The sequence below is a fragment of the Pyruvatibacter mobilis genome (assembly GCF_012848855.1).
GTDB classification, from domain to species: domain Bacteria; phylum Pseudomonadota; class Alphaproteobacteria; order CGMCC-115125; family CGMCC-115125; genus Pyruvatibacter; species Pyruvatibacter mobilis.
Genome location: NZ_CP051630.1, coordinates 1,879,579 through 1,937,249, shown reverse-complemented (window position 1 = coordinate 1,937,249; position 57,671 = coordinate 1,879,579). Strand labels below are relative to the sequence as shown.

The 57,671-nt window shown below is 64.8% G+C and carries 47 protein-coding genes (1 of these 47 running past the window's edge); 37 read left to right on the top strand and 10 right to left on the bottom strand.

Annotation, left to right across the window (positions count from 1 at the left end; genetic code table 11):
- From HG718_RS09025 to HG718_RS08960, 14 genes are all read left to right on the top strand, one after another.
- Positions 1 to 3,591: the 3' portion of a baseplate multidomain protein megatron gene (locus HG718_RS09025; protein WP_425300170.1), read on the top strand. The gene continues 246 nt to the left of window position 1, outside the view; only the last 3,591 of its 3,837 coding nucleotides appear in the window; its start codon lies beyond the left edge, outside the window; its stop codon occupies positions 3,589 to 3,591.
- Positions 3,584 to 4,288 carry a DUF2793 domain-containing protein gene (locus HG718_RS09020; RefSeq protein WP_160587370.1) on the top strand — a complete coding sequence of 235 codons (705 nt, stop codon included), beginning with the start codon at positions 3,584 to 3,586 and terminating at the stop codon, positions 4,286 to 4,288. Before HG718_RS09025 ends, HG718_RS09020 begins: the two co-directional genes overlap by 8 nt.
- A 51-nt stretch (positions 4,289 to 4,339) precedes the next feature.
- Entirely contained in the window at positions 4,340 to 4,741 is a 402-nt protein-coding gene (locus HG718_RS09015) for a 3TM-type holin (RefSeq protein ID WP_160587371.1), read from the top strand.
- 208 nt (positions 4,742 to 4,949) lie between these two features.
- Complete coding sequence (locus HG718_RS09010; RefSeq protein WP_027844302.1) at positions 4,950 to 5,405, top strand: hypothetical protein; 456 nt, start codon at positions 4,950 to 4,952, stop codon at positions 5,403 to 5,405.
- A 144-nt stretch (positions 5,406 to 5,549) separates the two neighbouring features.
- The gene (locus HG718_RS09005) at positions 5,550 to 5,741 is read left to right on the top strand and encodes a hypothetical protein (RefSeq protein ID WP_027844301.1); all 192 of its coding nucleotides are present in this window, start codon (positions 5,550 to 5,552) and stop codon (positions 5,739 to 5,741) included.
- Positions 5,742 to 5,875: 134 nt separating this feature from the next.
- The gene (locus HG718_RS09000; protein WP_160587372.1) at positions 5,876 to 6,676 is read left to right on the top strand and encodes an SDR family NAD(P)-dependent oxidoreductase; all 801 of its coding nucleotides are present in this window, start codon (positions 5,876 to 5,878) and stop codon (positions 6,674 to 6,676) included.
- Positions 6,673 to 7,473, top strand: a complete 801-nt coding sequence (locus HG718_RS08995; RefSeq protein WP_160587373.1) for an SDR family NAD(P)-dependent oxidoreductase — start codon at positions 6,673 to 6,675, stop codon at positions 7,471 to 7,473. Before HG718_RS09000 ends, HG718_RS08995 begins: the two co-directional genes overlap by 4 nt.
- A 77-nt stretch (positions 7,474 to 7,550) precedes the next feature.
- On the top strand, positions 7,551 to 8,702 hold the full coding sequence (locus tag HG718_RS08990; RefSeq protein ID WP_160587374.1) for an acyl-CoA dehydrogenase family protein: 1,152 nt from the start codon (positions 7,551 to 7,553) through the stop codon (positions 8,700 to 8,702).
- 6 nt (positions 8,703 to 8,708) lie between these two features.
- Positions 8,709 to 9,743 carry an acyl-CoA dehydrogenase family protein gene (locus tag HG718_RS08985; RefSeq protein WP_244617671.1) on the top strand — a complete coding sequence of 345 codons (1,035 nt, stop codon included), beginning with the start codon at positions 8,709 to 8,711 and terminating at the stop codon, positions 9,741 to 9,743.
- A gap of 29 nt (positions 9,744 to 9,772) precedes the next feature.
- Positions 9,773 to 10,444 (top strand): nitroreductase, encoded by a 672-nt coding sequence (locus tag HG718_RS08980; RefSeq protein WP_160587375.1) that lies wholly within the window; start codon positions 9,773 to 9,775, stop codon positions 10,442 to 10,444.
- Between the two features lie 123 nt (positions 10,445 to 10,567).
- Positions 10,568 to 10,966 carry a PepSY domain-containing protein gene (locus HG718_RS08975; RefSeq protein ID WP_160587376.1) on the top strand — a complete coding sequence of 133 codons (399 nt, stop codon included), beginning with the start codon at positions 10,568 to 10,570 and terminating at the stop codon, positions 10,964 to 10,966.
- 17 nt (positions 10,967 to 10,983) lie between these two features.
- Positions 10,984 to 11,655, top strand: coding sequence for a response regulator transcription factor (locus HG718_RS08970; protein WP_027844294.1), 672 nt, complete (start codon positions 10,984 to 10,986; stop codon positions 11,653 to 11,655).
- Positions 11,645 to 13,003, top strand: coding sequence for an ATP-binding protein (locus tag HG718_RS08965; protein ID WP_160587377.1), 1,359 nt, complete (start codon positions 11,645 to 11,647; stop codon positions 13,001 to 13,003). The genes HG718_RS08970 and HG718_RS08965 overlap by 11 nt, the downstream gene beginning before the upstream one ends.
- A 249-nt stretch (positions 13,004 to 13,252) precedes the next feature.
- Positions 13,253 to 13,735, top strand: a complete 483-nt coding sequence (locus tag HG718_RS08960) for a glycine zipper 2TM domain-containing protein (protein ID WP_027839105.1) — start codon at positions 13,253 to 13,255, stop codon at positions 13,733 to 13,735.
- Positions 13,736 to 13,840: 105 nt separating this feature from the next.
- Here HG718_RS08960 and HG718_RS08955 read toward each other — a convergent pair whose 3' ends face one another.
- Positions 13,841 to 15,220: a YihY/virulence factor BrkB family protein gene (locus HG718_RS08955; RefSeq protein WP_160587378.1), complete on the bottom strand. Its 1,380-nt coding sequence runs from the start codon at positions 15,218 to 15,220 to the stop codon at positions 13,841 to 13,843.
- Between the two features lie 216 nt (positions 15,221 to 15,436).
- On the opposite strand from HG718_RS08955, the gene HG718_RS08950 reads away from it, so the two are divergent.
- Positions 15,437 to 16,861, top strand: a complete 1,425-nt coding sequence (locus HG718_RS08950) for a hypothetical protein (protein ID WP_160587379.1) — start codon at positions 15,437 to 15,439, stop codon at positions 16,859 to 16,861.
- A gap of 106 nt (positions 16,862 to 16,967) precedes the next feature.
- Complete coding sequence (locus HG718_RS08945) at positions 16,968 to 17,777, top strand: enoyl-CoA hydratase/isomerase family protein (protein WP_160587380.1); 810 nt, start codon at positions 16,968 to 16,970, stop codon at positions 17,775 to 17,777.
- Between the two features lie 11 nt (positions 17,778 to 17,788).
- On the opposite strand, the gene HG718_RS08940 is transcribed toward HG718_RS08945, so the two are convergent.
- Entirely contained in the window at positions 17,789 to 18,823 is a 1,035-nt protein-coding gene (locus HG718_RS08940) for a D-cysteine desulfhydrase family protein (protein WP_244617678.1), read from the bottom strand.
- 44 nt (positions 18,824 to 18,867) lie between these two features.
- On the bottom strand, positions 18,868 to 20,112 hold the full coding sequence (locus tag HG718_RS08935) for a CaiB/BaiF CoA transferase family protein (protein ID WP_160587382.1): 1,245 nt from the start codon (positions 20,110 to 20,112) through the stop codon (positions 18,868 to 18,870).
- A gap of 181 nt (positions 20,113 to 20,293) precedes the next feature.
- Between HG718_RS08935 and HG718_RS08930 the strand changes: the two genes are divergently transcribed.
- Complete coding sequence (locus HG718_RS08930; protein ID WP_160587383.1) at positions 20,294 to 21,688, top strand: CoA transferase; 1,395 nt, start codon at positions 20,294 to 20,296, stop codon at positions 21,686 to 21,688.
- A gap of 26 nt (positions 21,689 to 21,714) precedes the next feature.
- Here HG718_RS08930 and HG718_RS08925 read toward each other — a convergent pair whose 3' ends face one another.
- The gene (locus HG718_RS08925; RefSeq protein ID WP_160587384.1) at positions 21,715 to 23,877 is read right to left on the bottom strand and encodes an acylase; all 2,163 of its coding nucleotides are present in this window, start codon (positions 23,875 to 23,877) and stop codon (positions 21,715 to 21,717) included.
- Between the two features lie 185 nt (positions 23,878 to 24,062).
- Here HG718_RS08925 and ccmI point away from each other — a divergent pair, with 185 nt between their 5' ends.
- From ccmI to HG718_RS08885, 8 genes are all read left to right on the top strand, one after another.
- Complete coding sequence (gene ccmI / locus HG718_RS08920) at positions 24,063 to 25,226, top strand: c-type cytochrome biogenesis protein CcmI (protein WP_160587385.1); 1,164 nt, start codon at positions 24,063 to 24,065, stop codon at positions 25,224 to 25,226.
- A gap of 129 nt (positions 25,227 to 25,355) precedes the next feature.
- The gene (locus tag HG718_RS08915; protein ID WP_160587386.1) at positions 25,356 to 26,291 is read left to right on the top strand and encodes a peptidoglycan-binding protein; all 936 of its coding nucleotides are present in this window, start codon (positions 25,356 to 25,358) and stop codon (positions 26,289 to 26,291) included.
- A gap of 92 nt (positions 26,292 to 26,383) precedes the next feature.
- Positions 26,384 to 26,869: a cytochrome c maturation protein CcmE gene (gene ccmE, locus HG718_RS08910; RefSeq protein WP_160587387.1), complete on the top strand. Its 486-nt coding sequence runs from the start codon at positions 26,384 to 26,386 to the stop codon at positions 26,867 to 26,869.
- Complete coding sequence (locus HG718_RS08905) at positions 26,866 to 28,866, top strand: heme lyase CcmF/NrfE family subunit (protein ID WP_160587388.1); 2,001 nt, start codon at positions 26,866 to 26,868, stop codon at positions 28,864 to 28,866. Before ccmE ends, HG718_RS08905 begins: the two co-directional genes overlap by 4 nt.
- Positions 28,863 to 29,342, top strand: coding sequence for a cytochrome c-type biogenesis protein (locus tag HG718_RS08900; RefSeq protein ID WP_160587389.1), 480 nt, complete (start codon positions 28,863 to 28,865; stop codon positions 29,340 to 29,342). The genes HG718_RS08905 and HG718_RS08900 overlap by 4 nt, the downstream gene beginning before the upstream one ends.
- Positions 29,343 to 29,380: 38 nt before the next feature.
- Positions 29,381 to 30,622 (top strand): bifunctional alpha/beta hydrolase/OsmC family protein, encoded by a 1,242-nt coding sequence (locus tag HG718_RS08895; RefSeq protein ID WP_160587390.1) that lies wholly within the window; start codon positions 29,381 to 29,383, stop codon positions 30,620 to 30,622.
- 357 nt (positions 30,623 to 30,979) lie between these two features.
- Positions 30,980 to 31,705: a response regulator transcription factor gene (locus HG718_RS08890; protein ID WP_280179170.1), complete on the top strand. Its 726-nt coding sequence runs from the start codon at positions 30,980 to 30,982 to the stop codon at positions 31,703 to 31,705.
- Positions 31,692 to 33,113, top strand: coding sequence for a sensor histidine kinase (locus tag HG718_RS08885; RefSeq protein WP_160587391.1), 1,422 nt, complete (start codon positions 31,692 to 31,694; stop codon positions 33,111 to 33,113). The genes HG718_RS08890 and HG718_RS08885 overlap by 14 nt, the downstream gene beginning before the upstream one ends.
- A gap of 12 nt (positions 33,114 to 33,125) precedes the next feature.
- Here HG718_RS08885 and HG718_RS08880 read toward each other — a convergent pair whose 3' ends face one another.
- The gene (locus tag HG718_RS08880; protein WP_160587392.1) at positions 33,126 to 34,007 is read right to left on the bottom strand and encodes a fumarylacetoacetate hydrolase family protein; all 882 of its coding nucleotides are present in this window, start codon (positions 34,005 to 34,007) and stop codon (positions 33,126 to 33,128) included.
- A gap of 89 nt (positions 34,008 to 34,096) precedes the next feature.
- Between HG718_RS08880 and HG718_RS08875 the strand changes: the two genes are divergently transcribed.
- From HG718_RS08875 to HG718_RS08825, 11 genes are all read left to right on the top strand, one after another.
- Entirely contained in the window at positions 34,097 to 34,666 is a 570-nt protein-coding gene (locus HG718_RS08875) for a LemA family protein (RefSeq protein WP_160587393.1), read from the top strand.
- 24 nt (positions 34,667 to 34,690) lie between these two features.
- Positions 34,691 to 35,677, top strand: a complete 987-nt coding sequence (locus HG718_RS08870; RefSeq protein WP_160587394.1) for a DUF3137 domain-containing protein — start codon at positions 34,691 to 34,693, stop codon at positions 35,675 to 35,677.
- Positions 35,678 to 36,055: 378 nt separating this feature from the next.
- Complete coding sequence (locus HG718_RS08865) at positions 36,056 to 36,340, top strand: HU family DNA-binding protein (RefSeq protein WP_027839119.1); 285 nt, start codon at positions 36,056 to 36,058, stop codon at positions 36,338 to 36,340.
- A gap of 165 nt (positions 36,341 to 36,505) precedes the next feature.
- Positions 36,506 to 39,451: a bifunctional [glutamine synthetase] adenylyltransferase/[glutamine synthetase]-adenylyl-L-tyrosine phosphorylase gene (locus HG718_RS08860; RefSeq protein WP_160587395.1), complete on the top strand. Its 2,946-nt coding sequence runs from the start codon at positions 36,506 to 36,508 to the stop codon at positions 39,449 to 39,451.
- 159 nt (positions 39,452 to 39,610) lie between these two features.
- Positions 39,611 to 41,212, top strand: coding sequence for a phytoene desaturase family protein (locus tag HG718_RS08855; RefSeq protein ID WP_160587396.1), 1,602 nt, complete (start codon positions 39,611 to 39,613; stop codon positions 41,210 to 41,212).
- Positions 41,209 to 42,795 (top strand): phytoene desaturase family protein, encoded by a 1,587-nt coding sequence (locus tag HG718_RS08850; RefSeq protein ID WP_160587397.1) that lies wholly within the window; start codon positions 41,209 to 41,211, stop codon positions 42,793 to 42,795. Before HG718_RS08855 ends, HG718_RS08850 begins: the two co-directional genes overlap by 4 nt.
- Complete coding sequence (locus HG718_RS08845) at positions 42,782 to 43,942, top strand: glycine cleavage T C-terminal barrel domain-containing protein (protein WP_160587398.1); 1,161 nt, start codon at positions 42,782 to 42,784, stop codon at positions 43,940 to 43,942. The genes HG718_RS08850 and HG718_RS08845 overlap by 14 nt, the downstream gene beginning before the upstream one ends.
- A 335-nt stretch (positions 43,943 to 44,277) precedes the next feature.
- Positions 44,278 to 44,871, top strand: a complete 594-nt coding sequence (locus HG718_RS08840) for an EF-hand domain-containing protein (RefSeq protein ID WP_160587399.1) — start codon at positions 44,278 to 44,280, stop codon at positions 44,869 to 44,871.
- Positions 44,872 to 45,070: 199 nt separating this feature from the next.
- Positions 45,071 to 45,679, top strand: a complete 609-nt coding sequence (locus HG718_RS08835; RefSeq protein ID WP_244624789.1) for an RNA polymerase sigma factor — start codon at positions 45,071 to 45,073, stop codon at positions 45,677 to 45,679.
- Positions 45,676 to 46,197 carry a hypothetical protein gene (locus HG718_RS08830; RefSeq protein ID WP_160587400.1) on the top strand — a complete coding sequence of 174 codons (522 nt, stop codon included), beginning with the start codon at positions 45,676 to 45,678 and terminating at the stop codon, positions 46,195 to 46,197. The genes HG718_RS08835 and HG718_RS08830 overlap by 4 nt, the downstream gene beginning before the upstream one ends.
- Positions 46,194 to 46,745 (top strand): periplasmic heavy metal sensor, encoded by a 552-nt coding sequence (locus HG718_RS08825; protein WP_160587401.1) that lies wholly within the window; start codon positions 46,194 to 46,196, stop codon positions 46,743 to 46,745. Before HG718_RS08830 ends, HG718_RS08825 begins: the two co-directional genes overlap by 4 nt.
- A gap of 35 nt (positions 46,746 to 46,780) precedes the next feature.
- On the opposite strand, the gene HG718_RS08820 is transcribed toward HG718_RS08825, so the two are convergent.
- The 5 genes from HG718_RS08820 to HG718_RS08800 all read right to left on the bottom strand — a co-directional run bounded on the left by HG718_RS08820 (position 46,781) and on the right by HG718_RS08800 (position 57,019).
- The gene (locus tag HG718_RS08820; RefSeq protein ID WP_160587402.1) at positions 46,781 to 49,030 is read right to left on the bottom strand and encodes a PAS domain-containing sensor histidine kinase; all 2,250 of its coding nucleotides are present in this window, start codon (positions 49,028 to 49,030) and stop codon (positions 46,781 to 46,783) included.
- Between the two features lie 248 nt (positions 49,031 to 49,278).
- Complete coding sequence (pepN, locus tag HG718_RS08815) at positions 49,279 to 51,951, bottom strand: aminopeptidase N (protein WP_160587403.1); 2,673 nt, start codon at positions 51,949 to 51,951, stop codon at positions 49,279 to 49,281.
- Between the two features lie 100 nt (positions 51,952 to 52,051).
- Positions 52,052 to 52,600: a hypothetical protein gene (locus HG718_RS08810; RefSeq protein ID WP_027839126.1), complete on the bottom strand. Its 549-nt coding sequence runs from the start codon at positions 52,598 to 52,600 to the stop codon at positions 52,052 to 52,054.
- Positions 52,601 to 52,715: 115 nt separating this feature from the next.
- On the bottom strand, positions 52,716 to 55,829 hold the full coding sequence (locus HG718_RS08805; RefSeq protein WP_160587404.1) for an efflux RND transporter permease subunit: 3,114 nt from the start codon (positions 55,827 to 55,829) through the stop codon (positions 52,716 to 52,718).
- A gap of 47 nt (positions 55,830 to 55,876) precedes the next feature.
- Positions 55,877 to 57,019, bottom strand: a complete 1,143-nt coding sequence (locus HG718_RS08800) for an efflux RND transporter periplasmic adaptor subunit (protein ID WP_160587405.1) — start codon at positions 57,017 to 57,019, stop codon at positions 55,877 to 55,879.
- A gap of 141 nt (positions 57,020 to 57,160) precedes the next feature.
- Here HG718_RS08800 and HG718_RS08795 point away from each other — a divergent pair, with 141 nt between their 5' ends.
- A complete protein-coding gene (locus HG718_RS08795; RefSeq protein WP_160587406.1) occupies positions 57,161 to 57,667 on the top strand; it encodes a MarR family winged helix-turn-helix transcriptional regulator in 507 nt (168 codons plus the stop codon).
- Positions 57,668 to 57,671 lie beyond the last annotated feature (4 nt).

Genomic DNA, 57,671 nt, shown 5'->3' with positions numbered 1-57,671 from the left:
GAGTACCGCTATTTCGGCAATTTCGCCCTCGGCCTGTGCGAAGGCCCCATCACCCGCATCGGCCGCATCTGGGCCGACGGCAAGCTGATGGATCTGAGCCAGATTGCCTGGCGCCTGCACACGGGCACGGAGACGCAAGGTCCGGATCCGCTGATCGAAGCCGTGGAAGGGGCAGGCCGCGTCCCCGCCTTTCGCGGTCTTGCCTATGTGGTCTTCGAGCGCCTGCCGCTTGCGCCCTACGGTAACCGCCTGCCGCAATTGCAGGTGGAAGTGTTCCGTGCCCTGAACGACGTTGAAAGCCTCATCCGCGCCGTCACCATCATCCCCGGCGCAACTGAGTTCGGCTACAGCCCCGCGCCGCAAACCCGTCTGTTCCCTGGTGGCGTTTCAGAACCCCTCAACACCAACAACGCGCTCGGTGCCACCGATTGGACCGTGGCCATCGACCAGTTGCAGGACACCTGCCCGAACCTCGCCCGCGCCGGGCTTATCGTGGCCTGGTTCGGCGATGATCTGCGTGCCGGCACCTGCACCCTGCGCCCCAAGGTGGTCGAAGCGGGGCAGGCAACAACGCCCGCCACCTGGCACGTCTCCGGCCTTGACCGTCAGTCGGCGGACCTGGTCACCACCATCGACGGCCGCCCGGCCTATGGCGGCACCCCGTCGGACACCTCCGTGATCGAGGCCCTGCAGGACCTTGCCGCCCGCGGCCTCGCCGTCACTTTCTATCCCTTCATCATGATGGACATCCCGCCCGGCAATGTGCTGGCGGATCCCTATACGGGCCTCATTGGTCAGCCGCAGCATCCCTGGCGCGGCCGCATCACCGTCGATCCTGCGCCCGGCCAGCCTGGCTCCCCGGACAGGTCGGCGGCTGCGGCAGCGCAAGTCGCAGCCTTCTTCGGGTCAGCCCGGCCAGGCGACTTCACGGTCACCGGCACCAATGTCACCTATGCCGGCCCGCCCGAATGGTCCTATCGCCGGCAGATCCTGCACTACGCCCATCTGTGCAAGGCTGCAGGCGGCGTCGCGGCCTTCCTCATCGGCACCGAGCTGAGGGGCCTCACCTGGGTACGGGGCAATACCGGCTACCCCGCCGTCGCCGCCTTGCAGCAGCTCGCCGCCGATGTCCGTCAGATCCTCGGCCCCGCTACCATGCTCATCTATGCGGCTGACTGGTCCGAATATTTCGGCCACCAGCCCACGGATGGATCAGGCGACGTCACCTTCCATCTCGATCCCCTCTGGGCATCCCCCCATATCGATGTCATCGGCATTGACAATTACATGCCCCTGGCCGACTGGCGGGACGGGCAGGGGCACCTCGATGCCCTCGCGGGTGCCCCGTCCACCCAGGACCTGGCCTATCTGCGCGGCAACATTGCAGGCGGCGAGGGCTTTGACTGGTTCTATGCATCCGACGCGGACCGCACCGCCCAGACCCGTACCCCCATTACCGATGGTGCTGCAGGCAAGCCCTGGGTCTTCCGCTACAAGGACCTCGTCAATTGGTGGTCCAACCCGCACGTCAACCGCATCGGCGGCACTGAGACCGGCGGCCAGACGGCCTGGGTCCCCCGCTCGAAACCCATCTGGTTCACCGAGCTCGGCTGCCCGGCGGTGGACCGTGGCGCCAATCAGCCCAACGTCTTCTTCGACACCAAATCCGCCGAAAGCCATCTGCCCCATTTCTCGCGCGGCCTGCGCGACGACGTGATCCAGCGCCAGTTCCTGCTCGCCCACCACGCCCACTGGCACCCCTCGTCGGCGGATTTCGATGAGGCTGACAATCCCGTCTCGCCGCTCTATGGCGGCCGCATGGTCGATCCGGACGCCATCCATGTCTGGACATGGGACGCGCGCCCCTGGCCCGCTTTCCCCCAGGCCACCCGCCTGTGGAGCGACGGCGACAACTGGCGCCTGGGCCACTGGCTCACCGGCCGCCTCGGTGCCGTCCCCCTCGGCCGCCTCGTCGCGGTCCTGATGGAGGCGCAGGGCTTTGGTGACTATGACGTAAGCGGACTATCCGGCCTCGTCGACGGCTACATCATCGACCGCGCCATGAGCGCCCGCGCCGCCCTTGGCCCTCTCATGCGCGCCTATTTCTTCGACGCGGTGGAAAGCGAGGGCGTGATCCGCTTCATCCACCGCGGCAGCCAGCCCGTGCTGACCACAAGCACCGACACCCTGGCCGTTGAAACCGGAAGCGCCGCCCCGCCCCTGAGCCTCACCCGCGCCCAGGAGACGGATCTGCCCGCCGCCAGCAAGCTCTCCTACATCGAAGCGGACACGGGCTACCGGCAGGCCGCCATCGGCGTGCAGCGCCAGACGGTGAAGTCTGACAGGGTCACGGGCGCAGCCCTGCCGGTGGTCCTGCGGCAGGAGGAAGCCCTGCGCATCGCCGAAACGGGGTTGCAGGACAGCTGGATCGCCCGAGAGCAGGCATCCTTCGCCCTGCCGCCCTCGGCCCTCGCCGTTGATCCCGGCGACAGCATCACCTGCGCCCATAATGGCCGCAGCCACATTCTGCGCCTGATGCGCATTTCAGATGGCCCCTTCCGGGCTGCGGAAGCCCTGGCCGCCGAGCCCGGCATCTTCGGCCCCCTAAGCGCGCCCGATCGCAGTGCAGCAGGCCCCGCGGTTGCAAGCTTCGGCCCGGTTGAGCTCCTGTTTCTGGATCTGCCCATGCTGCGCGACGGCCAGGTGCCGCACGCCCCCTTCATCGCCGCCACAGCCAGTCCCTGGCCGGGCGGCGTTGCTCTTTATCGCGGCACCTCGCCGGATGATCTCACGCTCGATACCGCCTTGCCGGCGCCCGCTGTCATGGGTGAGGTGCTGGCGGATCTGCCGGCAGGGCCCGTCGGCCGGTGGGACCGCGCCAACCGCCTTCAGCTCCGTCTTTATGGCGGCACGCTTGAGAGTGTTTCCACAACGGCGCTCATGGGCGGGGCCAACGCCGCGGTAATCGGCGACGAGGCCACCGGCTTCGAAGTCATCCAGTTCCGTGAGGCCGATCTCATCGCCCCGGACACATACGAGCTGTCCCATCTCCTGCGCGGCCAGGCCGGGTCTGAGCCCGAAATGCATCCGCTGCGCGCAGCCGGTGCCCGTTTCGTGCTGCTCGGCGGCCCATTGCGTCAGCCTTCCCTGTCAGAACAGGAGCATGGCTTTCCCTTCCTGTGGCGCTACGGACCGGCCCCCGCCGCCATTTCTCACCCGGCCTATCAGGCCCGCGAGATCACGCTGGCAGGCAGGGGGCTGCGGCCGCTGTCGCCTGTCCACCTTCATGCCTGCCGCGATGCCGCCGGTGACATTCACCTCACCTGGATACGCCGCACCCGGATCAACGGCGATGCGTGGGAACCGTTGGACGTCCCCGTCGGGGAGGACGCGGAGCGCTATGCCCTCACCATAAGCGCGGGCGGCACCGTGATCCACGCGGCTGAAACCACCACGCCCGCCTTCACCTACACCGCCGCTGACCAGCTTGCGGATACCGGCGCGCCGGTCACCGTGCTGACAGTCACCATCGCGCAGATCAGCCGGGCTTACGGCCCCGGCACCCCAGCAGAGGCCACCTTCCATGTCTGAGACGCCGTCCCTCTCCCTGCCTGTCATCGCCCCGGCCCAGGCGCAGAAGCACGTTACCCACAACGATGCATTGATGATGCTGGACGCGCTTGTGCAGCTATCTGTGATCAGCCGCAGCCTCACCGCGCCACCTGCAATCCCCGGGGAGGGTGACCGCTACCTCGTGCCTGCCGCCGCCACCGGCGACTGGGCCGGTAACGATCACAGCATTGCCGCCTGGCACGACGGGGCCTGGCGGTTCTTTCCCCCGCCGGAGGGCTGGCGCTGCCTTGTCGTGGAGGAGGGCAGCGATACCCGCTTTCTGCACGGCCGCTGGCGGCAGGGCCATGCGATCACGTCCTTCGGCTCGGCCCTCTTCTTCGATGCCATTGCCGAAACTCATGTGCTTGACGCTGCTGTCACGTCGGACACCGCCATCGTCATCCCCCAGCGGTCGCTTCTCTTCGGTGTCACCTGCCTGGTGACGGACCCGGTCACGGGCCCGGCCAGCTTTGCCGTCGGTGTCAGCGGCGACGCGCAGCGGTTCGGCAACGGCATCGGCACCGGCCTCAATTCCCAGCTCAACGGCCCCGCCCAGCCCATCGTCTATTGGGCAGACACGCCGATCCGTTTCACCTCGCCGGACGTGCCCTTCACCGGGGGCAGCGTCCAGGTCTCCGCCCATATCGCCCGCCTGCAGATCCCCGATTTCCAGTAGCGCTCAGGTAGCGCCCAGATAACGCCCAGAAAACGCCAAGGGAGCCTCCCGATGCTGTCCGCCATTCTGTCTTTCCTCACAGGCCCCGTCGCCGGACTGATCGACAAATCGGTGTCCGACCGCGATCTCGCCGCCCGTTTGAAGCAGGATCTGCAGCGTCTTGCGCTGGAGAGGGAGGGGGAGCTGGCCCGTGCCGCCGGCGCCATCATTGAGGCCGAAGCCCGCAGCGAGCATCCGCTTGCTGCCCAGTGGCGGCCTGTCCTGATGCTGTCGATCACGGCCATCCTGATCAACAACTACCTGCTGGCGCCCTACATGGAGCTCCTGTTTGGCGTCGCCGTGCACCTGCCCCTGCCGGAGCCCATGTGGAACCTGCTCACCGTCGGCGTCGGCGGGTATGTCATTGGCCGGTCAACGGAAAAGGCGGTCCGCAACTGGGCTGCCCGTCCCTGAGGGGCAGTCGGCGCGGGTATCTCGATTACCCATCAACCCAATACAACCTATTAACAACTTAAGATAGAATTGTACCATATGAGGAAGGCGAACAGGGATTGAACCCGGTTGCAGAAGCGGTATAGGATTAAAATCCTATTTCCGTTTGGCGAGGCGGGGGTGAGCCCCTGTCGCCGGCCGATAACCGTCAGAAACAGGGTATCCCCTGGTGCCAACGCCGATCCGCCACCTGCCGCCCCCCGATGTCGCCGGCCCGCCCGGGCATGACGACATTCTCTTCATGACCTGCGTGGTGGTCAGTCTCGCGGGCAATGGGCCGGAAGATTCCTACGTGGCCCTAGCACAGATGATCCGCAACCGGCGTGACCACGCCCTGGCCCATGTCAGCAAGGGCAACCCGGCCCACCCCCTGTTCGGTGATGGCAGCTGGCAGCTCTCCTGTCCGCCCGGCCATGCGGTGGGTGTGCCGTCCCAGCTCACCCGCGCCCATTTCCGCGCTATGGCCAGCATCTGCCGCGTTTTTGCGGGAGAGGAGAAAGACCTTGTCGATGGCGCAACAGCCTGTCACCTGCATTCCGAAACGCCGTCCTGGTCCGCGCAGATGATTCCCACGGCCCTCATCGGCGATCACTTTTTCTGCCGCGAGCAGGGCAGCAGCATTTAGCGTTATTTTCCGTTCACCGGTTTGCGTTTTTTTAAGCCCCTTCGGACATAGTGCTTGCCTGTGTGATCCGGAAATTCGTCCGGACCCGCCGGAACGGCACAAGGCAGATACGTCTTCCGTTCCGGGTTGAACGGAAGACGACCAATGTCCAAACGCATGATGTTCTCATCGCCCAAGCGCCGTGCACCGCGCCTGTCCACCCTCATCGTGGGTGCGGCGCTGATGTGCACTACCGGTGCGGCCTTTGCCGCCGGTCTGCATGTGGGCGTGACCTATGGCGGCTCTTACGACACGCCCCGCGTGATCGTGTCCGCTGCCAGCCTCGCGGGCGAATAGCCTCCCGCCGGAAAGGCTGATCCTTCCAGGCGCCCCTCGCGGCGCCTTTCCCTCCCCCTGTGCCATTTGTCCGGTTGACCCCGGCCCCGCGTCTGCGCACCATCCCGCCCGAAAACAAATCGGGAGGAAAGCGGATGAACCGCTGTGATGGAAAAATCGCCCTTGTGACCGGGGGCGCCCGCGGCCTCGGCGCTGAAACCGCCAAGCGCCTGGCCGAAGCCGGCGCGTCAATCCTGCTTACCGACATCCTCGATGACGAAGGCCGCCAGACGGCGGACGCCATCGCCGACAAGGGCGGCAAGGCGCATTACATGCACCATGATGTCACCTCCGAAGAGGAGTGGGGCGCCGTGGTGGCCGAGGCAAAATCACGCTTCGGCGGTCTTGATATCCTCGTCAACAATGCCGGCATCTATTACAGCAAGCCCATCGGCGAAACCTCGATGGATGACTGGCGCCGTATGATGTCCATCAACGTCGATGGCGTCTTTCTCGGCTGCCGCGCGGCCCTGCCGCTGCTGCGGGAGCGCGCCGGCAAGTGGCGTGGCGGCGGCTCGATCGTCAACCTGTCCTCCGTCGCCGGCATCATCGGCGCGGCCAATGGCACCGCCTACCACGCATCCAAGGGCGCCGTCCGCCTGCTGACGAAATCCCTCGCCCTCGAAGGCGCGGAAGGCGAGGCTAAGGTGCGCGCCAATTCCGTGCACCCCGCCGTCATCGACACCAATATGGGCCGTGACCTCGTGGGGCAGATGTCCGATGCCTTGGGCGTTTCCAGCAATGAGGGCACGGCTCTCATCACCATGATGCATCCGCTCGGCCGCCTCGGCATGCCGGAGGATGTGGCCAATGCGGTGGTCTATCTGGCCAGCGATGATTCTGCCTTCGTCACCGGTGCCGAACTCATCGTCGATGGCGGCCTGACCGCCCGATGAAGCTCGGCCTCGATGGAAAGACGGCGTTTGTGTCCGGTGCCCATCGCGGCACCGGCGCCGTCATCGCGCGGCTGCTGGCCGAAGAGGGGATGCAGGTCATCGTCCACGGGCCCGCGCCCGGTGACGCGGATGCAACTGTCGGGGAACTGCGGTCCGCGGGGCACGACGCAATCGCCGCCCATGGCGACCTCACCACCGATGAAGGCGCGGATGCCGCCATCGCTGCCTGCGAGGGTGGCCCGGTGGATGTGCTCATCAATAATTGGGGCGGCGTCGCCCCCGGCCGCTGGGAAGACAGCGACCCCGGGACATGGCATGCCGATTATGAGCGCAACGTGCTCTCCATGGTGCGCCTGTCGATCCGCCTTTCAGACGGCATGAAGGCGCGCGGCTGGGGCCGCATCGTCAATCTCGGCACGCTGGGCACCATCCAGCCGCCCGCCCGCACCCCCCATTATTATGCGGCGAAGAGCGCCCTTGCCGGAGCTTCGGCAAGCCTCGCCCGCGAGCTCGGCGGCCACGGAATCACCGTTAACCTGGTGAGCCCCGGCCTGATCCGCACAGACGAGGTGGAAGCGCATTTCCGCGCCCGCGCCGCCCGCAAGGGGTGGGGTGACGACTGGGCGGAGATAGAAAAACGCGCCATGAAGGAGATGGGCGGCGGCAACCCCACCGGCCGCATGTCCACCCGCGAGGACGTAGCGGCAGCGGTGGTTTTTCTGGCAAGCGATCCGGCCGCCCATATCAACGGGGTGAACCTGCGGGTCGATGGTGGCGCGGCAGCCCTCGCGCTCTAGCTTGAATTGGGTGTGAAAGGCGGGGCACAGTCCCGCAAAACCTCAATGCCTTCAGGCCGGAAACGCTCGATCACGCCATGCAAACCTTCCGCTTCGACCCCTGCGATCTGCCTGACGGCACGCAGGCCCTCCGTCAGGAACTGCGCGATTTTCTCGCCGCCGAACTGACCGATTATCCCGCCCGCAAGCGCGCCGAAACCTGGATGGGCTGGGACGCTGATTTCAGCCGCAAGATGGGGGAGCGCGGCTGGATCGGCATGACATGGCCGAAGCAGTATGGCGGCCATGAGCGTTCGGCGCTCGAGCGCTATGTGGTGCTTGAGGAAATGCTTTCCGCGGGCGCACCCGTCGCCGCCCACTGGATCGGCGACCGCCAGTCGGGCCCCCTGCTTCTGAACTACGGCACCGAGGAACAGCGGCAGAAATACCTGCCTCGCATCGCCTCCGGTCAGTGCTTCTTCTGCATTGGCATGAGCGAGCCGGATTCAGGCTCCGACCTTGCCTCTGTCCGCACCAGGGCCGAGCGCACCGATGAGGGCTGGCGCGTCACCGGCACCAAGCTGTGGACCTCCGGCGCCCACAAATCCCACGTCATGATTGCCCTGTTCCGCACGTCGACGGAAGAAGGCAATCGCCATGGCGGTCTGACCCAGTTCCTCGTGGACCTTGATACGCCGGGCATCACGGTCCGCCCCATCAAGGATCTTTCCGGCAACGCGCATTTCAACGAAGTCATTTTCGAGGACGTGCTGGTGCCCGACAGCCAGCGTGTCGGCGAGGTTGGCGGTGGCTGGAACCAGGTAACCGCCGAACTGGCCTATGAGCGCTCCGGCCCCGAGCGCTACCTCTCCTGCTACCCCCTTGTAGCTGAACTGGTCGAAGAACTCTCCGACCGCGATGATGTCGGCGAGCGGGCAGAAGTCGAAATCGGCCGCCTCGTCGCCGAACTCTCCACGCTTCGCCACATGTCGGTCTCCGTCGCCGGCATGCTGGAAGCAGGTCAGAACCCGGCGCTGGAAGCGTCCGTGGTCAAGGATCTCGGTGCGGTGCTTGAGCAGCGCATCCCCGGCCTTGCGACCGAGTTGCTTGAGCGGCCCTTCCATCTGGGCACAGGCGGGCTTGATGAAGCCGCTGCATATCTCGTGCAGAACGCGCCGTCTTTCTCCCTGCGTGGCGGCACCCGTGAAATTCTCCGCGGCATCATCGCCCGCGGCCTGGGCCTGAGGTAAGCGGCGATGAACGAGTTCCAGACCATCCTGTCCGATACGGCAAACCGTCTGTTTACGGACAACCTCACCAAGGACACCCGCATCGCCGCCGAAGATGGCACCTGGCCGCAGGCCCTGTGGCAGGCGGTGGAGGAAAATGGCTTCTGCCGCATCCTGGTCAGCGAAGCGCGCGGTGGCGCAGGCGCGTCCTGGAGCGATGCCATGGTGCTGCTCAAGGCCTGTGGCCTGCACGCCGTCCCGCTTCCCTTGGCTGAAACCATCGTCGCCGCCTGGTTCCTAGATCAGGCAGGCCTTGACGTGCCGGACGGCCCGCTCACTTTCGGCCCGGCCGAGCTGAAAGGCGAGGGGGCGGACACCCGCCTCGCAGACCCCATGCGCAAAGTGCCTTACGCCGCCGAAGCGGCCCATGTGGTGGCCATTGCCCCTGCTGGTGACGGCGTCACGGTCGCATTGTTGTCCGATGTCACCATTGCTGAGCCTGCCGCCTCCATCGCCCGCGACCCGGTCGCTGATGTGACGGCCGCAGGTGCTGTGACCGCGACAGGCAAGGCCGCCCTGCCGCAGGATGCCGCCATGCAGGCCGGTGCACTGATGCGGGCGGCCGGCATCGCCGGGGCGCTTCAGGCAGCGCTCGCACAGGCCATGCAATATGCCGGTGAACGCGTGCAGTTCGGCCGTCCCATCTCCAAGTTCCAGGCCATCCAGCACCAGCTGGCCGAAATGGCCACCCATGCAGCCTCCGTCGGCGTGGCGGCGGATGTCGCCGCCCGCGCCATGAGCGCCGACCCCACCGATGCGGCCTTCGAGATCGCTGCCGCCAAGCTGCGGGCCGCTGATGCCGCTCAGCTCGGAGCCTCAATCGCGCATCAGACTCATGGCGCCATCGGCTTCACCTATGAGCACGGCCTGCATTTCTGGACCCGCCGCCTGTGGTCCTGGGGGCCTGAATTCGGCGGCGCTTCCCACTGGGCGCGCGTCCTCGGCCGTCAGGCCATCGCCGATGGCGGCAAGGCCCTGTGGGCGTCCGTCACCGCGCGCTAGCATTCATTACCCGAACAAGAGGAATTCCCATGAAAGTCTCGGAAGCCCTGGACAGCCGCTTCAGCTGCCGCGCCTTCAAGGACACCCCGGTCCCGCGCGACACCATCATCGAGATCCTGGAGACCGCCAAGCGCGCGCCCTCCGGCGGCAATCTCCAGCCCTGGCACGTCTATGTGGTCGGCGGCGAAGAGCTGGCCGGCTTCAAGAAGCTCATCGCCTCCAAGCTGCCGGAAAATCCCATGGGTGAGGGCTCGGAGTACAATGTCTATCCGCCTAAGCTGAAGGAGCCCTACCGCTCCCGTCGCTTCAAGGTCGGCGAGGACATGTACGCTTCCATCGGCGTGGCGCGGGAGGACAAGGTCGGCCGTCTCACCCAGTTCGCCCGCAATTTCGAGTTTTTCGGCGCGCCCGTCGCCCTGTTCTTCACCATCGACCGCACCATGCAGGAAGGCCAGTGGGCCGATCTGGGCATGTTCATCCAGTCGATCATGCTGCTGGCGCGTGAGCACGGCCTCGATACCTGTCCGCAGGAAGCCTGGGCCATCTGGTACAAGACCATTGGCGAGTTCGTGAACATCCCCGAAGAGCAGATGCTGTTCTGCGGCCTCGGTCTCGGCTACCGCGACCCTGACGCGCCCATCAATGCCCTGCGCACGGATCGGGCGCCGCTTGAGGAATTCGTGACTTTCAAGGGCATCTGACGCCGATTGATGGTGTAATGAGAGGCGGCGGTCCTTTCGTGGCGGATTCCTTTGCTGCGTGAAGGCCGCCGCCTGTTCATGTTCATGCCGGGTTCACGCTCGCCTCGTTAGGACTCCACAATCATGTGGACAACGATCGCACATATCACCCCCTCCAACGCCGCAACCTCCCTGCGGCGTGCAGGCCTTGCGGCCCTCCTGGTCCTCGCGGCCATGATGGCCACGGGCGCCATGCCGGCGGCTGCGTCCGCCCGCACGGAAATGGAAGTGGGTGTCCGCCAGCACCGCGCAGCGGAGCCGGACCGGCGTGAGTGGCAGATGGTCCAGCGGGCCGATGTTCTGCCGCTGGAAACCGTTCTGGGTATCGCCCGCCGCGAGATCGGCGGTGGTGAATTGCTGGAGGTCGATCTCAACGACCGCACCGGCGTCTACCGCCTCAAGATGCTGCGGGCCAATGATGCAGTCGTTGTCGTGATCGTGGATGGAAAGACCGGCCGCGTGCTTGATGTGCGCGGGCGGTAGCAAGACGAGGCAGACCGATGCGTGTCCTTGTAGTTGAAGACGATGCGGATATCTCCCGCCAGCTGGTGACCGTGCTCACCGATGCAGGCTACGCGGTGGATGCCGCAGCCGATGGTGAAGAAGGCCATTACCTGGGCGAGACCGAACCCTATGACGCGATCCTGCTCGATCTTGGTCTCCCGGCCATCGACGGCGTTACGGTTCTGGAGCGGTGGCGCCGTGCGGGCATCAAGACGCCGGTGCTGATTCTCACCGCCCGCGACCGCTGGAGCGACAAGGTGGCGGGCTTCGATGCCGGCGCCGATGACTACGTCGCCAAGCCCTTCTACGTGGAAGAAGTGCTGGCCCGCCTGCGTGCCCTGGTGCGCCGCGCCGCCGGCCACGCCACATCAGAACTCGAATGCGGCCCCTTGCGGCTCGACACCCGCGCCGCCCGCGTCTCCGTGGACGGTACGCCGGTCAAGCTCACCGCGCTTGAATACCGCCTGCTGGCCTATCTCATGATGCACAAGGGCCGGGTTGTATCCCGCACCGAGCTGGTGGAGCATCTGTACGATCAGGACTTTGATCGTGATTCCAACACCATCGAAGTGTTCGTCGGCCGCGTACGGAAGAAACTTGGCGTCAATCTTATCCAGACTGTCAGGGGGCTTGGATACTGCCTCGCTCAGCCGGAAGATGCGGCCTGATTCGCTTGCCTTCCGGCTGGTCGCCGGGGCAGCGCTTCTCACAGCCATATTGCTCATCGGCGGCGGGCTCCTGCTCGCCTCCGCTTTCCGTGAAAGCGTCGAAAGCAGTTTCGATGCCCGCATGGACGTGCTGCTCGGCGGCCTGATCGCCGACGCGGAGATAGATCCCCAAGGCCGCCTCGTCCTGCGCCGCCGTTTCACCCAGGCGCGTTTCGAGCGCCCCTTCTCCGGCCTCTACTGGCAGGTCACGGAAAGCGGCACCGGCCAGGTGTTGCTGCGCTCGCGCTCCATCTGGGACCAGCAACTGCCCGTGCCGCCCCGGCGCGAAGAGCCCGGCCCCCGCCGCAGCGAAGCCATGGGCCCGGAAGGCCAGAGCCTGCGCCTCGTTGCCCGCGACGTCACCCTGCCGGGCGACACCCGGACCTTCACCTTCATCGTCGCCGGTGCCGCTAATGAGATCGAGCGCGAGACGGAGTCTTTCAACGGCACGCTCGCTGTGGCCGTTGTCGTGCTGCTGCTCGGCCTCATCGGCGCGCTGCTGGTGCAGGTCCGCTACGGCCTGCGTCCCCTCCGCAGCGTCGAAACCGGCCTTGCCGATATCCGCTCCGGCCGCGCTGAGCGGCTGACCGGCGATTTCCCGTCTGAAATCTCACCGCTCGTCGAGGAAGTGAACATGCTCCTCGACCACAATGCCCAGGTGGTCGACCGCGCCCGCACCCATGTGGGCAATCTCGCCCATGCCCTCAAGACGCCTCTGAGCGTGCTGACCAACGAAGCCGTCTCTCCCGGTGACAGCGCCCAACTGGCCGAGACCGTGCGCCGCCAGACGGGTCTCATGCGCCGCCAGGTGGACCATTATCTCGTCCGCGCCCGGGCAGCAGCTTCCGGCAGCGTGCTCGGCGCCCGTGCCTCGGTCGCGGGCGTCAGCGAAGACCTCGTCCGCACCCTCAAACGCATTCACCGCGACCGGGACTATGATGTCACCATCACCTGCCCGGAAGGGCTGGATTTCCGCGGCGAAAAGCAGGATCTGGAAGAGCTGCTCGGCAACCTTCTCGACAACGCCTTCAAATGGGCGGAAGGCCGCATCTCACTCTCAGCGGCCCCCACACCGGATGACCCCGGCCGCCTGACAATTACTGTAGAGGATGACGGCCCCGGCCTCACCGAGGAAGAACGCGCCCGTGTGCTCAAGCGCGGCGCCCGCCTGGATGAATCCGTTCCCGGCTCCGGCCTCGGCCTGTCCATCGTTGATGATATCTCAGGCCTCTATGACGGGGCGTTCAAGCTGGACGCTTCCCCCCTCGGCGGCGTGAAGGCCGTGCTCATCCTGCCGCGTGCAGCCTGAGAACAAGCGCAAGCCGGCACCTGCAGCCGCATCATGAACCGCATATGAATGCGCGGTTCAGCGCTGCCTCAATTCATCTTCCCTAATCTTTGTTCATCGGATGGCGCGGACGGCCCGGTTGGACCGCCTCCTCGATTTGCCCCTCATGCCCGGCGCTTTTTCAGGCCCGTGGCGTCATCCGAAACTCAAATCCGGTTCAGCCGTCCCGTCGGGAGGGCAGGAAACCGGCGCAACAGGAAGGCGAAGACCATGCGACACATCAAGCTCGCAGCAATCATTGCCGGTGCACTCGCCCTTGGCGCCTGCCAGACCTATGGCGGCGGCTATGGCAGCAACGGCTACGGCCCCAAGACGGTGGGCGGCGCGGTCATCGGCGGCGTAGCCGGTGGCCTCCTTGGCTCGCAATTCGGTTCAGGTTCCGGTCAGCTCATCGCCACGGGTGTCGGCACGCTTCTGGGCGCTGCCGTCGGCGGCAGCGCGGGCCAGAGCCTCGACCGGGCCGACGCGCTGTATGCGGAGCGTGCCTACTCGGACTCGATCTACAGCCAGGGCCCCGTCCACTGGCGCAACCCGCGCTCCGGCCATCACGGCCAGTTCGAGGCGGGCCCGGCCTACAACCACGGCGGCCGCCAGTGCAAGCAGATCGAAAGCACGTTCTACGGCCCCAATGGCCCCTATCAGAATTACGCAACGGCCTGCCGTATGCCGGATGGAAGCTGGCGCACCATTTAGGGCACCCACGCGCGCGTCAGTGACCGCTTCCCGGCCTATGGCAAGTCAACGGGGAGGACGAAAGTCCTCCCCGTTTTCTTTTGGCCGCAGGGCAGGGAAGGCCCTTCAGGATTTCGAGATGGAGGCCACCTTGTCCGTCACGGGCTTGGCCTCATGCGTGCCGGTCACGAGGTCGCGCAGGGTCAGGCCGTCAAGCGCATCACGGCGCGCCTCATCCAGCCTGTCGATCAGCGGGCCAAGCTTGTCATTGTCGACGATCACTTCCGCCCCGGGGCGCAGGGTCAATTGGGCATGACCTTCAGCGCCCTGCCGTACGATGCGCAGCCATTCTTCCACCGGTATCCGATCCAGCGGGCGCGCGGGCACAAGCCCCGGCACGTCGCTACCGGTTTCCAGCAGCATGCCCTCCTGGAGCAGGAAGCTGATCACCCGCTCTACTGGCGGCAGCGGCAGGTGCATGATCCGCGCAAGCCGTTGCGACGTCCACGGCGTCTCCCCGCGTTCGAACGCGGCTGCCACCAGATAGGCAATGTCCAGGGCCAGGCGCTCCCGCGCTTCAATGGACAGGCGATAGACCGCGCTGCGCGTCAGATAGGCCGGGTTCTGATGATAAAATGCGATGCCTGCGCCCGCGAGCAGGATGAGCCAGCCCACATACATCCAGAACATGAAGACAATGAGCGACGCGAAAGCCGAATAGATCACGGCATAGCGGGCTGATGTCACCACGAAGCTCGCAAATGCCCAGCCGGCAATGTTCCAGGCAAGGCCGGCCACCACCGCGCCGACAAAGGCCGCTGTCAGCGTCACCCGCGTGTTTGGAATGACCATGTAGATGATCATGAAAACCAGCACGACCAGGAAGTAAGGCACCAGCCGCGACACTTCCGACAGCACGGCCTGCATGGATTCCCCGCCGATCCCGTCAACAGCGGCAGATCCCGCCACGCTGGCCATAAGGCCCATGGCAACCACCATCAGGATCGGGCCGACCAGCAGCACGCTGACAAAATCCGAAAAGCGGCGCGCCAGCGGCCGCAGCCGCCGCACCTGCCATATCTCGTTAAGGGCGGCTTCCACCTTCTGCAGCAGCGACACCCCCGTATAGATCAGCACCGCGATACCGACCGAGCCGAGCAGGCCGATATTCACCTGCTCGACGAAGCGCAGGATAGTGTCGCGGATTTCCAACCCCTGGCTGCCCAGCGGTGCCAGGAATTCTGTCAGAAAGACTTCAAGCTCCCGGTCGACACCAAAGCCTTTCAGCACCGAAAACACGATCGCCAGGGCCGGGATCAGCGCCAGCAGGGTCGTGTAGACGAGGCTCATGGCATGCAGATTGAGCGTTCCGGACGAAAAATCGCGGATCAGCACGCCTGCGATGCGCAACATGTGCTGCGCCTGCCGCTGCCACCACGGCGCGCCGTCCAAGGGGGCGTCCCAGATGAAATACCAGGCCCGGTTGGTCAGGTCGCTCAGGGTCATCTCACACTCTCACATGCCTGAAACAATTCAGGCCTAGGTCTGGGCTCACTCACGATATCGATCCCGTGAGTTTGGTTAACCCCGGGTAAAGACCGCGCTTTAGGAAAGCCGTTGTTAAGCTTGCCTGGTGTTTACTCTACCAAATTTGCGCCCGGCTGTCGGGCGTGGCCGGAAACAGGCTTTCCACGGGGAAAGCCGTATAGAGGCGGGTCACCCGTGTCGGAGAGCAGCCTAGTCGAGCAGCTTCAGCTTGCCCTTTCGCAGCTTAGCGATGCGGAAGCGGACAAGCTCACGCGCGCGCTGGAGCGGGACAGGCTCTCGGGCGGCAAGCTGCCTCATGATCTCATTCTCGCAGCCCTGCGGCCGCGCCTCCAGGCACGTGACATGGCCAGCAAGAAGCGCGGCGGTGCCCCGACACCCGTCCGCCATCTGTGCTGGCCGTTCGAGGAACTGCTGGTCAACCGCCGCGGCGGCAAGAAGCACCGGGGCCGCGTGGCCCGTACCTCCATCATGCCCGTCTGGCAATGGCTGTCTGAAGACCTGATCCCCGACGCGCTGGCTAAGATTTCACAACTGATTGTCGAACACACATTGGCGAAAGACGAAGAAGCGCTGGCAAACGCGGTTGACGTGCTTCATGCGACCTGCGCCGTCGCCATTCGTGAAAAGCTTGAGGAACTGCGTCCCGACAGCAAGCCGAGGCGGGCCGTGGCAGAGAAACTGGGGGGCGAGGAGGTTCTGCAGGATGCGGCGGAGATGGGCCTGCTGCTGAATGCGGCGCCTCATCTGCGCACCTTCAAAGAAGGGCTGCCGAAGCACATCCCCGATCTCACCTCGGAACTGGCAAATCGGGTGCGTGACCTGTTCGAGATCCTCGCACACAACCAGCCTGACGCAGCCCCCTATGCGGCCGTCATTGCCATGCGCCATCTCGAGAAGCCCTGGCAGATGTTCCGCATCGTCAAGGGCGTGGCCCACACAAACACCGATGTGCTGATCAGCCGGACGGACATTTCCATCGTCGGCGAGCTGCTGCTTTGCGATATGGAAGACGCGGTTGATTGCCTCGAGACCGTAGACCCGGCGCAGGATCCTGACACGACGCTTGACCAGCTGCGCCAGTTCACCCGCATTTCCCGCGGTGTAACGGAGGAGATCGGTGTGCGCCGCGATGGTGCCTGGGCCACCCGCCTGATGAGCGCGCGCGGTGCCGTGTCCGAAATCATCCGGGAGCGGATGGATAAGGCTCCCACCCATATCTACAAAGCATTGCCCCTGCGCTCCACCGGCCGGTTCGGGCGGTCGGGCCCCAAGCGTCCAAATTTGTCGCGCGAGCTGGAACCAGGGCTTGTTGCCAACGCGGTCAACACCGTCCGCTTCCTTGAAGGCGCGCGGCGCTTTGCTGAGGCAGGCTCCTTCGTGGGGGCGCTCAATGCGGCCATCGCTGACGTGGACAAATATCTTGAAGACTATGAGCGCACCATCATCGATGAGCTGCGCACCGAGGACGCTGCCATCCGCGAGCGCGGCAAGGCATATCTCGAAGCAGTCGTAAGCGTGGTGGATGTCTTCCGCAACGCGGAAGAGGCTGCTCTGCTGCGCAAGCGGGGCCTTCTCGCCGTCGAAAGCGCCATTGCCTGACGCTAGGAGGCGCCTGTCAGTCTGCTACTTCTTTCCTCTTTGCCTTGCCGCATCAGCCGGTATGCTGGCGCGCAACAACAGGCAATTCAGGTGAGGCATCACGCAGATGGCGACTTCCTATGACGGCTATTCCCAGCTTTCTTTCGACCGGCCCCACGACCGGGTGCTGCGCATCACCATCGACAATGAAGCCCGCCTCAATGCGCTGAACGCGGATGGCCATCGCGAGCTCACCTATGTGTGGAACGAGATCGACCGTGACGACAGCGTCAACGCGGTGATCCTTCGCGGGCGCGGCAAGGCATTCTCCGCTGGTGGTGATTTCCAGATGATCGAAGAGGTGCTGGATGACTTCACGGCCCTCACCGGCCTGTGGAAGGAGGCCCGCGATCTCGTCTACAACATCGCCAATTGCAACAAGCCCATCGTCTCCGCGATTACCGGACCCTGCGTCGGGGCGGGGCTTGCGGCAGCACTGCTGGCGGACATCTCCATCGCCACCCCCAACGCCAAGATCGTCGACGGGCACACCCGCCTGGGTGTCGCCGCGGGCGATCATTCGGTTCTGATCTGGCCGCTGCTCTGCGGCATGGCCAAGGCCAAATACTATCTCATGCTCTGCGAACCGATCGACGGCACGGAGGCCGAGCGCATCGGCCTCGTGTCGCGGCTGGTCGAGGAGGAAGAGCTGGAAGCCACCTCAATCGACATCGCCACCCGCCTCGCCGAGGGCAGCCCCAGCGCCATGCGCTTCACCAAATATGCCCTCAACAATGTGCTGCGCATGTTCGGCCCCGCCTTCGATGCCTCAACGGCACTGGAGATGCTGGGCTTCACCGGCCCTGACCCGCGGGAATCTATCAATGCCCGCAAGGAAAAGCGGCCGCCGGTCTTCAACCCCCACAGCCCGCTCTAGGCAGGCAGGGCTTAGCCTGCCGGGCTGCGCAGCGCGTCCGCATAGGCAAACAGGCCGGGCGTGCCGCCGGTGGCCATGAACACCACGGTCTCATCCGCGGCAAACGTCCTCACCTGGATAAGGGCGATCAGCCCGGCCATCGCCTTGCCGCTGTAAACAGGGTCAAGCAGCAGTCCCTCCGTGCGGGCCACGAGCTGCAGCGCTGCCACCATCTCCGGGGTCGGCATGCCGTAGCCTTCGCCCAGAAACCCTTCGTGCAGGATGATCTCATCCGCCGACAGCGACATCGCCCTGTCCGGCTCGGCGCGTTTCATCGTGGCACCGGCAAGGGCCGCGGTGGTCTCGCGGGCCTTTTCGCCGTCCGGGCTCAGCACGTTGATCCCGTGCACCATCACCTGCGGTGCATAAAGCGACGCACCGGCCGCAAGCCCCGCCTGCGTGCCGGAAGACCCGTTGGCCACGACCACGTGATCAATGCCGCCTGTGCTCGCGGTCTGCTCCATCAGTTCACGGAACACCCGCACATAGCCAAGGCAGCCAACGTCGCTCGACCCGCCCACGGGAATGACATAGGCCTTGCGGCCCGCCTTCACCATTTCCCCGATGACCTCGTCAAAAACCTCGCGCCCGTTCGCGTCGCCGGGGAACACCCGGATATCGGCCCCGAAAATGTCATCCAGCAGCACATTGCCGGACGTCCGGTAGGCGTCACTCTCATTGGGCACCGTCGAGAACAGCAGGCCGACGCAGTCAAGGCCCAGCCGGCTTGCAGCCCCTGCGGTCTGCCGCACATGGTTGGATTGCACAGCCCCCGCCGTAATCACCACATCCGCGCCATTCGCCTTCGCGTCGGCCAGCAGATATTCGAGCTTGCGGATCTTGTTGCCGCCGCCCGCTGTCTGCGTCAGGTCCTCGCGCTTTACCAAGAGGCGCGGGCAGGTGACACCGGTTGTCTCAAGTGCCGCCTTGAAGCGCGCCATCTCCATAAGCGGCGTCGGAGGTCCGGCCAAGTCTTCCCGGCTGATCTTGTCGAATTGGCTGTCCATCACGTCCCCCGCTCCGGTCGCAGTCCTGTGGGTTGATTTGTCCGTTAGATGGCCCCGGCGTCGCGCAGGGCCGCAATCTCGTCAGCGCTATAGCCGAGTGATGCCAGCACGTCGTCCGTGTGTTCACCCAGAAGGGGCGGGCGCATGCGGATGCCCACGTCGCTTTCGGTCATCCGCACCGGAAAGCCCGTCACCGGTGCAGGCTCAGGCATGCCGGGGAACTCCACCGGCGTGAAGAAGCCGGCCTCGTTGACATGCCGGTGCGTCAGCACGTCAGCAGGCTTCAGCACCGGCCCTGCGGGAATGCGCGCAGCCTCGAGCTCGGCCAGCGCCTCTTCGGTTGTGCGTTGCGCCGCCCATTCCGCCGTCCGCTTACTGAGGATCTCACCATGGTCGCCACGCGCCAGATCATCCTTGAAGCGCGCGTCTTCCAGCCAGTGCTCCTCGCCCATCAGCCGCGCCCAGCGCTTGAACAGGGGCGTGCCCAGCACCTGCACGAAAATCCAGCCATCCTTGGTGCGGATGGAGTCTGCCGGGCCTGCATACTGGCTGCGGTTGCCGCTCGCCACCCGGTCGGTGCCGCGCAATTGCTGCTCGATCAGGTGGAAATTGAAATAGGTGAGCGCGGTGCCCAGCAGCGCGCCTTCCACCATCTGTCCCTTGCCTGATTTGCCGCGCTCCATCAGCGCCGCCATTGTGCCCAAAGCTGCAAACGCCGCGGTGCCGAAATCCACCCATGCCGCATAGCTCTTCACCGGCGCGTCGCCGAAGCCCGACAGATAGGCCGCGCCGGACATGGCCTGGAACACCCCGTCAAACCCCGTCTTCTCGCTGTCCGGGCCACCCCGCCCGAAGCCTGAGACGGTGGTGAGGATCACGTCATCGCGCACCGCGCGCAGGCTGTCGAGATCCAGCCCCATCCGGGTCAGTGTCGCCGGCGGCAGGTTGGCCACCACCACGTCGGCCGTCGTCACCAGGCGCTGCACCACCTCGCGTCCGGCGTCGTGCATCGGGTCGAGGGTGATGCTCTTCTTGTTGCGGTTCATCTGCAGAAACATGGAGCCTTCGCCCCCTTCGCCCGGCGCGGCCCCCGGCACGATGGGTTGCACATAGCGGTCCTCGCTGCCGTCACGGCGCTCGACGCGAATGACATCCGCTCCCATGTCGGCCAGCAGCGTGGCGCAAAAGGGCCCGGCAATGTAGCGGCCGAAATCCAGGACGCGGAGGCCGGCTAAAGGGCCGCCGCATGCCGGGGTGCCTGCCGGGGCGGGGGAGGGGGTGTCACTCATCTGGAACGTCTCTTCTGAATAGGGATGCAATTGATCCGCCACCGGCGCAAAACCCGGTATCCGGCCACATCTTCTCTATGCCTCTGTCGCGAACAGGCTACCATACTGACCGAGTCGCGCACGCCGTGGCAGACTGCCTGACAGGCAGTGTCGGCGGCAACGGCAGGTGGGGAGGCGATCAGTGGCAGGCGATGCATACCGGCAGGTGATGCGGCAGGCGGGTGACGTGGCAGCGCAGCCCCTTTCCGTCAGCTTCGATGGCGCGGACCCGGTCTATCCGTCCTGCCTGCGCGTGGGCGATGCCGCCGCCGGGGCCCTCGGAGCCGCTGCAGCCATGGCGCAGGAAGTGGGGGCCGACAGGGGGCTCCAGCGCCAGAGCCTGACGGTCAACACGCGCGCCGCTGCGGCATCGCTGCTGGGCTTTCTCCATATGCGGCTCGATGGCGAAATGGTGCTGCGTCCTGCGCTCACCAACCCCACCATCGGCATCTATCGTGCCGCTTGCGGCAAATATATTCACCTCCACGGCGGCTTTCCCCATCTGCGCGACGGCATTCTGCGCCTGCTGGATTGCGAATTGTCCGAGGACGCCATTGCCGAAGCGGTCGGCAAGTGGGACGCCGTCGCCCTGGAAGACGCGCTTGCCTATGTAAATCTGTGCGGCGCCGTCGTCCGCTCGCGGGAAGAGTGGGCCGCCCACGCCCATGGCAGGCACCTCGCCACCGCGCCGCTGGTGGAACTCACCCGTATCGGAGACGCCCCCGCACGCCCGTTGCCGGCCACGTCGGGCCGCCCGCTGGAAGGCCTCCGCGTGCTGGATATGACGCGCGTGCTGGCAGGCCCGACCTGCGGGCGTACGCTTGCGTCCCACGGCGCGGATGTGTTGCGTGTCGGAGCCGCCCACCTGCCCACCATCGAACCCTTCGTGATGGATACGGGTCATGGCAAGCGCTTCGCCACACTTGATTTCGGCAACAGGGACGACGCGGAGACCCTGCGCGACCTTGCCGAGACGTCACATCTTTTCGTCCAGGGCTACCGGCCCGGCGCGCTGGCCCGTCACGGCCTGGGGCCAGAGGAATTGGCCGAACTGCGACCGGGCATCGTCTATGTGTCCATCAATTGCTACGGCCATGACGGCCCCTTCGCCGCCCGTGCGGGCTGGGAGCAGTTGGCCCAGAGCACCACGGGCATGGCCCGGTGGCATACGGATGAAACCCAGGGCGAGGCGGCTGTGCCGGAGCTCATGCCCGCTGCGGCGACCGATTACACAACCGGCTACCTGGCCGCCTTCGGTGCGCTCGCAGGCCTCCGCCGCCAGGCGCGTGACGGCGGCAGCTGGCATGTCCGCGTGTCTCTCAGCCGTACCGCCATGTGGATGATGGATCTGGGAGCCACCAACCACCGCAAGGCCGACCCCGTGACGGAAGAAGAGGCCGCGGAGCTGTCGGATACGCGGGATACGCCCTTCGGCGCCATGCGGTTCCTCCGCCCCGCTGACAGCCTCAGCGCAACGCCATCCCATTGGGACCTGCCGCCGGAGCCGCAAGGCAACAGCCGTCCCGCCTGGCGCTGACGACGCATCCCTCTTCAGCCTGCCTGTCAGCCATCCCTGCCGGGGCGGTAGGTGCGCGTTGCTTCCGCTTCCAGCGCCGACCGGTCCAGCGGGATCGTCCGGAACTTCTGGTCCGCGTAGAGCAGCGCCTGATCGGCATAATGCGGGCTGTCCTCATCCAGCGTGGCCGACCCGAACTGGTGAATGCTGCGCGTCCGCAGTGTTCCGTCCGGCGCCCAGTCCGCCACATAGATCATCGTGTCGCCGCCCTGGGCCACCAGCCGCCCGTCCGGCTTGGGGTCGCGTGCATAGACGGCCCGCAGCAGGTCCGGCCCGCCGCCCAGCGCGAGGTCCACATCCCCGCGCCGCAACCGGTTCACTTCGCCCCACGGCACATCCAGCCGCCCCCAATGGGTGGTGAGATGGGCCACCGCCTCCCGCAGCGATTGCACCGGGTCAGGCTCCGGCTCGCCCTGCATACGGGCCCACACCACGGGTTCCCCGGCCAGCAGCGCCAGGGCTGCATGTGTGTCGTCCTTGTCAGCGCTCATGTCGAACGCCGCCAGGTGTGCCTGCGCGGCCTCCATCCTCTCGTCACCGGAGAAATCCTGTTCCAGCCACAGGCGGATCAGCGCCGCAAGCTCACTGTCCTGCGAGTAGGTCTTGTCGAACTTGTAGGCCAGGAACTCCTCGTCGCTGATTGCGTCATCAGCCCGCATCAGCTCCAGCGCCCGCAGGCCGCGATTGGTCATCTGGGTCTCAATGCCCATATGCGGGGGAAAGTCTTCCGGCCGTAGATCATCCGCTTCCGCGGTTGCCTCGAAGGGCGTGTTGTTGGCGTTGATGACAAAGCCACTGGCCGGATTGATCAGCTTCGGAATGTCTTCGAAGTCGTGATATTCCTGCCAGATCAGGTCTGACCGGTCGCCGGGCAGATATTGATGCCAGTCCCAGCCCTCAGGCCGTACCGGCATCTGCCCATTGTAGACATAGGCAATGTTCCCGGCTTTGTCGGCATAGATGTAATTGATGCTCGGCAACGCGAGAAGCCGCATCGCCTCCAGCCATTCCTCCAGCGATGTCGCCCGGTTCAGTGCATGATACTGCACGAGCTGCCTTGTCTCGCCCATGCCCGCATAGCGCACGGCATAGGTGCCGTGTTCGGTCTCCAGCACCGGTCCGTGGTCGGAGAATTTGACCTCGCGCTCGGCGTGCCACTCGAACGGGCCGAACAGCTTGACCCGGATGGTGGCCGTCGAGACGTCCATGTCCCGCCACGCGCCGTCCAGCCGGTACTGGTTTGCATTGTCCGGGCTCACCTCAAGCACATAGACGTCCGCCAGATCGGGCTTGTTCACCGTATTGGCCCAGCCCAGGTGCTGGTTGTGCCCGTGCAGGATGACCGGTGCCCCGGGAAACACGCCGCCTGTGATGTCGAGGCCTTCTTCGCTTTTCAGCCGCGCCTCATACCATGCAACGGGCCCCGTATAGGGCTGGTGCGAATTGACAAGCAGGCGGGTATGCCCGTCCGTCGAGCGGGAAGGGGCCACGGCAAAGCCGTTCGACCCGATCGGGTAGGTAGGCTTGTCCGTCCACATGAAGGCATTGTCCGGCCCCAGCGAAATTTCCTTCGCCCGCGTCTCGGCAAACAGTTCCTTGAAGGTCTTGTCGAGCCCGTAGAAGAACGGCGTCTTGAACATGAAGCCGGCGATCACGTCCCTGCCGGTCATCGGCAGCACCCCGTCCCACACCTGCCCAGGGTTTTCCGCAGCCCACAGATTGACCCCCGCCGCATAGCTTTCCGCAATCTCACGAATATAGGCGGGCAGGGCGTCATATTCCGTGTCCAGCGTCGGCCAGATGCGGAACAGGTGGACGAGGTAATCCGTCACCGCCGCATCCATGCCCTTGTGTCTGGCCAGATCACCGCGCGTGGCCACCACCACTTCCTGCAATGTTGCCCAGTCATCCTCCGATTGCGCATAGGCCAGGCCGAACGCCACATCACGATCCCGCGCCCCATAAACATGCGGCACACCCCACGCATCGCGAATGATCTCCACATCATGATCCGCGGCCGGGGCCTTCAGCGCGGCAAGGTCGGGCATGTCGCTGCCGGTATTGATCCGCAGTCCGAGCGTGAACAGCACGGCAAGGGTGAGCACGGCCAGCGCGCCGGCGATTAGGCCGGCAAGGCGAAGTCGGGACATGGGCGGTTTCCTCAAAACCTGTATGGACTTGTTCTGTTGGCCGCGACCATAGCACCCGTGGCGGTGGGCTGACACGAATGTTACATGAGAGATATGTCCGCCCACTCGGCTCCCGCCGTGAGCAGACACCCAACTCTCCCTCGCCGCCCGCCAATGGGGCGTGAGGCTGCCCGCAAAGGTCTTTCATGTCCGGTATGCTGCTCTTCTGGATCGCCGCGGCCCTGCTGATCATCGTGTCGGCTGCCCTTGTGCTTGCGCCCCTGCGCGGGCCCGGCCGCCTGCGCAGCCGGTCTGAAAGTGACGTCGCGGTCTATCGGGACCAGCTTGACGAGGTGGAGCAGGATTTGAAGCGCGGCCTCATCGGCGATGCCGAGGCCGCTGCCGCTCGCACCGAGATTTCCCGCAGGCTGCTGGCGGCCGATGCCGCCCGCGACGCGGAAAAGGGCACCCGGACGCGCGCGGGCACGTCGTTTGCCCTCATCATGGTTGCTGCCGTCCCGGTGCTGGCGGTGCTGTTCTATCTGCATGGCGGCGCGCCCGGTCTGCCGGCTCAGCCCTTCGAGGCGCGCATCAGCAAGCCGCCGGAAGAGCAGAACATCGAAGAACTCGTCGCCCGTGTCGAACAGCATCTGCGGGCCAATCCCGAGGATGCCGACGGCTGGCGTGTGGTCGCCCCCATCTATGCCCGCATGGGCCGCTTCGAGGATGCAGCAGACGCCTATGGCCGCCTCGTGGATATCGAAGGGCCAAGCGCTGAACTCCTGGCAAGCTTGGGCGAGGCGCTGGTCTTCGCCGATGAAGGACTCGTCGGTGAACGGACGGTCGCGATTTTCGAGCGCGCCCTGTCCCTTGATCCGACCCTGCCGCAGGCCCGCTATTTCCTTGGTCTTGCTGCCGTGCAGGAAGGCGACACCGATGAGGCCCGCGCCATCTGGGCAACCCTCGCATCCGATTTCGGGGAGAGCAGTCAGTGGGGCCAGATGGCCCTGCGCAGCCTCGCAGCCCTTGATCAGCCCGCCGTTGAAACAGCACCCGGCTCGGCCCCTGCCCAGGCCCCGGCGACGGGCCCCGCGTCCGAAGCCGGTCAGGCGATCGCGGATCTGCCGCCGGAAGATCGCGCCGCAGCCATTGAGGCCATGGTGGATAATCTGGATGCCCGCCTCGATGCCGAAGGCGGCCCGGTGGACCAATGGCTGCGCCTGATGCGCGCCCGCGCCGTGCTGCAGCAGGAAGAACAGGCGACAGACGTGCTAACCCGCGCCCTGTCGGCTTTTGAAGGTGATGAGGCCGCCCGCGACCGGTTGCTGACCGAAGCCGATGCCCTCGGGCTGGCCCCCTCGGAAGACTAAGCGGCGGCACTTTCGCTTGCACCTTTTCCCCGCCGAAGGTCAGCCGTGATAGCCTGCGCGCTAACCGGCTGGTGACGGGATTCGCGTCCCGCCGGTCTCCCCCATTTGTGCGTCTCAGGCAGGCAGCCCATGCCCCTTACCAGCCTCCAGAAAAGCGCCGCCCAGGCCATCGTCAACGTCTTTGAAACGGGTACGCCCCGCGGCGATTATGCCGCCGTCACCGTGCTGCCGGGCGATACCGGCCACCTGACCTATGGCCGCGCGCAGACCACCCTGGGTTCCGGCAATCTGCATCTGCTCATCAGCGCCTATTGCCGCGCCGCCCATGCAGCACTCGATGACGAGTTGCGCCCCTATCTGCCGCGCCTTGCCGACCGGGACACCCGCCTCGACCGGGATGAGCATCTGCACCGCCTGCTGCGGGAAGCAGGGGCCGACCCCGTGATGCAGGACGCCCAGGACGCCTTTTTCGATCGGCTCTACTGGGACCCGTCCGATGTCGCGGCCCGCGAGCTGGGTCTGGGCGATCCGCTGGCCCTTGCGGTTATCTATGACAGCAGGGTGCATGGGTCCTGGCCCCTCATCCGCGACCGGGTGCTCTCGGGCCGTGGCAGGCCGGGTCAGATCGGCCACAGGCGATGGGTGGAGCATTATGTGGCCGAGCGCCGGTCCTGGCTCGCAGGCCACAGCAATCAGCTGCTCCGCCGCACCGTCTATCGCATGGACGCCTTCCGCGCCCTGTTTGCTGCGGGCAACTGGTCCCTGTCGGTGCCCTTCACCGTGCGCGGGCAGGAAATTACCCATGATGTGCTGGGGTTCGGCCCCGTCCGTGTCAGCGCCGAGGACAGCGGCCAGCGGACCCTCCATCTCACCGATCCGCAGATGACCGGGGCGGATGTCCGCGCGCTGCAGGAGGCGCTGGCTGCAAGAGGATGGGCAATCAACATCGATTCCGAGTTTGGCGAGGGTACGCAGCGCTGCGTGCGCCAGTTCCAGGACGAAATGGGCCTTGTGGCCGACGGCATCGCGGGGCCCGCCACCCTGGCTGCCCTCGGCCTTGCCTGACGGGTGACCCGCGCCGCTAAAACCCTCGTGATCTTCTGCGATCTTTTGACCGTTGGGCGCGGATGCCCCGGCGGGATATATTCATCCGCGTCATGACACAGAACTCCGCAAGCCCGACTCCCAAGCCGCGCACCCGCCAGCGCACCCGCAAGTCGCATCGTGCTGCCTTCATCGTGGCAGCAGTGGTTATTCTGGGCGCCGCTGTGATCCTGGCCCTAAGCGCGCTGGAGGACACCGTGGTGTTCTTCTACAGCCCCACCGACGTCGCCGAAAAAGGCGTCTCCGCCGGCCAGCAGGCCCGCGTCGGCGGCTTGGTCGTCGAGGGCAGCGTCAGCACGCAGGGCGAGACGACCCTGTTCTCCGTCACCGACACCCGCCATTCCATCGACATCGCCTATGCGGGCATCCTGCCCGACCTGTTCCGTGAGGGGCAGGGCATCGTCGCTGAAGGCAGCTTCGCCGAGGGCGGCCGCTTCAAGGCCGACCGCGTGCTCGCCAAGCATGATGAGAATTACATGCCGCCGGAGGTCGCTGACGCGATCAAGGCATCCGGCCAGTGGAAGGAAACCGGAGAGTGATTCCTGAGCTTGGCCATTTCGTTCTCGTGCTCGCCATGGCGGTTGCCTTTGCCCAGGCAGCCCTCGGCCTGTACGGCCCGCAGCTGAATGATGCCCGCCTGATGGCGATGACCTCCCGTGCCGCAGGCCTGCAGCTTGTCCTGCTTGCCGCCTCCTTCGCGGCGCTGACCCACGCCTTCGTCACGTCCGATTTCTCGGTCATCAACGTTTACGAGAACAGCCATTCCGCCAAGCCAATGATCTACAAGATCTCCGGCGTCTGGGGGAACCATGAAGGCTCCATGCTGCTGTGGATCCTCATCCTGGCCATCTTCGGCGGCAGCGTTGCGGCCTTCGGCAGCAATCTGCCGGACAGCCTCAAGGCGCGCGTGCTGGGTGTGCAGGGGCTCATCGGCGCCGTCTTCGCGCTGTTCGTGGTGCTGGCGTCCAACCCCTTCATCCGGCTCGACCCTGCCCCCATCAACGGCACCGACCTCAACCCACTGCTGCAGGACCCGGGCCTCGCCTTTCACCCGCCCTTTCTCTATGGCGGCTATGTGGGGCTGTCGGTCGCCTTCTCCTTCGCCGCCGCGGCTTTGATTGAAGGCCGCGTGGATGCGGCCTGGGCGCGCTGGGTGCGCCCCTGGGCACTTGCCGCCTGGGCCTCGCTCACGGTCGGCATCGCCCTTGGCAGCTGGTGGGCTTATTACGAGCTTGGCTGGGGCGGATACTGGTTCTGGGACCCGGTGGAAAACGCGTCCCTCATGCCGTGGCTGGCGGCGACCGCCCTGCTGCATTCAGCCATCGTGGTGGAAAAGCGCGGCGCGCTTAAATCCTGGACTGTGCTGCTGGCAGTGCTCGCCTTCTCCCTGTCCTTGCTGGGCACCTTCCTGGTGCGGTCAGGCGTGCTGACCTCGGTGCATGCCTTCGCGGTGGACCCGGAGCGGGGCCTGTTCATCCTCGGTATTCTGATCTTCTTCATCGGCGGCGCGCTTGCGCTCTATGCGTGGCGTGCGCCCACTCTCAAGCTGGGCGGGCTCTTTGCCCCGGTCAGTCGCGAGTCAGCGCTGGTGGTGAACAATCTGCTGTTCACCGCCGCCACGGCCGCTGTCCTCATCGGCACCCTGTATCCGTTGGTGCTTGAGGGGGTAACCGGGGAGAAGATCTCCGTCGGCCCGCCCTTCTTCAACGCGACCTTCACCCCCATCATCCTGCCGCTCCTGGTGCTCGTCCCCTTCGGCCCCATGTTGGCCTGGAAGCGGGCAGATGCCATGGCGACGGCCCAGCGTCTCTACGCGGCTGCCGTCATCGCCCTCGCGGTCGGGCTCATCGCCCTGTTCGTGGTGGAAGGCGCGCCGGTGCTCGCCGCCCTCGGCCTTGCCCTGGCCACATGGCTTGTGGCCGGTGCGGTGGTTGATCTCGCCGAGCGCGCACGCGTCGGGCGTATCCCGTTTGCGCAAAGTCTCAACCGCCTCAAAGGCCTTCCGCGCTCCGCGTGGGGCACGGCCATCGCCCATGCGGGCGTCGGTGTGCTCGTCTTCGGTGTGGTCGGCGTCACAGCCGGCGCGGAAGAGCGCGTTGAGCTCATGTCCGCCGGTCAGTCCATCGAAATTGGGGGCTATGAGGTTGTCTTTGAGGGTGTGCAGCCAGCACCCGGCCCCAATTATGAAGCTGATCGCGGCATCTTCACCCTGAAGCGGGGCGGGCAGGAAGTCGGCCAACTCTTCCCGGAAAAACGCTTCTATCCCGTCGCCCGCATGCCGACGACCGAAGCCGCGATCCGCACCACCATACTCGATGATGTCTATGTGGTGCTCGGCGATCCGCAGCCGGGTGCAGCCCCGGGCGAGACGAGGTGGATCGTCCGCGCCTACCACAACCCGCTCCAGCCCCTGGTATGGATCGGCTGCATCGTCATGGTGCTCGGTGCCTGCGTATCGCTTGCTGACCGCCGCCTGCGCGTCGGTGCGCCGTCCCGCAAGTCACGCGTCCAGCCCGCGGGAGCGGCGGCTGAATGATCCGGACTCTGATCATAAGCCTGCTCGCCCTCAGCCTCATGGCCGGTCATGCCGCAGCCTATGAGCCGAGCGAAGTGCTGGATGATCCGGCACTTGAAACCCGTGCCCGCACCATCAGCGCGGAGCTGCGCTGCATGGTCTGCCAGAATCAGTCCATCGATGATTCCAATGCGCCGCTCGCCAAGGACCTGCGCATCCTGGTGCGTGACCGCCTGCTGGCCGGCGACACGGACGAGGAAGTGATCGAATTCGTGGTCGACCGTTACGGGGAATATGTGCTCTTGCGCCCGCGCGTGGCCCCGCACACCTATATCCTGTGGTTCGGTCCCTTCATCGTCTTGTTATTGGCAGGCCTGTTCGCCCTTCGCTACGTTAGGACCCGCAGCGTTGAAGAGGCAGCGGGCGAGGGCACGCCGCTGACTGAGGATGAGCGCGCCCGCGTGGACCGCCTGCTGGGCACCCCGCAGGACAATTGACCGTCTGTGCCCTGACGGAAGCAGCAAGGGCAGGGCCTATGGCACAGCAGACACAAAGGGTGGAATTCGCAGGCAGCCAGGGCGGCAAGCTGGCCGGTCGGCTGGAACTGCCCCATGGCAAGCCGCGCGCCTTCGCCCTCTTCGCCCATTGCTTCACCTGCTCCAAGGATGTGTTCGCTGCGTCGCGCATAGCCGCACGCCTGTGTGCTCATGGCATTGCTGTACTGCGCTTCGATTTCACCGGCCTCGGCCAGTCGGACGGCGATTTTGCCAACACCCATTTTTCGTCCAACGTGGCGGACCTCCTGAAGGCAGTCGACTATCTGCGGTCGGAGCATGAAGCACCCTCGATCCTGATCGGTCACAGCCTTGGTGGTGCGGCAGTTCTGGCAGCGGCCGGTGACGTGCCCGAGGCAAAGGCCGTTGCCACCATCGGGGCGCCGGCCGATGCCGCGCATGTGGCGGAAAACTTCCACGCCCATCTCGAGACCATCGAAACCGATGGCGAAGCGGAGGTGGAGCTGGCCGGGCGGCGCTTCAACATCCGCAAGGAATTCCTCGAGGACATCCGCAGCCAGGAGCTCACGCCGCGCATCACCACCATGAAGAAGGCCCTGATCGTCTTCCACGCGCCACGCGATGAAACCGTGGGCATCGACAATGCCGAAAAGATCTTCGTTGCCGCGCGTCACCCCAAGAGCTTCGTCTCGCTGGATGATGCGGATCATCTGCTGACCCGCCGCAAGGACGCGGCCTACGTGGCCGACGTCCTGTCCGCCTGGGCCACCCGCTATCTGGGTGAGGAAGCCGTTGACAACAAGCCTCTCGTAAAGGGCGAGCCGGACCGTGTGACGGTGGTCGAAACCCGCTCCGGCAAGTTCCAGAACCAGGTCATTGCCGGAGAGCACCTGTTGCTCGCCGATGAGCCGGTGAGTGTCGGCGGCATGGATACCGGCCCCACGCCCTACCAATATCTCAACGCCGCGCTCGGCACCTGCACAGCCATGACCCTGCGCATGTATGCGGACCACAAGAAGCTGTCGCTCGACCGGGTTGTGGTGCGCGTCGGCCATGACCGCATCCACGTAGATGATTGCGCGGAATGCGCAGAGCATGAGGGCAACACCAAAGGGATGGTCGATCTCCTCGAGCGCGACATTGAGCTCGAGGGCGATCTCGACGATGAAACGCGCAGCCGCCTGATGGAAATCGCCGACAAGTGCCCCGTGCACCGCACGCTTGAAAACAAGATCGTGGTGCGCACCAGCCTGCGGAGCTGATCGGTAGGTCACGAGTCCGCACGTGTGGCAGGCTGTGGTTCATTACCAATTTGTCATGTGGCCGCAAGCCGGCTGTAAGGCGGCGGGGCCGAGACTGAGACCATTCCGGGAAGCAGGATTCGGGTCCGAAGGGTCCGTTTCTGTGGATTGGAAACGGCCCGGTCGCTTTCATCACAAGCGTCATCACTCCAGGCCGTTTTAATCAGCCGCACCGGTGGACACAGTGTGTCGTGTTCCCCCACGAGTGTTGCCGGTGCGGCTCTTTTCTTCCAATCAGGCGCCGACAGATGCGCAATCCCCGGTCTCATCCGCCGGTGGCAGCTCTGCGCGCACCGGCGTAAGCTGGAGGCGCAAATCATGACGGTTCAGCCCAGCCCCATGGGGGCCGACCTTGCGGGAGAAGACGTGCGCGTACTTGTCGTCGAAGATGATGTGGAAGCAGCAGCCTATATCGTGAAGGGCCTGCGCGAGAGCGGCCATGTGGTCGATCATGCCGCCAATGGCGATGACGGGCTCAACCTTGCCATGTCCGGCCAGTTCGATGTGTTGGTGATTGATCGCATGCTGCCCCGTCAGGATGGCCTGTCCGTCGTCTCCACCCTGCGCGAGGAAGGGCAGACCACGCCGGTGCTGTTTCTCAGCGCGCTCGGCGAGGTCGAGGACCGTGTCAGCGGCCTCCGCGCCGGCGGTGATGATTACCTGACAAAGCCCTTCGCCTTCGCGGAACTCCTAGCCCGCATCGAGGTGCTGGTGCGCCGTGCCAACCCCGGCGAAACACAAACAAGGATGCGTGTCGGCGGCCTGGAGATGGACCTTTTGGCCCGCAAGGTGACCCGCGACGGCCAGGACATCGACCTGCAGCCGCGCGAATTCCGCCTTCTCGAATACCTCATGAAGCATGCCGGGCAGGTGGTGACACGCACCATGCTGCTGGAGAATGTCTGGGAATATCACTTCGACCCGCAGACCAACGTGATCGACGTGCACATTTCCCGCCTGCGCGCCAAGATCGACAAGAACTTCGAGACGCCGCTGCTCCACACGGTGCGCGGCGCGGGATACACCCTCCGTGCCCCTGGATAAGCTGCTCTCGACCACCACCTTCCGGCTCGCCCTTGTCTACCTGGCGCTGTTCCTCGCATCCGCCAGCGCGCTGCTGGCTTATCTCTACTGGAACACCGCAGGCTTCTTGGCTCGCCAGACCGAGACCACCATCCTCGCGGAAACCTCAGCGCTGGTCAGCCAGTATGACGAGGGAGGCCGCGCCGCGCTCGTTCATGGCGTCATCACCAAGGCGCGTGACCCCCGCCAGAACCTCTATCTGCTGGAAGACCAGAACGGCGAAGCGCTGGGCGGCAATCTCACAAGCTGGCCGCTGATGGCGAGCGACACCGATGGCTGGCTCAGCTTCGTCTATCCTCGCCGCACCGTGGAAGGGGAGGTCGAGATCCATGAAGCCATCGCGGTGATGACGCGGCTGCCCGAAGGCATGAGCCTGCTGGTGGGTCAGGACATCGAGGAGCGCCGCCAGCTTGAAGCGCAGATCACCAATGCGCTGGGCTGGGCCGTCGGTGCCATGATCGTGCTCGGCATTCTCGGCGGCGCGATCATCAGCCGAAATCTCGTCGCCCGGATTGACGATATCAACCGCACCGCCAAGGACATCATGGGTGGGGAACTGTCCCGCCGCATTCCGGTAACCGGGGCAGGCGATGAAATTGATCAGCTCGCGGAAAACCTGAATGACATGCTCGATCAGATCGAGCGCCTGATGCTGGGCATGCGGCAGGTGACCGACAACATCGCCCACGATCTCAGAAGTCCGCTCAACCGCCTGCGCAACCGCCTCGAAGTCACCTTGATGAAACCCGCGACACAGGAGGAATATGCCCAGGCGCTGGAAAAATCGATCCACGAGGCGGACGAGCTTCTGGGCACCTTCAACGCGCTGCTGCTCATCGCTCGCGCCGAGGCCGGCGCTGCGCGGGACGGCATGGACTGGGTGGATCTGAGCGCTCTGGCGCAGGATGCAGCCGAACTCTATGAGCCCGTTGCTGAAGAAGCGGGCCTTCGCCTCGATCTCGCGATTGAGCCGGGCATCGAATATCACGGCCACAGGGAGCTGCTGGCGCAGGCCATCGCCAATCTGCTCGACAATGCCATCAAGCACGCCGCCCATCCCGGAGGCATAGGCGAAGGTGTGATCCGCCTCGCTGTCCGGAGCCGCGGGGCACGCGGCGCAGAGGTAAGCGTCAGCGACAATGGCCCCGGCATCGCCCCCGAAGACCGGGAGCGCGTGCTTGGCCGCTTCGTTCGGCTTGAGCAGAGCCGCAACACACCGGGCAGCGGCCTGGGCCTCAGCCTCGTCAGCGCCGTCACGCGCCTGCATGGCGGGGCGCTGCGCCTTGAAGACAATGAGCCGGGCCTGCGCGTCGTCATTGGCCTTGCCCGCCGCGCCCGCCATCAAAGCCATGAGGCGGCTGCCGAATAGGGAGGGCAGGCGTCAGGCGATGAGTGTCTGTGCCACCTCGTTGCGCACGTCGTTCTCGATTACCCCGATCTCGCTGATCTCGATCCGGACCTTGTCCCCGTCCTTGAGGAACAGGGGCGGGTCCATCGCCATGCCCACACCTTCCGGCGTGCCGGTGAAAATGAGATCGCCTGGTTCGAGGGTAAACGCCGTCGTCAGATGTTCGATCTGCTGGCGGATCGGGTGGATCATCGCCGCTGTGGACGCGTGCTGACGCTGGATGCCGTTGACCTTTGTGGTGATGGTCAGTGCCTGCGGGTCGGCAACCTCGTCAGCGGTCACGATCCATGGTCCGGTTGGCCCGTGAGTGTCGAAGCTCTTGCCCATCTGCATTGTCGGTGTCCGCTTCTGCCAATCGCGGACCGACACGTCATTGCCCGCCATATAGCCGGCGATCACCTCATGCGCACGGTCCGCAGGCACATGGCGACAGCGTTTGCCGATCACCACAACAAGCTCGCCCTCGTAGTCCACCATGTCGGACGCCACCGGCTTGTCGATGACGCCGAAGGGGCCGGTAATGCAGGTGTGCTGCTTGTTGAACCAGATCTGGTGCGGCTGCACCTCGCGGCCCGTCTCCTCCACATGCGCCTTGTAATTGAGACCGATGGCCAGCACCTTGCCGGGACGGGGTATGGGCGCAGTCAGCGTCACGGCCTCAAGCGGCAGCGCGTCACTCGCCTGCGCCTCGTCGCGCAGACGTGTCAGCAGTGCCTCGCCTCCGGCCAGCACGTCACGCAGGGTCAATCCCTCGGACGACAGCCCCCTTGCAGGCCGCAGGACGGTGCCCGACCCGGTGGTCTCCACAAGACCGATATGGGTGGTGTCGTTGTGGGTAAAGGCGGCCAGGCGCATGAGCTGCTTCCTTTCAAATCGTCATCCACTCTGTGCATACTACGGCCCGTATTTGTCTGCACCCCGCATGTTTCCGGAACAGGGCTCCCATGGAAATCATTCTCGGTATTGTCGCGCTCGTGCTCATCGGCGGGTACATCTGGTATGTCACGCTCATCGCCCGGCGCAACCGCGCCCGCGAAGCGCTCTCATCCATCGATGTGCAGCTGCGCAAGCGCCACGATCTGATCCCCAACGTGCTCACCATCGCCCAGAGGTTCATGGAGCACGAAAAGGAGCTGCTGACGGAGGTGACGGAGCTGCGTGCCCGCGCCATGGCTGATTACAATCCCGACGATCCGGCAGCGGTGAAGAGCCACATCGAGGCTGAGCGCAGCCTGCAGGCAGGCATGATGCGCTTCTTCGCCACAGCCGAGGCCTATCCGGAATTGCGCTCGGCGGAGGCCATGACCAAGGCCCAGGACACCTATACCGAGGTGGAAGGCCATATCTCGGCAGCCAGGCGCTTCTACAACGCAGCCGTTACAGATCTGAACAATGCGGTTGAGGTTTTCCCCGGTAGCGTCATCGCCGGCATGGCCAGCGTGAAGCCGATGCCATTCTACGAGGTCGAGGAAGCAGCCCGCGCCCCGGTGAATGCAGGTGATTACCTCAAATAATCCGGCGGCGGAGGAGGGGCGGCCATGACCCTTGAAGACGTCGAACGGCTGCACCCGCGCTTTGTGGGCGCTGCGGCCTTCTACCACAAGGAACTCGAGCCATTCCTCGTGGAGCAGGAGGCCCTGCGCAGCGCCGCCTACAAACAATTGGTACGCTATTCGCTGATCCTGCTGCCGCTTGCGGCTGCCACCATCGCAGCGATCTGGTTCGCTGGCGGGTTCGACGCAGGCTGGGTCGGCTGGGTGATGGCCGGCCTGACCGTCGTTGCCACCCTGGGCACACTTGGTTGGCTTACCAGCAAGGTCACCGCGGTGACCTCCCGCGTGAAGCAGGAAATGCTGGCTCGCATCAGTTCCTTTCTGGACTTCACCTACAACGCAGAGCCCACCCAGGCGCGCCTCGACTGGTTCCGCGACACGCGGATCGTACCCAGCTATGACCGGTCGTCTCTGGAAGATGAACTGCTGGGGGAGTGTGACGGCATCAGCTTCGCGCTGTCCGAAGCCCATCTGGAAGACCGCCGCACCCGCCGCGACAGCAATGGCCGCACCGAAACATATTATGTAACGGTGTTCCGCGGCCTGCTGGCGCGCTTCACTTTCGCCAAGCCGTTTGCGGGCCGCACCATCCTCGTGCGCGACGGCGGCATGCTCGGCAATCTATTCAGTCGCTTCGGCAAGTCCGGCGAGCGCGTCCGCCTGGAGGACCCGCGCTTCGAAAAAAGCTTCGAGGTCTTCTCATCGGACCAGGTCGAAGCGCGTTACCTCCTCACGCCGCGCTTCATGGAACGGGTGATGGAGCTTGAAGCCCTGCTGGACGGCAAGCTGCAGCTGGCCTTTGACGCCGACCATCTGCTCCTCTCGGTCAATGGCGGCAAGGACCGCTTTGAAGGCGGCGGCCTCAGCGCCCGCCTCGATGACCCGGCAGCCATCGCACGGCTGTTTGAGGAGATCGGCATCGTCTTCGGCATCATCACTGCCCTCAACCTCGCCACGGCCACACGGGCCTGATCCTGTCTGCTTCGTGGCGCAGCGAATCAATTTTCACGTCACTGCGTTGCCCCCGATCCCGCGCGTCAATTGGGTTTTAGGGCAACGGTGGCCCGAAACCCTTGCTGCACAAGGGCTTCAGCGCATCGGGTTTCTCAAAACCGCTTGCGCACGGGCAAAATCGGCCATATCGACAAGGAACTTCGATCCTCAACTGAGTCGGTCATGGAGGAATGACCGGCTGGGGCTGGATCGGGCTCGGGCAGCCAATGGCCTGGGCAAAGCAAGCCGACGCAGCCAGCGCCGTCCGGGGGACAACCGCCCGCCAGCACTGAATTCACTACCACTGTGTCAGTAATCGACTGTGTCAGTACCAAAGTCATCTGAGAGGCAAATACGATGAGCAAGGCAGAATTTATCGAGAAGGTTGCGGAAGCCGGCGACATGTCCAAGGCGGAAGCCAAGCGCGCCGTCGAACTGGTGTTCGGCGAAATCGAAAAGGGCCTGAAGGCGTCCAAGAAGGAAGGCAAGTACACCATCGGTACATTCGGCACCTTCACTATCTCCAAGCGCGCTGCCCGCATGGGCCGCAACCCGCAGACCGGCGAAGCCATCAAGATCAAGGCATCCAAGGTCCTGCGCTTCAAGCCGGCCGCGCAGCTGAAGGAAGCCGCCGGCTGCTGAATGCAGTCCCGGCAGCGCACGTCCGCAGGGACGTGACCTGAATGATGAAATGCCCGTCTGTGCCCTTGCGCAGGCGGGCATTTTTTCTGAGTCTTGCCCGCAGGTCGCCCGTGACGGACGGCCGGTGAGCCCCGGCGCCAAGGCGCGAAACAGGCAGAGTAGAAGATGGTTCATGCCGATCCCGCGTCCCCGCTTGCCCATGCGGCCGCGCGCCAGCTCTTCGTCGCGGATGACAGTCATGCCCAGCGCACGCTCAAGGAGCTTGCTGCTGATGCTGGCGGTCCGGCGGCCGGGCTGTTGGCTAACACTGATGCTGAAAAGCTGCTGGCCGCCTGCGCCGGCAATGCGCCCTATCTCGCCCGCCTGATCCAGCGGGAGGCTCTGCTGCTGCCCGACCTGCTGAGCCAGGACCCCGCCGCCATGCGCGACCGGCTGCTTGCGGGCTGCTGCGAAGCCATGCGCGATGCGGATGACATGGCAGCACTGATGCGCGCAGCCCGTGTTGCCAAGCGCCGCTTGGCGCTGCTCGCGGCAGTCGCGGATGTCGCTGGCGCATGGCCGCTTGACGAGGTCACGCGCACCCTGTCGCTGCTTGCCGATACGGTCATTGAGCAGGGGGCGTGCTGGCTGCTGCGCCAGGCTGCGGCGCGCGGGGAGATTACCCTCGCGGACGAGGCGACGCCCACGCGCGGCTCCGGCCTCATCGTGCTGGCTATGGGCAAATACGGCGCCTTTGAGCTCAACTATTCCAGCGACATCGACATTATTGTCTTCTTCGAGCCGGACGGTCTGACGTTCTCAGAGAAGTGCGAGCCGCAGTCCTTCTTCGTCCGCCTCACCAAGGACCTGGTCAAGCTCCTGCAGGAGCCCACCGGCGATGGCTATGTCTTCCGCACCGATCTGCGCCTGCGCCCGGATGCCGGGGCCACCAACGTGGCGATCTCCGCGGCAGCGGCGGAGAGTTATTACGAAACCATGGGCCAGAACTGGGAGCGCGCGGCGATGATCAAGGCGCGCCCCTGCGCCGGTGATCTCGAAGCGGGCAAACAGCTCATGCAAATGCTGACGCCGTTCGTCTGGCGCCGCTATCTCGACTTTGCCGCCATCGAGGACATTCATTCCCTCAAGCGGCAGATCCATGCCCATCGTGGCCACGCTGCCATCGCCATCGAGGGGCATGACGTGAAGCTCGGCCGTGGCGGCATCCGCGAGATCGAGTTCTTCGTGCAGATCCAGCAATTGATCGGCGGTGGCAAGACACCGGCGCTCCGCGGCCGCGCCACAATCCCCATGCTGACATCGCTGGTGGAGGAGGGGTGGATCGACCCGGCCACCCGGGACGACCTTGCCCGCGCCTATGATTTCCTGCGCACGCTCGAGCACCGTTTGCAGATGGTGAATGACGAGCAGACACACCGACTGCCAAAGACGGCCGAAGGCATCGCCGCCATCGCGGCCTTCATGGGGTATGGCGATGACACCGCTTTCCGCAAGGACCTGACACAGCACCTGGAAACAGTGCAGGGCCATTATGCCGGTCTGTTCGAACGTGAACCGACTCTCTCTGAAGAAGCAGGCTCACTGGTCTTCACCGGTACTGATGATGACCCTGAAACGCTCGAGACCCTGGCGGGCATGGGCTTTCAGTCTCCCTCCTCAGTCATTGCCACGGTGCGCAAATGGCATTTCGGCCGCATCCAGGCCACCCGCGCGGCCCGGTCGCGCGAATTGCTTACCAAGCTGACCCCGGCGCTGCTGCGCGCCATTTCCGGCGTCGACAGTCCGGACCAGGCTCTGTCGCGTTTTGACCGTTTCCTGTCCGGTCAGCCGGCTGGCGTGCAGTTCTTCTCGCTGCTCTATCAGAACCCGGCCCTGCTGGACCTGCTGGCTGGTATCATGGGGTCCGCGCCCATGATGGCGCGCTACCTCGCCGAGCACCCCAATGTGCTGGAAGCGGTGATCGCGGCGGATTTCTATGGACCACTGCCGGATGCCGAGCAGCGGCAGGAAGAAGTGGCGGAGTTGCTGGAGCGCGCTGATGGCTTCGAGCAGGTGCTCGACCTCGCCCGCATCTATGCGCGGGAGCAATTGTTCCAGATCGGCGTCCAGGTCCTCACCGGCACGGCCCCCGCCCGTGAGGCAGGGCCTGCCTATGCCGACCTCGCAACCGCCCTTGTCAGCGGCATGGTTCCAGCTGCCATGAACGAAATCCGCCGTGACCATGGCGACCTCCCCGGCGGTGAGATGGCGGTGATTGCCATGGGTAAGCTGGGCGGCCGCGAAATGGCGGCTACCTCCGATCTGGACCTCATCGTCATCTATGAGTTTGAAGGTGAGGCCAGTCAGTCGAACGGCAAGCGGTCCATCGACGGCACGCGCTATTACACCCGCGTGTGCCAGCGGCTGATCAGTGCCCTGACGGTTCCGACGGCGGAAGGACCGCTGTATGAGGTGGATCTGCGCCTTCGCCCCTCCGGCCATGCAGGTCCGCTGGCCACGCGCCTGCGCAGCTTCATCAAGTATCATCAGGAAAGTGCCTGGACGTGGGAAAAGCTGGCGCTGACCCGCGCCCGCGTCATTTCCGCGACCTCCCCCCTGATGCAGAGCATGGTCGATGGCGCCATTCGCGATGCCCTGTGCAACGGTCGGGATGAAAAAACACTGGCAGGGGACGTGGTCGACATGCGTGAGCGCGTCTACCGCGAACTCGGCAGCGATGAGCTGTGGGACATCAAGCATGGCCGCGGCGGGCTCGTGGATCTGGAATTCATTGCGCAGACGCTGCAGCTGATCCATGCCCGCCGCAATGCAGGCCTCCTGGACAGCAACACCCGCACAGCGCTCGAGAAACTCACCATGGCCGGTATCACCGGCAAGGGGCTCGGCCAGCAACTGATCGATGCCGCCGATCGCTATCACAATCTCACCCAGGTTCTCCGGATTGCGGTATCCGGCACCTTCGTGCCTGCCATGGCGGGCGAAGCCCTCAAGAACCGTCTGGCCCGCGCTGTGGATGCCCCCAGTTTCTCCGTGGTCGAAAGGGACCTGATGGAAACGAAGACAATGGTTAACGCAGCCTTTGCGGATCTGATAGAACGCGCCGCCGGCTGAGGCCGGGGCGGGGGGTCGGCGGATTGCCACCCCCGCACGCTGTTAGGCATAAACCGCGCGCTTTCTTGCGGTGGTACGGCCGCAGGTCTATCCCTGACACTGGAAAACTCGGGTAATGCCGCCATGCCGCACGGCCTGGCCGGATCTGGTTAATGTCGCATGGAGCGTTTCGACGCCATCATCATAGGGGCCGGGCACAACGGTCTGACAGCGGCGGCCTACCTCGCGCGCGCCGGTCTGCGCGTTGTTGTTCTTGAAAAGAACCCCTATCTCGGCGGCGCCGCCAGCAGCCGCGAGATCGAGCCGGGCTTCATCTATTCGAGCTGCTCCTATGCCCTGAGCCTGCTTCGCCCGGAGATCATCCGCGACCTCGACCTCGCGCGCCACGGCCTCGTGACCATTCCTTTCGGCGGGTCACTGACCTTCCTGCCGGATGGCCGCCATCTCGCATCCTCGTCGCACGCGCACATCATGCACCGGGAGATTGCCCGCTATTCGCCGCGTGACGCCGACGCCTATCCGCGCTTTGCGCGCGATATGAAGGAACAGGCGGATTTGATCCGCCCCCTGATGATGCAGCCGCCGCCGGACCCCGCAAGTCTCAGCCTCACGCGGCTGGGTGAAGGGACGTCCCACCTCCGTCGGTTCGCCGGCACGTCATCTGCTGCCTTGGCGGATACCGTGCGGTTCTGGACCCTGTCGGCGAAGGACCTGCTGGATCGCTATTTCGAATCCGACGTTGTGAAAGCACATCTCGCGGCATCGGCGGTGATCGGGACCGGACTTGGGCCAATGTCCCCCGGCAGCGCCTACATCATGCTGCACCACCGGGCCGGCGGTATCGACGGCGCCCGTGGTGCCTGGGGCTATGTGCGGGGCGGCATGGGAAGCGTGTCCCGCGCCCTGGCCGCCTGTGTCATTGAGGAAGGGGGCGACATCCGTCTCGAAAGCCCGGTCGACGAGGTCAAGGCCTCCAGCGGCAAGACAACCGGCGTTGTGCTGGCTGATGGCAGCGAGATCAGTGCAGGCATCGTCCTGTCCGGCCTGGAGTTGAAGCAGTCCATCCTGTCGCTGCTCGACTGGAAGGTGCTGCCCCAGGGCTTCACCGAACGCGTTGCACGGTTCAAGACACGCGGCTCTTCCGCCAAGCTCAATATCGCGCTCAATGGCCTGCCGGAATTTGCCGGGATCGAAAGCGATTGCACAGCCCTTGAAGGCGACATCCGGCTGTGCGGCACCATCGCCGACATGGAACGCGCCTATGACGACTGGAAAGAGCGGGTCATGCCGCGCGATCCCTATATCGAGATGGTGTTGCCGTCGCGGCTCGATCCCACGCTGGCCCCTCCAGGCAAGCATGTGGCTTCCGTCTTCGTCCAGTACGTGCCCGACGGCCTGATCGACGGCAGTTGGACTGACGCCAAACGCGCGCAGCTTCAGGAAGTCGTCCTCGACAAGATCGAGCGCCATGCACCCGGATTCCGGAAGCTGGTGCGCCATGTGGAAACGCGTACGCCGGCTGATCTTGAAGCCGAGATCGGCATGACCCAAGGCAATATTTTCCACGGTGAGCTGACGCTGGACCAGCTTCTCTTCAACCGTCCGCTCCCGGAGCTGTCGCGCTACCGGACGCCTGTCCGGGGCTACTATCTGTGTGGGTCGAGCATGCATCCCGGCGGCGGCGTGATGGGTGCGCCGGGCGCCGTTGCAGCCGCCCAAGTGCTGCGTGACGCGGGTGTACGGCCGCGGAGGCGCGCATGACCGGCGTCATCAATGACACAAATCCGGTGGACGTTGCCGTCATCGGCGGTGGCATCAATGGGCTCGTGGCAGCAGCACTGCTTGCCCGCACCGGACGGAGTGTCGTGCTGCTGGAGGCGGCAACACAGACAGGCGGCATGGCACCAACCGCAGCCCAGCTCGCCTGCGGCCTGCCCACGAGCCTCATCAGGCGCCTGAAGCTTAAGAAGCATGGCCTGTCCCTGCTGGGCAGCCATGTCGGCCGCGTGGCGCTTGACCCCGATGGCCGCCACATCCCGCTCGGCGGCAAGGGAAGGGCCGCCCGCCGGGCAACGCGTGAGGCCATCTTCCACTGGTCGAGCCGTGACGCAGAGGCGTGGGACAGTATAACGGCAAGCCTCGACAGGCTGCGTGGCGCGCTCATGCCATGGGTCGTTGGCGACGCGCCCCATCTTCATGACCTCGATCGCCGCCAGCGCGTCGCCTGGGCCCTGCAGCTGTTCCGTCTGCGCCGGCAAGGGCGCGCAGCACTTCAGGAGGTGCTGCAGCTGCTACCATCCAATGTAGCGGATTTTCTGGATGATCGCCTTGAGACGGACATCCTCAAGGGAGCACTGGCACTTGAGGCAACGCGTAGCTCACGGCACGGGCCGCGCGCCCCGGGCAGCATGCTGCACTGGCAGTGGGAACGCGCTCTGGAGCAGGCAGGCAGTGCCGGCACTGTCCAGGTGGCGGGGGGTGCAAAAGGTCTCATCGCCGCCCTGCGTGATGCCGCCATGGCAGCCGGTGCGGACATCCGGTGCTCCGCGCCGGTGACGCAGCTTCTTATCGAAGATCAGACGGTCTTGGGTGTCGTGCTGGAGCACGGCGAAGAGATACGCGCCCGCTGCGTCGTCTCAGCGATTGATCCGCGATCAACCTATCTTGACCTTGTCGGCGCGCGCCACCTCGATGCAGGTCTGGTCAACAACCTGCGGCACCAGCGCCCCGGCGGTGCCCTGGGCCGGATCACGCTTACGCTTGGACGGCGTCCGACCATCGCGCGGCTGACGGATGAAATGTGGGCGCGTCGCCTGATGCTGGCACCCTCAGTGCCCGAGGTGGAGCGCGCATCGAACGCCGCCAAATATGATGACCTGCCGGACCATCCGGTCGCGGAAATCACCGTGCCCTCCGTCCTTGACCGCAATGGGCTGGCCGATGGCCGGGAGCTTCTGACAGCGCTCGTTCCCTTCCTGCCCCAGCACCCGAGGCAGGGCTGGAGCAAGGCCCGCGACCTGCTGGCAGCCCGCGTTGTGAAACAGCTGAGCGCCTATGCGCCCGACCTGCCGGATCTGATTGAGGAGATTTCGATCCTGACGCCTGAAGACATGGACCCGGCAGGCGTCGGGCTGTCATCATGGCATCACCTCGATCTTGCAGCGGACCAGCTCATGGGCTTCCGCCCTGTCGCAGAACTGGGCGGGCATGATCGTCCCATCAAGGGGCTCATCCTGGCGGGTGCCGGCAGCCATCCCGGTGGTGGGCTCAATGGGCGCGCTGCCATGCGCGCCGTTCGTGACGTGCTGGCAGGGGCAGGGGGGAGCGGTCATGAGCGTAGTTGATGCCGACATTGCCGTCCGGCCGACACCTTTCCATCACCGCATGGCGGAGCTGTCCCGTACCAATGAATGGACGCAGCAGCTTGGTTGGACACTGGCTACTGGTTTCGACACGCCGGAGACCGAGCATGCCGCCCTGCGCAACCGGTGCATCTTTGCTGACCGAACCGCATTGGCGACATACGAAGTAACCGGTCCTCAAGCCCGCGCCTATCTTGATCGCCTCGCCGGCGGCATCGGCGGACATGTGAAAGTCGGCTCAAGCCGCCGGGTCGTGCTTTGCGACGATGACGGGCATCTGATCGCTGACGGCACCGTCATGCAGGTGGATGATCACAGGTCATGGCTGGTCCTGCCCGCCCGCGTATCTGACTGGCTGGAGATATCGCGCCACGGCTTCGACTGCACCATCGACGATATGTCCGAGCGCATTGCGACCCTGGCGGTTGAAGGCCCCAGCGCCTGTGCCGCCCTGCTGTCAGCAGGTTTCGGCGGGCTGCAAGCCCTGCGTCCGGGCGGCGTGCGCGACATGAAGCTTGGCAGCACGCATTGCGTCGTTACCCGTCGCTCACCGCTTGGCGGGCTGGGCTATGAGCTGCGTCTCCCCGTGGAGAACGCACTGCCGCTCCTTGATCGCTTCCGGCGCGAAGCGGCGTACTTCGCACCCGTCCCCATCGGGACCAGCGTGCAGGCCCTGGCCCAGCTCGAGGCGGGTTTCCCGCGCGCCGGCATCGACTACGTACCGGCCCTGACAGCAGACCGGGCAGACCGGCGGACACCGCTGGAGCTTGGCTTCGGGCGGCTCGTTCGTCTGGACGCGGATGCTTTCACCGGCAGAAAAGCGCTCGAACGTCAGAAACGGCATGGCGCCGGACATGCCCTTGTCGGCCTCGAAGTCACGGGCACGGACATTCCTGATGGTGCTGCGGTGTTTGACGGCGATGCACCGGCAGGCCGGGTCACCAGCATGGCCTGGTCTCCTGCCTGCAAGCGGGTGATCGCGCTGGCCGATGTGTCATCGGAGGTATTGGGGTCTGCCCGTGCCCTCAATATGCGGGGCGCGGATGGCCGCCGCATCGCCGCCACAATTGTGCCCCGCCCCTTCTATGTCTGCGCCAATGCACGGCGCACCCCGCCCGAGGCGCAGTAGGTTTTCATCAGAATACCGCGAAAAATCGCGCAGCTTCCATCCGGCCATTTTTCCTGACGCGACAGCGACGGAAGTCACCACACAGCTGCGTTTGACCTGATGAACACCACAGGCTGGTGTCGCAGGCAGCCACCGGAATTCCGCTCCACCCCCTGGGAGCCCCGGTCGGTCGGCATCCCTCAAATGCTTTGTCTGCGGCCCTGCCGCCCGGCGCGGCGCCCCGGCGTCCGCCTCCCGCCTCCCCATAAGCGGGGTGGGCCGCATGGCACAGCGCCGCGCCGGAAAGTGTTCAGGGCATGTGGGGCAACACACGCTCAGTCAAAAGGAAACGAGTGATGAAGAAGACACTGACGATTTCGACCGTGGTTCTGGCTCTCGGCGCAGGCGCCGCGGGCATTGCCCTGGCCGGCCCCGGCGGCAAGGGCTTCGACCGGCTGGACGTTGACAGCAATGGCGTGGTGACGATGGAAGAGGCCAAGGCGGCCGGCGCCAAGCACTTTGCCAAGCTCGACAAGGACAAGTCGGGTGGTCTCACCGCCGACGAGATCGGCCGTGGCCATGGCAAGATGGGCGGCAAGAAGGGCGGCAAGTATCACGGCAAGGACGCCCCGAGTGAGGCCGACCGTGAGGCCCGCATCGAAGCCCGCTTCGAGCGGCTCGACCTCGACAAGAGCGGTGCTGTGACCCTCGAGGAGATGAAGCAGGCCGCCGCGGAGCGCAGCGAAAAGCGCGAAGCCCGGAAGGCTGAACGCTTTGCCATGATGGACACCGACAAGGACGGCACCATCAGCGAGGCGGAATTCGTGGAAGGCCGTGTCGCCATGATGTTCGGCAAAGCCGATGCCGACGGCAACGGTGAAGTGACCCGCGACGAGATGCAGGCGGCCCGTGAGGCCATGCGTGCGGACCGTCACGGCAAGTCCGAGTAACACGACGGTGGCGCGGGCAGGTGACATGAGTGCGCCTGCCCGCGCCGGTTCGCCCGCTATTGGCCCCGCCGGGCTACGCAATATGGCGGGAGAAGCGGGTTGGACCGGCGCGCGGTCCGGCTTAGCCTTGCGGATCGTTCATCCGCCCAGGACCGGAAGCCCGGACGGGACCGGTCACAAATCGGGGGACCGTGCCAGAGTGATACCGGCACGCAGTAAGACATCGTCGCCTGGCGACACTGCCGCGGCTGACGCTGCTTTCGCCGCCCGGATCGCATCCGGCGAGCAGGCGGCCATGCGCGAAGCGGTGGAAGAGTTCCTGCCCCAGGTTTTCGCCACGGCAAAGCGCATGTTGCGTAATGAGGCGGATGCGGAAGAAGTGGCGCAAGAAACGTTCCTGCGTATCTGGAACAGCGTCGGCACCTGGACACCCAAAGGCGCGCGCTTGCGAACGTGGGTCGTGCGTATTGCGATCAATCTCTGTTACGACCGGATGCGCCGCAAGAGCTACGGCAAGTCCGACCCGCTGGAGGCAGCCCCGGAGATGGCGGACGACGCGCCTGATGCGGTGGCCAGGCTGGCCGCCCGGGACCAGAGCAGCCTGGTGGAGCAGGCGATGAACGGGTTGCCGGAGCGCCAGCGTCTCGCCTTGCAGCTTGTCCATTTCGATGAGATGAGCAATGGCGAGGCAGCCGAGACGATGGAAGTGAGCGTGGACGCTCTTGAATCGCTGCTGGCGCGCGGGCGCCGCGGCCTTAAAGCGGCCCTGATGGGCCACAAGGACGAGTTGTTGGGAGAAGAGGCATGACACCCGACAGAGTGATGGCACTGCTGGACGCCTATGGTGCGGACCCCGCGCGTTGGCCTGACGCTGAGCGCGACGCGGCGATGGCGATGATCAACGCCGACCCGGCACTCGCCGCCCGGCGCGATGAGGCCGCCGCGCTGGACGGGCTGCTGATGCAGGCGGAAACGCCGCAGCCGTCCGCCGACCTAGCCCGCCGCATTCTGGAAAGCGCGGCATGTCATGGCGAAGCGATATCGGCACCTGCGCCACAGCATGGGGACAGGCGGGGCTATCTCGACTGGCTAAGGCAGGCCAGTCAGCAACTCTGGCAGCAGCTTTGGCCGCAGGGTTCGGCATGGCAGCCGGCGCTCGGCCTGGCCGCGTCGCTGGCCGTCGGCATCTGGGTCGGCACGACGGGCGCCGTTCCGGTCACCGGCATCACCGGCACGGAGTACGAGACCGCGAGCCTCGCCACCGACGATGCATCGCTGTCCATCTTCTATGACACCGGCTCGACCTATGAGGAGTGGGCGCAATGACGGATCAGGCACCGGTCAGCAAGCCCCGCCGCTGGGTGAACATCGCCCTGTTCGTGTCGCTGGCCGCCAATCTCTTTTTTGCCGGTCTGCTGATCGGCGGCCCGATGCTGCGCGATCATCCGGTTCGCGACCGGGGTGTGGCGGTGGACATGCTGCCCAATCCGCACATGTTCATCCGTATCCTCGGCAAGGAGGAGGGCCGCCGCGTGCTGCGGGAGCTGCGCGCGGAAGTGCCCGACCTGCGTGAGAAATTCCGCACCATGCGCCAGCGTCACCGTGATGTCGTGGTAGCGATGGAGGCGGATCCCTACGACCCGCAGGCGCTTGAGCAGGCCTTCAACAATGTGCGCGCGGCCCATACGGACCTCACCACATCCCTGCAGGTTCCCCTGACTCGGATCCTGGCAGAGCTGACGCCCGACCAGCGGCAGCGTTTCAGCGAAGCATTCCGCAATCTGCGCGGCCCCGGAAGTCCGCGGAACAGGCCGGACGGGGAGGGGCATCCAGGCGGGCCACGGAGTGAAGGGCCCAACGCCGGGCCGCGATAGGAAGACCGGTCAGCACCGGCGGCGATCAAAGCAGCCTATGCTGTCGCGGACTTGGCAGCCGGCTGGCGTGCTGTCAGGGGCAGCAACACCGTCACGCTGGTGCCTTCGCCCGGGGTGCTGGAAATCTCCAGCGTGCCGCCATGCAGTTCGACGATGGAGCGCGACAGCGCAAGGCCGAGCCCTGTGCCCTCATGGGCCTTGAGGTAGTTCGTATCCACCTGTTCGAAGGGGCGGCCAAGCTTGGCAAGGTCCGCAGCATCGATGCCGATGCCGGTGTCAGTCACACGAATGCTGATCCGCTCGTCATCCGCGTCATGCGCAACATCAACCACAACCTCGCCGCCACTCGGCGTGAACTTGACGCCGTTTGACAGGAGGTTGAGCAGGACCTGCTTCACGCCCCGCTTGTCGGCCACAATCGCGGGCACATCCGCGGGCTTCGCGACAAGCGCCACCTGGCTGTTCTCGGCCCGGCCGGAAACCATGCGCAGGGTCTCGGTCACCGCGTCATTGATATCGAACTCCGACAGGTCCAGTGACATCTTGCCGGCTTCGATCTTCGACATGTCCAGAATGTCGTTGATCACCGCCAGGAGATGCTGGCCGCTGGCATTGATGTCCGAGGCATAATCCTTGTACTTCGCAGCCCCCAGCGGACCGAAGAGCTGGTTCTGCATGATTTCCGAGAACCCGATAATGGCGTTGAGCGGCGTCCGCAGCTCATGGCTCATATTGGCCAGGAACTCTGATTTGGCGCGGCTGGCCCCCTCGGCGCGGGTCTTGGCGGCTGCATACTTTTCAGCCAGCTGCACGAGTTGCGTGGCTTGCGTCTGAAGTTTCTGGCGGGAGCTTTCAAGGTCAGTCACCGTGTCCGCGAGGACTTCGCCCCGCCGCATCAACTCGGACTCCTGGTGCTTGAGTGCCGTAATGTCCGTGCCGATCGAAACGATACTGCCATCGCGCATGCGCCGTTCGCTGAGGTGGAGCCAACGGCCGCCCGGCAGCTTCACTTCGCGCTTGTCGGAGCCATCCGCGCCGATCCTTCCGGGCAGCAGCAGCTCACCTTCCGCCGTACGCAGGTCGAGGTCACGCGCTGTCGGATTGGCAGGCAGGGTTTCAGGCTTGATGCGGTGGAAGGCCCGGAACTTGTCATTGGCCATGATCAGGTGGCCCTGATTGTCCCAGAGGGCAAAGGCCTCGGAACTGCTTTCGACCGCGTCCCGCAGGCGCAGATTGGCCATGCGCTCGCGCGCTTCGGCCTGCTTCTGCTCGGTAATGTCGATGGCGATGCCCACAAGGCGCTGCGTGCTGGCCGTCAGGCCGCGCCAGATCTGCCCCTTGGCCCGGACCCAGATCCAGTCACCGCTGGAATGGCGCAGCCGGAAGGTCGTGTCATAGCCCAGCGTGCCCCGGCGGACGCTGTCTTCCACTTCCTGGAGGATGTGCCGGTCATCCGGGTGCACATAGGCCATTACCTGCTCGGAGCTAAGGCGCGCCGCCCTCGGCCGCTCTCCCAGCAGCGCAAACATGGGCGCGGACCAGTAGAGCCGCCCGGCACCCAGATCCCAATCCCAGATGCCGCAACGGGCCCCGGCAAAGGCCAGTTCGAAACGCTGCTCGCTGTCCTTTAGCGCGATGTCGGCAGCCGTCTTGCGTTCGATCTGGCGGACAAGCCCGCCGCCCAGCACGCAGATGAAAAAGGACGCCCCTGCCATCAGCACGAGATGGAAGGGCAGTGTTGTGTACCAGTCTGCAAGTGCCGACCGCACAGGCAGGGAGACAGCAACCTGCCGCGTGCTGCCGGCGATGACAGAGCGTGCCTCAATGGCACCGTTATCTGTCACCGGCGGCACCGTGCCCGCCCGCTCCAGCGTCACGCGCATGCCGGGCCTGAGATCAAGCGCGGCCACACGGGCGGCGAACGCCTCACGCCCGATGGTGGCAAGAGCTGTGTCTCCGGCGAGGGCACGTGCCATAGCGGCCACGTGGCTCTGAGCCTGGGTCAGGCCGGCGCGGTAGTCTGTCCGCAGCTGCCAGGCGGCAATGCCGTTAAACGCAATGAGAACGAGGGCACAGAAGACCAGCGCCCAGATGCGTGCGCGCGTCTCGTCGCTTGCTGCGGGGCGCGCTATCCGCCCGGTCTTGTGGGGAGAGGCAAAGAGGGTGGACAGCGTTGCGCGCAGGCGTTGGGCCAGTGATGTGTGGTCTCTGTCCGGAGTGGCGGCCGGCCCGCCGACCAGGGGGCCGGTGGCTGAGAATGGTCCGGTGTAGCGCGCGTCGCTCATCGCAGTCAGCTCCCTTCGCCCCAGGGAGCTGCATGCCATGCCAGCCCCTGTTCAGGCCGGAATTGGCCTGGTCCCTCATGCGAATCGCTCATGATGATTCGCATATGGAGTCCGGCTGTCCACAAGGGGGCAGGGGGTCGCGTTAACTTTTCATTAAGGAGCTGAAAACTGTTGCCCTAGGGACTCACGATTCGCGAACCGCGAAAATCCGGTCCCGGATTTTGCGCGTCGCGACTCGCGATCAGCCATCACGCAATCATGCGCGTGGCGATCTCATAGGTGTCTTCAGACAGTTTTCCCGCCGAAAGCAAATCACTAACGGCCTGGCGGGCAGCGTCGCGGCGCGGTGCGTCATAGACCCGCCACGTCTTGAGCGTCCCAAGAAGACGGGCGGCCACCTGCGGGTTGATCGGGTCGAGCTCACGAACGAAGGCCGTGAGGAAGCGGTATCCCGATCCATCAGCCGCATGGAAGCGCACCGGGTTGGCCCCTGCGAAGACGCCCACCAGCGCCCGCACCGTGTTGGGGCGCGTGAGTGAGAAGTCCTTGTGCTTTGCCAGCTCCATCGCCCGCGCAAGCGTGTCTTCGCGCGACGACATGGCTTGGAGGGAGAACCATTTGTCGAGCAGCAGCGGGTCGCCGCTGGCGCGCTCATAGAAACTGTCAAAGGCCGCCTGACGCTCGTCCCGTGCCATATGGGTCAGCGTGGCAAGCGCAGCCTCGGTATCGGTCATGTTGTTGGCCGACGCAAATTGAGTAGCGGCAAGGCGGGCGGCGTTTTCATTGCCAAGGCCCGCATAGACCCGCAGACAGGCATTCTTGAGTGCCCGCCGGCCGGCCTGGTCGGCATCCGGGCTATAGGCCGCGTTGGACTGAAGCTGCGCATAGCGGTCGAGCAGCAGGTCACCGAGCTGATCCGCCACGGCCTTGTGCAGGTGACTGCGCGCCGCATGAACCGCGTCCGCGTCCACATCCTGGCCGATATGCTGCGCAAGCTCCGCTTCGCCGGGCAGATCCAGCATCATGGCAGCAAAGGCAGGCTCAAGACTGTCATCCGTCAGCACGTTGCGCAGCGCGTCCGCGTAGCGCGTGCCGCGCCGCGGTTTCTCGCCGGCGGCGATGGCGCGGGTGACGGCGACAAGTAGTTCGCGCGCATAGGTCTGGCCGGCTTCCCAACGGGCGCAAGGGTCGCTGTCATGCGCCATGCGGAACAGCCAGTCCTTTTCCCCGCCATTGGTGGTGAGTTTCACCGGCGCGGAAAAACCGCGCAGCAGTGACAGCACGGGCGGAGAGGGCACTTTCTCGAAGGTGAATACCTGCTCGTGCTGTGTAAGCTCCAGGGTGCGCTCGGTGGCGCCATCCTCGGAGGTTTCGCCGGCCAGATAGAGGCCAAGGTCTTCACCATCCGTGCCGATGAGCCCCATGGTCAGCGGGATGTGCAGCGGTGCTTTCTGCGACTGCCCCGGCGTAGGCGCGGTGGATTGCGCAACCGTCAGCTCATAGGTCTCGTCCAGCGGCGAATAGCGGCCGGACACCACGAGATCCGGCGTGCCGGCCTGATCATACCAGCGCTTGAACTGTGACAGGTCCCGGCCCGAGGCTTCCGCCATGGCATCGAGGAAGTCTTCCACCGTCGCGGCCCGGCCGTCATTGCGGCTGAAATAGATGTCCATCCCGGCACAGAAGGCATCCTCACCGACAATGGCCTTCAGCATGCGGACGACTTCCGCACCCTTCTCGTAAACAGTGGCCGTATAGAAGTTGTTGATCTCGATATAGCTTGTCGGGCGCACCGGATGGGCCAGCGGGCCCGCATCTTCCGGGAACTGGTGCGCGCGCAGCGTTTTCACATCGGCAATGCGCTTCACCGGGCGCGAGCGCATGTCGGACGTGAATTCCTGGTCACGGAAGACCGTCAGGCCCTCCTTCAGGCACAGCTGGAACCAGTCGCGGCAGGTTACGCGATTGCCGCTCCAATTGTGGAAATACTCATGCGCGATGATGGCTTCCACATTGGCGAAATCCACATCGGTCGCGGTGTCGGGGCGAACCAGAATGTACTTGTCGTTGAAGACGTTGAGACCCTTGTTCTCCATCGCCCCCATGTTGAAATCCGACACGGCAACGATATTGAAGACATCGAGGTCATACTCGCGGCCGAACGCGTCCTCATCCCACTTCATGGATCGCTTGAGCGCGTCCATGGCGTAGGCGGTGCGGTCTTCCTTGCCGTGCTCCACATAGATACCCAGCGCCACCTCGCGGCCGGACCGGGTGGTGAAGCTGTCGGACACATGAGCAAGGTCGCCCGCCACCATGGCAAAGAGATAGGACGGCTTGGGATGCGGGTCATGCCAGACGGCAAAATGACGGCCGCCCTCAAGCGTGCCGCTCTCCACGCAATTGCCATTGGCCAGCAGCACCGGGCAGGCTGCCGCGTCGCCTTCCAGGCGAACGGTATAGACCGCCAGAACGTCCGGGCGATCGGGGAAATAGGTTATGCGGCGAAACCCTTCCGCCTCGCATTGGGTGCAGTAGACACCATTGGACTGGTAGAGGCCGGTGAGCGAGGTGTTGGCCTGCGGGTCGCATTCCGTCTCGATGACGATTTCATGCGTGCCCTCTGTGAGGTGCGGCAGCACTAGGCTGCTGTCTGTCAAATCATAGGCGCCAGCATCAAGTTTGGCGCCGTCCACGCTGACCAACAGGAGGGTCATCCGCTCGCCATCCAGCGTAAGCGGTGTGCCCGCGGCGGCATCGGGATTGGGCAAGACCCGCATCGTGGCCCGCACGCGGGTGCGGGAGGGGGCGAGGGCCACGTCCAGATGCACACTTTCCACCAGCCAGGCCGGCGGGGTGTAATCCTCAAGCCGGATCGGCTGCGGGGCGGGCGGCGTTGCGGGCGAAGTGCCCTCGGACATGGCGCTCAAAACGGCTCCTGCGGACTACAGGTTCAGGACAACTGGGACGCGTAATATAAGGGCACAGGAGCAGGAAAAAAGCCCCGTGCAGAGGGAGGGGCTATGCGCCGCTGTCTTCCTCGGGCGTCTGCTCGATGGCGCGGACCGTCTGCTTGGCGTCCTGCACGAGGCTCATCAGCTCGTTGGAAAAATTCTCCGGCTGATCCTCGGCATAATGAACCAGCTCGCGCGTCAGCCGGTAGAGACGTACGGCACCCGAAATGAGGCGCGCCTGGAACTCGATACGCTCCGGATACAGATCATATTCCGCGCCCGGCACGCGCCAGCCGCCCCAGTCATTCTCGCCGGTGACGACGATGGGGTAGGTGCCGGGATGGGGGTGATGCCCGCATTCTTCCGGCTGCTGCCACTTGTTGCGCCCGCGCATGATGCGCCAGTTCTCGCCGTCATAGCCTGCCACGCGCGTGGAGCTTGCTTCACTGGCCAGTTCGTCGGCGCCGAATTCACGGCCGAGGCCCACATCGTAGGAGATGCGGATCGGCTCCTCGACATCCTTCGCCCATTGCGGCAGCACGCGCTCCACCTGCGCCCACGTGCCCACGGGTTTGACGAAAACCCGCTGGTTCTTATGGAACTGTGCCTTGGCCATGAAACTGCTCCGCGGTTACTCGCATGGATATACCTGCGAAGAGTTTGCACCTGTTGCGGTTAAGGCCGGTTTAAGCGGGGCCTGGCCCTGTACCATCAGTGGCCAGGAAACGGCATTACTGCTTCGGTTTCAGGACAGGCACGTTGTTTCTGACAAAGGAAACCGCCCTGGAAACCCCGCTGCGGGCATCCGCCATCAGCGTGTAGGCAACCGGCACAACCACAAGTGTGAGAGCGGTTGAGGAAGCAAGGCCGCCGATCACAAGAAAGCCCATGCCGTTGCGAAACTCCGCACCCTGACTGACGGACATCGCTACCGGGATCATGCCGCAGATCGTCGACAGCGCCGTCATCAGCACCGGGCGCAACCTCACCGGCCCCGCCTCGCGGATGGCCTCGCGTGCCGTCCGGCCGCTCTCGTGGGCCTGGTTCGCATAGTCCACCAGCAGGATACCGTTCTTCATGACAAGCCCCATAAGGGCCAGCAGGCCGATCTGGGTGAACATGGTCATGGTCTCACCGGCGAAGAACATGGCAATGAAGGCTCCGACGAAGGAGAGCGGCGCCGTCAGCATGATGATCATCGGTTGGGTGAAGCTGTTGAACTGGCTCGCCAGGATCATGTAGAGCGCGACAAGAGCCAGCATGAACGCAAAGCCGATAGCCTGGCCGGTTTCCTTCATGCGTTTCGCGCGGCCCTCGGCGGAGACCGCATAGCCTTGCGGAATGCCTGCCTCGGCAATAATCCGCTCGAACTCGGCCGTGGCATCGCCCATGGCAACGCCCGGGCCGGTATTGGCAAAGATGGAAATCTTGCGCGACCGGTTGGCTCTGTCGATCTGTGCCGGGCCGGCTGCCACATTGAACGCCGCGAGATTGGCAAGGTCGATCAGCTCCTGGTCAGATGCGCGCACCTGGATGAGCTCAAGCTGGTGCAGCTCGTGACGCTGGTTTTCCTCCAGCCGAACGCGGACGTCATAGCGCTGGCCGTATTCTTCAAAGGTGGCGACATCCACACCGCCGACCAGCGCACGCACCGTGTCGGCCAGCGAGCGAACGGGAACGGAGAGGTCGGCCGCGCGCATCCGGTCAATGATGACCTGTACCTCCGGCTTGCCTTCCTCGAACGAGGTTTTCACGTCACGGAAAATCCCTGCTTCCCGCATCCGGACCGCGATCATGTCCGTCCGCTCACGGAGCACCCGAAGATCCGGGCCGGAGATCGCATACTCAAGCTCGAAATTGGTGAAGCCGCCGCCTGAAATCCACGGCACGTCCGACAGGGAGATGTGGGTGGCTTCGGGGGCCGCCCGCTGCATGGCCATGCGCGTGGCATCCATGACGGGGATGAAGCCCACGTCGCGGTCTGCCTTGGGTGTCAGCGCGATATAGAAGGACGCCTGGTTGACCCGCTCGCGGCTGTCGCCGCCGACGGTGAAGAACACGGACTTTACGTGGTCGACCTTGGCCATGGCGGCGGCAGCCCGGCTTGCCACCTCGCGCGTCTGTTCCACGCCCGCCCCATAAGCAAGTTCGATCTGACCAAGAAACTCGGACCGGTCCGCCCGTGTGTCGAATGCTGAGGGGATGAAACCCGCGACGAAGACACCCAGCACCATGGCACCGGCGGCCAGCAGCACCACGATCCAGCGGCGCTCCAGCGCCACGTCGAGCAGGCGGCCATAGGCAATCTCGAGCTGCGTATAGGCATCATCGAAGAAGCGGCCCACGCGGCCAAGCTTGGACCCGTCTGACCGTTCCAGGAAGCGGGCGCACAGCATCGGCGTGAGGGTCAGCGAACAGGTGAGTGAGACGATGACCGAGAAAACGATGGCAAGGCCGTACTGGAAGAAGAAGCGTCCGACGATGCCGTCCATGAAGGCGATAGGCACAAAGACGGCGGCGATCGACAGGGTGCCGGACAGCACCGCAAGGCCGACCTTGCCGACGCCGAGGGAGGCCGCTTTCATCGGCGGGTGCCCCTCTTCAAGCTGGCGGTGGATGCTCTCGAGGATCACGATGGCATCATCCACCAGCAGGCCAACGGCCACCGACAGCGCCATAAGCGTCATCAGGTTGAGGGTGAACCCCATGACGTAGAAGGCGAAGAAAGTCGCAACGAGTGCGGTGGGCATGGCGATGGCGACGATGGCCGTGGCGCGCACCGACAGCAGAAAGGCAAGGGTGATCAGCACCACCAGAATGACGCCGAGGGTAATGTCGCCAAACACGTCGTTGACCGATTCCTCGATGAACATCGACGTATCGCGGGCAGCGATGAGCTTCATGCCTTCCGGCGCAGTCTGACGGATCTCCGCAAGCTCGGCGCGGATCTGCTGGGCAACCTCGACCGTGTTGCGGCCTGACTGCCGGCGGATTTCCAGGCTGACGCCGGGCTGGCCGTCAAGCTCCGCATAGGAGCGCAGGTCTTCCATACCGTCTTCAACCCGCGCCACATCCTGCACGCGCGTGGGGCCCGTTTCGCGATAGGCCACGACGATCTGCCCGAACTCGGCAACGTCCTTCACTTCGCCCTTGGTCTTCACGGAAAACTCGGAGCGCAGCCCGGCAGTGTCGAGCCGGCCGCCGGGAATTTCCGCGTGCTCACGCCGCACCGCGTCGATCACATCCTGGGCCGTCACGCCATAGGCGCGTAAGCGCACGGCATCGAGCCAGATGCGCACCTCCCGGTCGCGCCCGCCGACAAGCCGAATGGACCCGACCCCCGGCACGCGTTGCAGGCGTTCTTTCACAACACGGTCCGCATAGCGGGTGATCTCCCGGACGGGCATGTCGCCGGAGATCATCACCGACATGATGGGCTGGGCGTCCGGGTCGACCTTCTGGACGATGGGCTGCTCTGCATCTCGCGGAATGTCGCTGATGGCGAGCGCGACCTTGTCGCGCACATCCTGCGCTTTCACATCCACATTCTCGTCGAGCCCGAATTCGATGTTCACCGCGCTGTGACCTTCGGAGCTGATCGAGTTGAGGCTTTCAATGCCCGAGATGGTGTTGACCTGTTCCTCGATGGCATCGGTGACTTCAGTTTCGATCGTCTCCGGCGCGGCCCCTTCGAGGAGCGTCGTGATCGACACATAGGGAAACTCGACCCGCGGAAACAGATCGACGCCGATGCGGCCCAGCGAGATCCAGCCCAGCACCACAAAGGCGCCGACGAGCATCACCGCAAAGACGGGCCGCCTGATGGAGACATCCGAAATCCACATGCTTCAGTTCCTTGATGGCTGGCCTGCGAGCTGGCCGCATCGCGCCGTCAGGCGTGCGGGCCGTCCTTGTCGGTGGTGTCTGTGTCCGGCATCTCCCTGATGACCACCGGGTCACCCTCGACAAGCAGGCGAAGGCCAGGGCCGGAGAGTACCCTCTCACCCTTGGTGAGGCCGTCGAGGATGACCAGGTGTTCCGCATCAAGCTGGGCCGTGCGCACGGACCTGCGGGTGGCAACACCGTCCAGTTCCACGAACACATATTGCTGGTCTTCATAACCAAGCACTGTGCCGCGGGGCAGGGAGAGGACGGTGGCTGCAGGGGGGTAGATCAGCGCCCGGGCGAAGGAGCCCGGCTTGATGCGGTAGTCGTCATTGGCCAGGCCAATGCGCACCTCAATGGTGCGTTTCACGGGATCGATGTAGTCGTTGATGCGATGGATCTCGCTTTCGAACTCATCATTGAGGCCATCGACAATGACCTTGGCCCGCGTGCCCACCTGGAACTTGGACAGGTGGACCTCCGGGACATCGACGATGGCAGCGACAATGTGGATCTCCATGATCTGCACAACGCCGCCGCCGCCATCGCCGCCAAAGCCACCACCACGGGTGGCCATGAACTTGCCTTCATGCACATTGCGTGCGGTGATCACGCCGTCATAGGGCGCGGTCACAACAGCGTCTTCGAGCGCCTGCGCGGCCTGGCCGAGCTTGGCCTGGGCAATGCCAAGGCGGGCCTGGGCGGTCTCGTGGCCTGCGCGGGATTTGTCGAGTGCACCGGCAGACGCGTTGCCACGCTTGTGCAGCTTCGAGATGCGGTTGAATTCACGGGAGGCTTCAGTAGCCGTTGCCTTGGCGAGGCGCACTTCGTTTTCGAGTTCCTGGACGCGCAGCTTCAGCTCCGTGTCGCGAGTCCGGAACAGCTCATCACCTGCGGACACGCGCTGGCCAACGCGGACAAAAATCTTTTCAACGATTCCATCAACCCGCGGACCAAGATCAGTGCTCTGAAGCGGCGCAATCGTGCCGGTGCCGACAATCGGTTGTTCAATTTTTACTTCGCTGACAACCGCGCTCGCCATGACCACGGGCTCGGGCGCCGCAGCCTGCGCAGACGCTGCGTCATCGGCGTCACCACAGCCGCCCAGAAGTGCCCCCAGCATCATGGCGGACGCACCAATCCCCCTCATTCGACGGCCTGAGAACGCAGACCGGCCAGCAACAGCCATTGCCAATTTCACTCCCTTGGTGGCACTTCTTTGAGGTGCCCGTTTTTTGTATTCACGCATATTATATCCGTGGATACAATACGCCAAGTGAAAGGCCTTTTGATGAGCCCACCCACCCATGTCCCGGCCAGCCATGCCCGGCAGGTCACGACGGATGAAGAGCTGACCCTGCAGGGGGAGTTCGGCTGGGCGGTCTATGATGTGCAGCGCCTGATCGGCCGCATCTTCGACCGGCGCATGCGCGAAATCGGCCTGACCCGCGCCCAGGGCCGCGTTCTCGCCGTGCTGCGGCGGGATGACGGCCAGACCCAGACGGCAATCGCCGACAGGCTGGACATGGAGCGGGCGCCCCTCGGCAAGCTGGTTGATCGGCTGGAAGAAGCCGGTTTCGTCACCCGCTGCATCGACGAGGGCGACCGGCGGGTGAAGCGCGTGTTCCTGACCGACAAGATCAGCCAGGTGGCGCCTCACATGCAGGCGGTGGGCGAGCAGATTTTCGACCTCGCCCTGGCGGGCCTCTCCGAGGATGAACTCGAGCAGACGACGGACCTGCTGCTGCGCATCAAGACCAACCTGATGTCGCACGAAGCCGGTGAACCGGAGAAATAATCCG

Excerpts from the sequence above, each read along its gene's own strand:
- HG718_RS09020 (WP_160587370.1), top strand. The coding sequence starts at position 3,584 with ATGTCTGAGACGCCGTCCCTCTCCCTGCCTGTCATCGCCCCGGCCCAG.
- HG718_RS09015 (WP_160587371.1), top strand. The coding sequence starts at position 4,340 with ATGCTGTCCGCCATTCTGTCTTTCCTCACAGGCCCCGTCGCCGGACTG.
- HG718_RS09005 (WP_027844301.1), top strand. The coding sequence starts at position 5,550 with ATGTCCAAACGCATGATGTTCTCATCGCCCAAGCGCCGTGCACCGCGC.
- HG718_RS09000 (WP_160587372.1), top strand. The coding sequence starts at position 5,876 with ATGAACCGCTGTGATGGAAAAATCGCCCTTGTGACCGGGGGCGCCCGC.
- HG718_RS08995 (WP_160587373.1), top strand. The coding sequence starts at position 6,673 with ATGAAGCTCGGCCTCGATGGAAAGACGGCGTTTGTGTCCGGTGCCCAT.
- HG718_RS08990 (WP_160587374.1), top strand. The coding sequence starts at position 7,551 with ATGCAAACCTTCCGCTTCGACCCCTGCGATCTGCCTGACGGCACGCAG.
- HG718_RS08985 (WP_244617671.1), top strand. The coding sequence starts at position 8,709 with ATGAACGAGTTCCAGACCATCCTGTCCGATACGGCAAACCGTCTGTTT.
- HG718_RS08980 (WP_160587375.1), top strand. The coding sequence starts at position 9,773 with ATGAAAGTCTCGGAAGCCCTGGACAGCCGCTTCAGCTGCCGCGCCTTC.
- HG718_RS08975 (WP_160587376.1), top strand. The coding sequence starts at position 10,568 with ATGTGGACAACGATCGCACATATCACCCCCTCCAACGCCGCAACCTCC.
- HG718_RS08970 (WP_027844294.1), top strand. The coding sequence starts at position 10,984 with ATGCGTGTCCTTGTAGTTGAAGACGATGCGGATATCTCCCGCCAGCTG.
- HG718_RS08965 (WP_160587377.1), top strand. The coding sequence starts at position 11,645 with ATGCGGCCTGATTCGCTTGCCTTCCGGCTGGTCGCCGGGGCAGCGCTT.
- HG718_RS08960 (WP_027839105.1), top strand. The coding sequence starts at position 13,253 with ATGCGACACATCAAGCTCGCAGCAATCATTGCCGGTGCACTCGCCCTT.
- HG718_RS08955 (WP_160587378.1), bottom strand. The coding sequence starts at position 15,220 with ATGACCCTGAGCGACCTGACCAACCGGGCCTGGTATTTCATCTGGGAC.
- HG718_RS08945 (WP_160587380.1), top strand. The coding sequence starts at position 16,968 with ATGGCGACTTCCTATGACGGCTATTCCCAGCTTTCTTTCGACCGGCCC.
- HG718_RS08940 (WP_244617678.1), bottom strand. The coding sequence starts at position 18,823 with ATGGACAGCCAATTCGACAAGATCAGCCGGGAAGACTTGGCCGGACCT.
- HG718_RS08935 (WP_160587382.1), bottom strand. The coding sequence starts at position 20,112 with ATGAGTGACACCCCCTCCCCCGCCCCGGCAGGCACCCCGGCATGCGGC.
- HG718_RS08925 (WP_160587384.1), bottom strand. The coding sequence starts at position 23,877 with ATGTCCCGACTTCGCCTTGCCGGCCTAATCGCCGGCGCGCTGGCCGTG.
- ccmI (WP_160587385.1), top strand. The coding sequence starts at position 24,063 with ATGTCCGGTATGCTGCTCTTCTGGATCGCCGCGGCCCTGCTGATCATC.
- HG718_RS08915 (WP_160587386.1), top strand. The coding sequence starts at position 25,356 with ATGCCCCTTACCAGCCTCCAGAAAAGCGCCGCCCAGGCCATCGTCAAC.
- ccmE (WP_160587387.1), top strand. The coding sequence starts at position 26,384 with ATGACACAGAACTCCGCAAGCCCGACTCCCAAGCCGCGCACCCGCCAG.
- HG718_RS08900 (WP_160587389.1), top strand. The coding sequence starts at position 28,863 with ATGATCCGGACTCTGATCATAAGCCTGCTCGCCCTCAGCCTCATGGCC.
- HG718_RS08895 (WP_160587390.1), top strand. The coding sequence starts at position 29,381 with ATGGCACAGCAGACACAAAGGGTGGAATTCGCAGGCAGCCAGGGCGGC.
- HG718_RS08890 (WP_280179170.1), top strand. The coding sequence starts at position 30,980 with ATGACGGTTCAGCCCAGCCCCATGGGGGCCGACCTTGCGGGAGAAGAC.
- HG718_RS08880 (WP_160587392.1), bottom strand. The coding sequence starts at position 34,007 with ATGCGCCTGGCCGCCTTTACCCACAACGACACCACCCATATCGGTCTT.
- HG718_RS08875 (WP_160587393.1), top strand. The coding sequence starts at position 34,097 with ATGGAAATCATTCTCGGTATTGTCGCGCTCGTGCTCATCGGCGGGTAC.
- HG718_RS08870 (WP_160587394.1), top strand. The coding sequence starts at position 34,691 with ATGACCCTTGAAGACGTCGAACGGCTGCACCCGCGCTTTGTGGGCGCT.
- HG718_RS08865 (WP_027839119.1), top strand. The coding sequence starts at position 36,056 with ATGAGCAAGGCAGAATTTATCGAGAAGGTTGCGGAAGCCGGCGACATG.
- HG718_RS08860 (WP_160587395.1), top strand. The coding sequence starts at position 36,506 with ATGGTTCATGCCGATCCCGCGTCCCCGCTTGCCCATGCGGCCGCGCGC.
- HG718_RS08855 (WP_160587396.1), top strand. The coding sequence starts at position 39,611 with ATGGAGCGTTTCGACGCCATCATCATAGGGGCCGGGCACAACGGTCTG.
- HG718_RS08850 (WP_160587397.1), top strand. The coding sequence starts at position 41,209 with ATGACCGGCGTCATCAATGACACAAATCCGGTGGACGTTGCCGTCATC.
- HG718_RS08845 (WP_160587398.1), top strand. The coding sequence starts at position 42,782 with ATGAGCGTAGTTGATGCCGACATTGCCGTCCGGCCGACACCTTTCCAT.
- HG718_RS08840 (WP_160587399.1), top strand. The coding sequence starts at position 44,278 with ATGAAGAAGACACTGACGATTTCGACCGTGGTTCTGGCTCTCGGCGCA.
- HG718_RS08830 (WP_160587400.1), top strand. The coding sequence starts at position 45,676 with ATGACACCCGACAGAGTGATGGCACTGCTGGACGCCTATGGTGCGGAC.
- HG718_RS08825 (WP_160587401.1), top strand. The coding sequence starts at position 46,194 with ATGACGGATCAGGCACCGGTCAGCAAGCCCCGCCGCTGGGTGAACATC.
- HG718_RS08820 (WP_160587402.1), bottom strand. The coding sequence starts at position 49,030 with ATGAGCGACGCGCGCTACACCGGACCATTCTCAGCCACCGGCCCCCTG.
- pepN (WP_160587403.1), bottom strand. The coding sequence starts at position 51,951 with ATGTCCGAGGGCACTTCGCCCGCAACGCCGCCCGCCCCGCAGCCGATC.
- HG718_RS08810 (WP_027839126.1), bottom strand. The coding sequence starts at position 52,600 with ATGGCCAAGGCACAGTTCCATAAGAACCAGCGGGTTTTCGTCAAACCC.
- HG718_RS08805 (WP_160587404.1), bottom strand. The coding sequence starts at position 55,829 with ATGTGGATTTCGGATGTCTCCATCAGGCGGCCCGTCTTTGCGGTGATG.
- HG718_RS08800 (WP_160587405.1), bottom strand. The coding sequence starts at position 57,019 with ATGAGGGGGATTGGTGCGTCCGCCATGATGCTGGGGGCACTTCTGGGC.
- HG718_RS08795 (WP_160587406.1), top strand. The coding sequence starts at position 57,161 with ATGAGCCCACCCACCCATGTCCCGGCCAGCCATGCCCGGCAGGTCACG.